The 54,740-nt window shown below is 55.5% G+C and carries 66 protein-coding genes (1 of these 66 cut by a window edge); 3 read left to right on the forward strand and 63 right to left on the reverse strand.

The features are described 5' to 3' along the window. The 15 genes from H9L16_RS11880 to H9L16_RS11945 all read right to left on the reverse strand — a co-directional run. Positions 1-299: the 5' portion of a DUF4265 domain-containing protein gene (locus H9L16_RS11880; protein ID WP_187551891.1), read on the reverse strand. It extends 142 nt beyond the left edge of the window; the window shows 299 of its 441 coding nt (coding positions 1-299); the start codon lies at positions 297-299; the stop codon falls past the left edge of the window. 63 nt (positions 300-362) lie between these two features. Next, on the reverse strand, positions 363-905 hold the full coding sequence (locus H9L16_RS11885) for a hypothetical protein (RefSeq protein ID WP_187551892.1): 543 nt from the start codon (positions 903-905) through the stop codon (positions 363-365). A 1,660-nt stretch (positions 906-2,565) separates the two neighbouring features. Beyond that, a complete protein-coding gene (locus tag H9L16_RS11890) occupies positions 2,566-2,799 on the reverse strand; it encodes a hypothetical protein (protein ID WP_187551893.1) in 234 nt (77 codons plus the stop codon). Positions 2,800-3,211: 412 nt separating this feature from the next. Continuing rightward, positions 3,212-3,565 carry a hypothetical protein gene (locus tag H9L16_RS11895; protein WP_187551894.1) on the reverse strand — a complete coding sequence of 118 codons (354 nt, stop codon included), beginning with the start codon at positions 3,563-3,565 and terminating at the stop codon, positions 3,212-3,214. A gap of 684 nt (positions 3,566-4,249) precedes the next feature. After that, positions 4,250-4,606 (reverse strand): PDZ domain-containing protein, encoded by a 357-nt coding sequence (locus H9L16_RS11900; RefSeq protein WP_187551895.1) that lies wholly within the window; start codon positions 4,604-4,606, stop codon positions 4,250-4,252. 105 nt (positions 4,607-4,711) lie between these two features. Continuing rightward, positions 4,712-5,038 (reverse strand): hypothetical protein, encoded by a 327-nt coding sequence (locus tag H9L16_RS11905; protein WP_187551896.1) that lies wholly within the window; start codon positions 5,036-5,038, stop codon positions 4,712-4,714. A 459-nt stretch (positions 5,039-5,497) separates the two neighbouring features. Beyond that, positions 5,498-5,797 (reverse strand): hypothetical protein, encoded by a 300-nt coding sequence (locus tag H9L16_RS11910; RefSeq protein ID WP_187551897.1) that lies wholly within the window; start codon positions 5,795-5,797, stop codon positions 5,498-5,500. Positions 5,798-6,671: 874 nt separating this feature from the next. After that, positions 6,672-7,070 (reverse strand): DUF7668 domain-containing protein, encoded by a 399-nt coding sequence (locus tag H9L16_RS16575; protein WP_425507200.1) that lies wholly within the window; start codon positions 7,068-7,070, stop codon positions 6,672-6,674. Positions 7,071-8,000: 930 nt separating this feature from the next. Then, on the reverse strand, positions 8,001-8,267 hold the full coding sequence (locus H9L16_RS11915; protein WP_187551898.1) for a hypothetical protein: 267 nt from the start codon (positions 8,265-8,267) through the stop codon (positions 8,001-8,003). A gap of 105 nt (positions 8,268-8,372) precedes the next feature. Further along, on the reverse strand, positions 8,373-8,753 hold the full coding sequence (locus H9L16_RS11920) for a VOC family protein (protein WP_187551899.1): 381 nt from the start codon (positions 8,751-8,753) through the stop codon (positions 8,373-8,375). A gap of 688 nt (positions 8,754-9,441) precedes the next feature. Then, complete coding sequence (locus tag H9L16_RS11925; protein ID WP_187551900.1) at positions 9,442-9,762, reverse strand: hypothetical protein; 321 nt, start codon at positions 9,760-9,762, stop codon at positions 9,442-9,444. Between the two features lie 435 nt (positions 9,763-10,197). Next, the gene (locus H9L16_RS11930) at positions 10,198-10,431 is read right to left on the reverse strand and encodes a hypothetical protein (protein WP_187551901.1); all 234 of its coding nucleotides are present in this window, start codon (positions 10,429-10,431) and stop codon (positions 10,198-10,200) included. A gap of 383 nt (positions 10,432-10,814) precedes the next feature. Further along, complete coding sequence (locus H9L16_RS11935) at positions 10,815-11,063, reverse strand: hypothetical protein (protein WP_187551902.1); 249 nt, start codon at positions 11,061-11,063, stop codon at positions 10,815-10,817. 1,827 nt (positions 11,064-12,890) lie between these two features. After that, complete coding sequence (locus H9L16_RS11940; protein ID WP_187551903.1) at positions 12,891-13,328, reverse strand: NMCC_0638 family (lipo)protein; 438 nt, start codon at positions 13,326-13,328, stop codon at positions 12,891-12,893. Between the two features lie 529 nt (positions 13,329-13,857). Further along, positions 13,858-14,304 carry a hypothetical protein gene (locus H9L16_RS11945; RefSeq protein WP_187551904.1) on the reverse strand — a complete coding sequence of 149 codons (447 nt, stop codon included), beginning with the start codon at positions 14,302-14,304 and terminating at the stop codon, positions 13,858-13,860. 415 nt (positions 14,305-14,719) lie between these two features. On the opposite strand from H9L16_RS11945, the gene H9L16_RS11950 reads away from it, so the two are divergent. Both H9L16_RS11950 and H9L16_RS11955 read left to right on the forward strand, forming a co-directional pair. Continuing rightward, positions 14,720-15,061 carry a type II toxin-antitoxin system RelE/ParE family toxin gene (locus H9L16_RS11950; RefSeq protein ID WP_187551863.1) on the forward strand — a complete coding sequence of 114 codons (342 nt, stop codon included), beginning with the start codon at positions 14,720-14,722 and terminating at the stop codon, positions 15,059-15,061. Further along, the gene (locus tag H9L16_RS11955; protein WP_187551864.1) at positions 15,058-15,348 is read left to right on the forward strand and encodes an XRE family transcriptional regulator; all 291 of its coding nucleotides are present in this window, start codon (positions 15,058-15,060) and stop codon (positions 15,346-15,348) included. The genes H9L16_RS11950 and H9L16_RS11955 overlap by 4 nt, the downstream gene beginning before the upstream one ends. A gap of 405 nt (positions 15,349-15,753) precedes the next feature. Here H9L16_RS11955 and H9L16_RS11960 read toward each other — a convergent pair whose 3' ends face one another. From H9L16_RS11960 to H9L16_RS12010, 11 genes are all read right to left on the reverse strand, one after another. Further along, a complete protein-coding gene (locus tag H9L16_RS11960; RefSeq protein WP_223158143.1) occupies positions 15,754-15,990 on the reverse strand; it encodes a hypothetical protein in 237 nt (78 codons plus the stop codon). A gap of 114 nt (positions 15,991-16,104) precedes the next feature. After that, positions 16,105-16,590: a hypothetical protein gene (locus H9L16_RS11965; protein ID WP_187551905.1), complete on the reverse strand. Its 486-nt coding sequence runs from the start codon at positions 16,588-16,590 to the stop codon at positions 16,105-16,107. A gap of 963 nt (positions 16,591-17,553) precedes the next feature. Continuing rightward, a complete protein-coding gene (locus H9L16_RS11970; protein WP_187551906.1) occupies positions 17,554-18,495 on the reverse strand; it encodes a 5'-nucleotidase in 942 nt (313 codons plus the stop codon). A 117-nt stretch (positions 18,496-18,612) separates the two neighbouring features. Then, positions 18,613-18,891, reverse strand: a complete 279-nt coding sequence (locus H9L16_RS11975) for a hypothetical protein (RefSeq protein WP_187551907.1) — start codon at positions 18,889-18,891, stop codon at positions 18,613-18,615. A gap of 442 nt (positions 18,892-19,333) precedes the next feature. Beyond that, positions 19,334-19,873, reverse strand: a complete 540-nt coding sequence (locus H9L16_RS16580) for an MltR family transcriptional regulator (RefSeq protein WP_187551908.1) — start codon at positions 19,871-19,873, stop codon at positions 19,334-19,336. A 127-nt stretch (positions 19,874-20,000) separates the two neighbouring features. Next, positions 20,001-20,399, reverse strand: a complete 399-nt coding sequence (locus H9L16_RS11985; protein WP_187551909.1) for a hypothetical protein — start codon at positions 20,397-20,399, stop codon at positions 20,001-20,003. Between the two features lie 124 nt (positions 20,400-20,523). Next, on the reverse strand, positions 20,524-20,925 hold the full coding sequence (locus tag H9L16_RS11990) for a hypothetical protein (RefSeq protein WP_187551910.1): 402 nt from the start codon (positions 20,923-20,925) through the stop codon (positions 20,524-20,526). Between the two features lie 121 nt (positions 20,926-21,046). Further along, on the reverse strand, positions 21,047-21,565 hold the full coding sequence (locus tag H9L16_RS11995) for a DUF2199 domain-containing protein (RefSeq protein ID WP_187551911.1): 519 nt from the start codon (positions 21,563-21,565) through the stop codon (positions 21,047-21,049). Positions 21,566-21,674: 109 nt separating this feature from the next. Next, positions 21,675-22,055, reverse strand: coding sequence for a hypothetical protein (locus H9L16_RS12000; RefSeq protein ID WP_187551912.1), 381 nt, complete (start codon positions 22,053-22,055; stop codon positions 21,675-21,677). A 103-nt stretch (positions 22,056-22,158) separates the two neighbouring features. After that, positions 22,159-22,374 (reverse strand): DUF4287 domain-containing protein, encoded by a 216-nt coding sequence (locus tag H9L16_RS12005; RefSeq protein ID WP_187551913.1) that lies wholly within the window; start codon positions 22,372-22,374, stop codon positions 22,159-22,161. Positions 22,375-22,573: 199 nt separating this feature from the next. Continuing rightward, the gene (locus tag H9L16_RS12010; RefSeq protein ID WP_187551914.1) at positions 22,574-23,071 is read right to left on the reverse strand and encodes a hypothetical protein; all 498 of its coding nucleotides are present in this window, start codon (positions 23,069-23,071) and stop codon (positions 22,574-22,576) included. A 118-nt stretch (positions 23,072-23,189) separates the two neighbouring features. On the opposite strand from H9L16_RS12010, the gene H9L16_RS12015 reads away from it, so the two are divergent. Next, the gene (locus tag H9L16_RS12015) at positions 23,190-23,543 is read left to right on the forward strand and encodes a hypothetical protein (protein ID WP_187551915.1); all 354 of its coding nucleotides are present in this window, start codon (positions 23,190-23,192) and stop codon (positions 23,541-23,543) included. 36 nt (positions 23,544-23,579) lie between these two features. Here the strand turns inward: H9L16_RS12015 and H9L16_RS12020 are convergent, their stop codons facing one another. The 37 genes from H9L16_RS12020 to H9L16_RS12200 all read right to left on the reverse strand — a co-directional run bounded on the left by H9L16_RS12020 (position 23,580) and on the right by H9L16_RS12200 (position 54,466). Continuing rightward, the gene (locus tag H9L16_RS12020) at positions 23,580-24,026 is read right to left on the reverse strand and encodes a hypothetical protein (RefSeq protein ID WP_187551916.1); all 447 of its coding nucleotides are present in this window, start codon (positions 24,024-24,026) and stop codon (positions 23,580-23,582) included. A gap of 1,465 nt (positions 24,027-25,491) precedes the next feature. Further along, complete coding sequence (locus H9L16_RS12025) at positions 25,492-26,019, reverse strand: Cif family virulence factor (protein ID WP_187551917.1); 528 nt, start codon at positions 26,017-26,019, stop codon at positions 25,492-25,494. A gap of 434 nt (positions 26,020-26,453) precedes the next feature. Further along, positions 26,454-27,293 carry a PGN_0703 family putative restriction endonuclease gene (locus H9L16_RS12030; RefSeq protein ID WP_187551918.1) on the reverse strand — a complete coding sequence of 280 codons (840 nt, stop codon included), beginning with the start codon at positions 27,291-27,293 and terminating at the stop codon, positions 26,454-26,456. Between the two features lie 119 nt (positions 27,294-27,412). Next, positions 27,413-27,979, reverse strand: a complete 567-nt coding sequence (locus H9L16_RS12035) for a hypothetical protein (protein ID WP_187551919.1) — start codon at positions 27,977-27,979, stop codon at positions 27,413-27,415. 119 nt (positions 27,980-28,098) lie between these two features. Further along, positions 28,099-28,545, reverse strand: a complete 447-nt coding sequence (locus H9L16_RS12040; protein ID WP_187551920.1) for a hypothetical protein — start codon at positions 28,543-28,545, stop codon at positions 28,099-28,101. 1,278 nt (positions 28,546-29,823) lie between these two features. After that, positions 29,824-30,204 (reverse strand): hypothetical protein, encoded by a 381-nt coding sequence (locus H9L16_RS12045; protein WP_187551921.1) that lies wholly within the window; start codon positions 30,202-30,204, stop codon positions 29,824-29,826. Positions 30,205-30,320: 116 nt separating this feature from the next. Then, entirely contained in the window at positions 30,321-30,716 is a 396-nt protein-coding gene (locus H9L16_RS12050) for a hypothetical protein (RefSeq protein WP_187551922.1), read from the reverse strand. Positions 30,717-30,829: 113 nt separating this feature from the next. After that, positions 30,830-31,105, reverse strand: a complete 276-nt coding sequence (locus H9L16_RS12055; protein WP_187551923.1) for a hypothetical protein — start codon at positions 31,103-31,105, stop codon at positions 30,830-30,832. Positions 31,106-31,180: 75 nt separating this feature from the next. Next, the gene (locus H9L16_RS12060; RefSeq protein ID WP_187551924.1) at positions 31,181-31,654 is read right to left on the reverse strand and encodes a GNAT family N-acetyltransferase; all 474 of its coding nucleotides are present in this window, start codon (positions 31,652-31,654) and stop codon (positions 31,181-31,183) included. A gap of 549 nt (positions 31,655-32,203) precedes the next feature. Further along, entirely contained in the window at positions 32,204-32,569 is a 366-nt protein-coding gene (locus H9L16_RS12070) for a YfeK family protein (protein WP_187551926.1), read from the reverse strand. A gap of 1,232 nt (positions 32,570-33,801) precedes the next feature. Beyond that, positions 33,802-34,137 carry a hypothetical protein gene (locus H9L16_RS12075; protein WP_187551927.1) on the reverse strand — a complete coding sequence of 112 codons (336 nt, stop codon included), beginning with the start codon at positions 34,135-34,137 and terminating at the stop codon, positions 33,802-33,804. Between the two features lie 105 nt (positions 34,138-34,242). Next, complete coding sequence (locus H9L16_RS12080; protein ID WP_187551928.1) at positions 34,243-34,626, reverse strand: VOC family protein; 384 nt, start codon at positions 34,624-34,626, stop codon at positions 34,243-34,245. A gap of 1,095 nt (positions 34,627-35,721) precedes the next feature. Next, positions 35,722-35,952 (reverse strand): hypothetical protein, encoded by a 231-nt coding sequence (locus H9L16_RS12085; RefSeq protein ID WP_187551929.1) that lies wholly within the window; start codon positions 35,950-35,952, stop codon positions 35,722-35,724. 1,118 nt (positions 35,953-37,070) lie between these two features. After that, positions 37,071-37,682, reverse strand: a complete 612-nt coding sequence (locus H9L16_RS16245) for a DUF1294 domain-containing protein (RefSeq protein ID WP_187551930.1) — start codon at positions 37,680-37,682, stop codon at positions 37,071-37,073. A gap of 870 nt (positions 37,683-38,552) precedes the next feature. Then, the gene (locus H9L16_RS12095; RefSeq protein WP_187551931.1) at positions 38,553-39,017 is read right to left on the reverse strand and encodes a hypothetical protein; all 465 of its coding nucleotides are present in this window, start codon (positions 39,015-39,017) and stop codon (positions 38,553-38,555) included. Between the two features lie 615 nt (positions 39,018-39,632). Next, positions 39,633-40,169 (reverse strand): GNAT family N-acetyltransferase, encoded by a 537-nt coding sequence (locus H9L16_RS12100; RefSeq protein ID WP_187551932.1) that lies wholly within the window; start codon positions 40,167-40,169, stop codon positions 39,633-39,635. A gap of 115 nt (positions 40,170-40,284) precedes the next feature. Beyond that, a complete protein-coding gene (locus H9L16_RS12105; RefSeq protein ID WP_187551912.1) occupies positions 40,285-40,665 on the reverse strand; it encodes a hypothetical protein in 381 nt (126 codons plus the stop codon). A gap of 115 nt (positions 40,666-40,780) precedes the next feature. Beyond that, on the reverse strand, positions 40,781-41,308 hold the full coding sequence (locus tag H9L16_RS12110) for a Cif family virulence factor (protein ID WP_187551933.1): 528 nt from the start codon (positions 41,306-41,308) through the stop codon (positions 40,781-40,783). A gap of 117 nt (positions 41,309-41,425) precedes the next feature. Beyond that, positions 41,426-41,764: a YnfA family protein gene (locus H9L16_RS12115; protein WP_187551934.1), complete on the reverse strand. Its 339-nt coding sequence runs from the start codon at positions 41,762-41,764 to the stop codon at positions 41,426-41,428. 123 nt (positions 41,765-41,887) lie between these two features. Further along, positions 41,888-42,349: a methyltransferase family protein gene (locus H9L16_RS12120; RefSeq protein WP_187551935.1), complete on the reverse strand. Its 462-nt coding sequence runs from the start codon at positions 42,347-42,349 to the stop codon at positions 41,888-41,890. 114 nt (positions 42,350-42,463) lie between these two features. Further along, positions 42,464-42,841, reverse strand: a complete 378-nt coding sequence (locus tag H9L16_RS12125; RefSeq protein WP_187551936.1) for a hypothetical protein — start codon at positions 42,839-42,841, stop codon at positions 42,464-42,466. 1,212 nt (positions 42,842-44,053) lie between these two features. Continuing rightward, a complete protein-coding gene (locus tag H9L16_RS12130; protein WP_187551937.1) occupies positions 44,054-44,323 on the reverse strand; it encodes a hypothetical protein in 270 nt (89 codons plus the stop codon). 646 nt (positions 44,324-44,969) lie between these two features. After that, positions 44,970-45,650, reverse strand: a complete 681-nt coding sequence (locus H9L16_RS12135) for a hypothetical protein (RefSeq protein WP_187551938.1) — start codon at positions 45,648-45,650, stop codon at positions 44,970-44,972. A 123-nt stretch (positions 45,651-45,773) separates the two neighbouring features. Continuing rightward, on the reverse strand, positions 45,774-46,115 hold the full coding sequence (locus tag H9L16_RS16250; RefSeq protein ID WP_233449390.1) for a low molecular weight protein tyrosine phosphatase family protein: 342 nt from the start codon (positions 46,113-46,115) through the stop codon (positions 45,774-45,776). Between the two features lie 115 nt (positions 46,116-46,230). Further along, entirely contained in the window at positions 46,231-46,902 is a 672-nt protein-coding gene (locus tag H9L16_RS12140) for a hypothetical protein (protein ID WP_187551939.1), read from the reverse strand. A gap of 112 nt (positions 46,903-47,014) precedes the next feature. After that, the gene (locus H9L16_RS12145) at positions 47,015-47,365 is read right to left on the reverse strand and encodes a hypothetical protein (protein ID WP_187551940.1); all 351 of its coding nucleotides are present in this window, start codon (positions 47,363-47,365) and stop codon (positions 47,015-47,017) included. Positions 47,366-48,059: 694 nt separating this feature from the next. Further along, positions 48,060-48,428 (reverse strand): hypothetical protein, encoded by a 369-nt coding sequence (locus H9L16_RS12150; RefSeq protein WP_187551941.1) that lies wholly within the window; start codon positions 48,426-48,428, stop codon positions 48,060-48,062. A 446-nt stretch (positions 48,429-48,874) separates the two neighbouring features. After that, on the reverse strand, positions 48,875-49,216 hold the full coding sequence (locus tag H9L16_RS12155) for a type II toxin-antitoxin system PemK/MazF family toxin (RefSeq protein ID WP_187551942.1): 342 nt from the start codon (positions 49,214-49,216) through the stop codon (positions 48,875-48,877). Next, complete coding sequence (locus tag H9L16_RS12160) at positions 49,203-49,439, reverse strand: ChpI protein (protein WP_187551943.1); 237 nt, start codon at positions 49,437-49,439, stop codon at positions 49,203-49,205. The genes H9L16_RS12155 and H9L16_RS12160 overlap by 14 nt, the downstream gene beginning before the upstream one ends. Before the next feature lie 146 nt (positions 49,440-49,585). After that, a complete protein-coding gene (locus tag H9L16_RS12165; RefSeq protein ID WP_187551944.1) occupies positions 49,586-49,927 on the reverse strand; it encodes a hypothetical protein in 342 nt (113 codons plus the stop codon). A gap of 164 nt (positions 49,928-50,091) precedes the next feature. Further along, complete coding sequence (locus H9L16_RS12170) at positions 50,092-50,448, reverse strand: hypothetical protein (protein WP_187551945.1); 357 nt, start codon at positions 50,446-50,448, stop codon at positions 50,092-50,094. Between the two features lie 117 nt (positions 50,449-50,565). Next, entirely contained in the window at positions 50,566-51,027 is a 462-nt protein-coding gene (locus H9L16_RS12175) for a hypothetical protein (protein WP_187551946.1), read from the reverse strand. Positions 51,028-51,130: 103 nt separating this feature from the next. Beyond that, a complete protein-coding gene (locus H9L16_RS12180) occupies positions 51,131-51,475 on the reverse strand; it encodes a hypothetical protein (protein ID WP_187551947.1) in 345 nt (114 codons plus the stop codon). 743 nt (positions 51,476-52,218) lie between these two features. Then, the gene (locus H9L16_RS12185) at positions 52,219-52,527 is read right to left on the reverse strand and encodes a hypothetical protein (RefSeq protein ID WP_187551948.1); all 309 of its coding nucleotides are present in this window, start codon (positions 52,525-52,527) and stop codon (positions 52,219-52,221) included. A 105-nt stretch (positions 52,528-52,632) separates the two neighbouring features. After that, positions 52,633-53,043 (reverse strand): hypothetical protein, encoded by a 411-nt coding sequence (locus tag H9L16_RS12190; RefSeq protein ID WP_187551949.1) that lies wholly within the window; start codon positions 53,041-53,043, stop codon positions 52,633-52,635. A 105-nt stretch (positions 53,044-53,148) separates the two neighbouring features. Further along, positions 53,149-53,715 (reverse strand): AbiU2 domain-containing protein, encoded by a 567-nt coding sequence (locus H9L16_RS12195; protein WP_187551950.1) that lies wholly within the window; start codon positions 53,713-53,715, stop codon positions 53,149-53,151. 439 nt (positions 53,716-54,154) lie between these two features. Then, positions 54,155-54,466, reverse strand: a complete 312-nt coding sequence (locus H9L16_RS12200) for a putative quinol monooxygenase (protein WP_187551951.1) — start codon at positions 54,464-54,466, stop codon at positions 54,155-54,157. Between the last annotated feature and the right edge of the window lie 274 nt (positions 54,467-54,740).

The raw sequence follows: 54,740 nt of genomic DNA on the forward strand, positions 1-54,740 counted from the left end.
CATCCGACTTCTCTGAACTTGGACAAGATTGGATCAATTTCGGCTTCAGTATTGTTGAGCATCCAAATTAGTGAGTGCGCAGATGGCTCGGTCACGACAAACTCAAATATATGCTCATTGACCGAGTCAGGTTGCGCTTCAAAGACGTCATTGACGGCTAGGCCCTTGATGAAGAATGGCGCATTTCTCAGCCGAAATGCATTACCAATCTGGTCGCACCACACTGCCTCACTCGATATCGGTGGCCAATCGCCGTCAGTGTCGATTGCGAACTGAAGCTTGCGAGAAACTGCGGTCATGCGCCTAACGCCTGAGTTAAGCCGGACCGCTGCGCGGCACGGCGTGATGGTACGCGTCACCATTTAAGCCGAGCCGCGAAGCGGTCTCGGCTTGAACGAATTGTTAGGCGCGCGCCACTGAAGCTTGATTGATTCCGTATGCGCTCCATCTGATTCCAGTCGATCGATTAAGCCAATGCATATATCTTGCAGAATCAAAAGCAATGGCACAGCAGTTTCTCTACGGTGCCTGAGGAAATTCAGTGCCTCATAGAACTTCGATTCCGTGTCAAGGCGCGAGAACGGCTGCTCTACGTAATGGTGCATCACCTCGTTACGATATTTGACGATTTGCGTCCAATCTCGGTCTAGCAGTTCTGGATGGCTTGAGTCGACGTGCTCTTTCAGCTTTTGAATCAAAGGGCCGAGTGTGTTCTTTGAGTCTAGGTAGAGCCTCCAGTTGGAAGGGTCTTCACCAGCAAGGCTGGCGTCTTTCCCGGGCGGAATTAGATGAGGCAGCATCATCTTAAGTCTTGCCTCAATTCCTTGGAAAACATAAACACACCTTCCAAGCTCCGCGAAAAGTAGCTCGTGTTGCTTTGAAGTTGGGATCCAAACTTTGCTCATCGATAAGCGCCTAACGCCTGAGTTAAGCCGCACCGATTTGCGGCGTTGTGCAAGTGAAGATTAGCAAGACTTGCACGACGCCGCGAAGCGGTGTCGGCTTGGACGAATTGTTAGGCCGCACCAGCCAAGTTTTGCAGGCTTTACCCGCAAACAGGCTCTACCCAAGAAGTCACCTGGGCGACTTGCGATGACCCCGTGTCAGGTGCGCGTTGGCCGAAGGCTTACGCGGCCCGCGTACAAAGCGGGGTCGGCTGCGGGGTAGGGCTCTAGTTTTGGCGGAATTGTTCGATTCTCGCAAAACCACGATCTTTCATGGCTGCGGCCTAACGCCTGAGTTAAGACGGACCGCTTTGCGGCCTTGTGTAGGTGAAAATTAGCAGAACCTGCACGAGGCCGCGAAGCGGTCTCGGCTTGAACGAATTGTTAGACCGGTGCCAGCCGTGGCTTTTGACCAAGAACCATGAACTGAGCCAAGTCTAGAACCGACGATCGCTCTTTGCGAGATGCCGAACCCGGAAACGGAGTGCCGGCGCTCTAGCCGGCACGGAGTTTGTGGCGAAGATCAAAAGCCTGGAGGAGACGAGGGAAGAACGAACGCCAACTTGGCCTGACGCTTGTTGACCGGCACTTGTTCCTGGACCGGTCTAACGCCTGAGTTAAGCCGGGCCGCTTTGCGGCCTTGGGCAGGTGAAAATGTATAGCACTTGCACGAGGCCGCGAAGCGGGCTCGGCTTGAACGAATTGTTAGGCCGCACCTTAGCGGGAACCACAGTACGTCTTAATTACTGTGCGGTCCGCCACAGCGCGTGAGGGAGCATCATTCAACGCGATGCCTACGGGTCCGCCAGGCTGATGCGGCCACTCGCTAAGCTTACCGCGCCCATAAAGGAGCATCAGCCCGTTAGGAGGATGGCCCGTGAGATATGAATCACGAGGCTCACCCATGATCTCGATCACTTGGGGAACGCGCATGCCGGGCTGGACCTTTGCACAGTTCTCGTGCGACCGATCGCACGCAGCGAGAGCCAAGGCGATGGATAGCGAGGTTAGTAGACGAGCCATGTGTCTTGAGTGCGGCCTAACGCCTGAGTTAAGCCGGGCCGCTTTGCGGCCTTGGGCAGGTGAAGATGTATAGCACTTGCACGAGGCCGCGAAGCGGGCTCGGCTTGAACGAATTGTTAGGCACCAGCTCCGCCGAAAACCACGCCGTCTCCTTGGCCAAAACCCAGCACCATTGCCCATGTAAGTAGCACGAGCAGGCTCACAGTGACCGTGGCGGGAAACGCTGCTGCAATGATGCATCCGATGTTGCGAACGTTGCGGGAATCTGGGTCTCGGACAAGGACTTGAATAGCCTGCGGCAAATGGCTAACCGAGAAGGCACCGCAAACGGCTATCCCCAGAATAGCTAATAGCGTAGTCGACGATCTTGGAGCCCAAAAGACCACTGCGAGCGCAAACAAGACACTTGCTATCCCCGCAGGGAAAACCAGGCTCCTAGTAAGCGCACGATCAAAGTTCATCTGGTGCCTAACGCCGGAGTTAAGCCGGACCGCTGCGCGGAACGGCGGAGTGGTACACGTCACCATGCAGCCGAGCCGCGAAGCGGTCTCGGCTTGAACGAATTGTTAGGGCAGCGTGCCGCGTGTCCCTAACAAATTCACCAGGGATCGCTAGCTTTGGCCGAGCAATGTAGCTGACACCCTTGGATCAACGATAAACCAAACGACCAGGCCGAGCGCAAGAACAACAAACAGCAAGCCAACGGGCCTAGCAGCGGGCCGTTTGATGAGCTGGAAAGCGTCAGCGCCAAGCCACGGCCGGCAACTGCGCGCAGGCCAGTAACGAGCAGCATGACGACGATGAAAAGATAGAGGATGAAATGGATCGTCATTTCCTGCTGCCCTAACGCCTGAGTTAAGCCGCACCGATTTGCGGCGTTGTGCAAGTGAAGATTAGCAAGACTTGCACGACGCCGCGAAGCGGTGTCGGCTTGGACGAATTGTTAGCCCGCTGAAGCCGGCTGTTTTTGCAGATTGGAAGCTTAAGTGGGTTCATTTGAAGCCAAGAAATCTTCCACCGCGCGGAGTTGTAGCGGGTTTGAGGTGCGACGGAGCGCGGGCGAGAGGCGATCAGGGAAGCTCTTCGGGCTTTGCCGAAAATGCTCTAACCGATGATCTATTTCTTCTGCGGGCTAACGCCTGAGTTAAGCCGGACCGCTGCGCGGAACGGCGGAGTGGTACACGTCACCATGCAGCCGAGCCGCGAAGCGGTCTCGGCTTGAACGAATTGTTAGGCACCACGCGCTATCCCTTGATCTCATACGAGTAGAGGCCAGTGACGATAAGTCTAAATGCTGGGTCGCCACCCGATTCCGCGACGAATGTCGGAGACCGCGCTATGAAGAGCCCCTTCTCATTTACGAAGAAAGTAGACGTGATGATGTAAAGGCCGTCATCCGTTGCATAGACCTTCTCTGGATCAAAAGTCCTGACTTCTGATGGCCACTTGTCAGGCGGCAATTCGCTTCCGGCCGGGGTGGCCTGCATGAGCTGCGGAGCGACTTTGAGCAGAGCAGCCAGTTCGTTTGCTCGATTACCGCGCAAGCAGCCTGTAAGCATCAGTAGGACTAGCATCACGGTAGCGAGAATCTTCAACATTGGTGCCTAACGCCTGAGTTAAGCCGGACCGCTGCGCGGAACGGCGGAGTGGTACACGTCACCATGCAGCCGAGCCGCGAAGCGGTCTCGGCTTGAACGAATTGTTAGATTGCGTCCGCGAGCTAGTTTCTTGGGATGCACACGAAGCTCGTTCTCTCGGAGACGTGGGAGAGGTGTTCACGCAGAATCTTATGCTGCGGCTCATCTGAGTTCTCAACAAGCAATCCAACGAAAGCTGTGCCAAGCAGGATTCCAGACACGCGGCCATCGAACTCTACAAGTACTTGGGCTTGCGTTTGAGGCGGAAGTCTATCTTTGAATGAGAGGCTTTCGAAGTTGATGGAATACCTTCCCATCTTTGCCGGAACTCCATGAGATCTAGAGTCGAGACCCGCCGCATGAATTCTCTCCACCCATGCTTCTAGTTCAGCAACGTAGGTGGGGTTCTCCGAAATTGATTTGTATGGCGCGCATTCGTCCTCTTTGCGAGCGCATGCGACCAGAAGCAGGAGGGCGAGTGCAGCTATTAACCGTTGCATCTAGCGACTGCCTTTTGGTGGTACATCGTATTGCTCCGAAGCAATCTAACGCCTGAGTTAAGCCGGGCCGCTTTGCGGCCTTGGGCAAGTGAAAATCAATGGTACTTGCACGAGGCCGCGAAGCGGGCTCGGCTTGAACGAATTGTTAGGTCTCCCCAGCGACCATGCTGATGGCAACCTTCTTGCCAGAGCGCAACACTGTCATCTTGACGGTGTCTCCGGCTTGGACGGCACCCATGTCTTTGTCCAGCTTGCGTGCGGAAGCACCGGCCACAATCGAGCCGTTCAAAAGTTCGATTACGTCGCCTGGTAGGAGCCCCGCGCGCTTTGCAGGGGAGTTTTCTCTGACCTCGGTCACGACGACACGATCAAGCTTTGCGTCGAAGGCGCTGCGCTTGAGCGTGTAATGAACCGTGAACCCGAGATGGCCTTTACCGGCTGCGGCAGACATCGAGGTAGCGAGAAATGCCAGAAAGAGCAGGCTCTTGAGAAGATCTTTCATGGGAGACCTAACGCCTGAGTTAAGCCGGACCGCTGCGCGGAACGGCGGAGTGGTACACGTCACCATGCAGCCGAGCCGCGAAGCGGTCTCGGCTTGAACGAATTGTTAGGTTGCAGCTTCCTTGAGCTTGGAAACCAGGTCCGTGGCAGATTGCCTTGTAAGAGGCCTGGTAATCAATGGGTTGGCTAGCTCGAAAACGACAGATGCCATCAGGCTTTCTTGGTCTAGCCCAATATCCTCACGGCATTCGATCGCATTGGCCCAGTCTTCTACGTCCGTGACCGATAGCTCACCTGCGAGGAAGCGGATGAGAACAGCGAAGGCGTGTACTGGTTCCAGCGTGATCAAGTCTTCATCTGAGTCCCAGCCAAAGGCTGCCAAATCCCTAGCTACTTCAGCAACTGGGCGCCTGAAGTGAAGGAGTTCTGCCAAGTGGGAAGCGCGAGTGTCTGTCACTGCAACCTAACGCCTGAGTTAAGCCGGACCGATTTGCGGCCTTGGGCAAGTGAAGATCATAGCGACTTGCACGAGGCCGCGAAGCGGTCTCGGCTTGGACGAAATGTTAGCGCGGTGCGTAGTCACAGAGGCTCAGGTCGCTGACCTGATTGCATCCCGGCCGTCGATGCTGGCGTTCGGTCAGGGCCAGCCGCCGCTTTTGCCGAGAACAGAAGCCTGGAGAAGTAGGGCGCTTATCACTTGCAAGCAAGTTCGACAGAGCTGCAACTACTACAGACCATTTTCCGAACAAGTCCCGTGAACTCGTTCTACCCGCGCTAACGCCTGAGTTAAGACGGACCGCTTTGCGGAACGGCGGCGTGCTACACGCTAGCACGCAAGCCGAGCCGCGAAGCGGTCTCGGCTTGAACGAATTGTTAGGCGCGAACGATTTCTCTAAACAATCTGCCAAACAACGTAGAGCAGGCCGAGCAGGAGGGACCACCCGATTATCTTTCTGACTACTTCGCTAAATTTGAGGAAAAGGGCGCCTCCAATAAGCGCGCTGAATACTATGGCTGCCCACCGTGCCAATCTCAGTAATTTTGGCAGCTCAAGTTCTGCTGTGAGATACCACGCGAGACACCCTACAAGTCCAGCGCCAAGGAAGAACAACCCAAGGGTTTCTTCAAATGATTTCTCGCTTTGATATTCTTCCTCGGTTAGATATCGGTCGCCTTTTTTGTGCAACGCCATGACGTTCTCCAATAGCGCCTAACGCCTGAGTTAAGACGGACCGCTGCGCGGAACGGCGGCGTGCTACACGCTAGCACGCAAGCCGAGCCGCGAAGCGGTCTCGGCTTGAACGAATTGTTAGACGCGCCCGCTAGGTGTATCTGACTGAAATTCTTTGACGCCGGCAGCTGCCAACTGCGACCTTGCTTCCGGATCCTTGGCAACAAGACGATATAACGTGTGGAAAACGTAGATTCGGCAGAGACCTGGCCAAGCGACGAGCAAATAGACAGCGCCCGCAATCAGCCAATTGACGTCGCTTATCAGCCGCCAACCACTGAAGTGCCCGATTGCGATGTAGGCAAGGACAGCCAAGAGTACCCAGCGGAACCAACGATGGAAGCGTGTACCCCAAAGTACGTTCTTGAAATGAGTAATTTCTGACTCAGTGAGCTTCATCTTTCACCTGCGGAGATGCTTCTAGCGCGTCTAACGCCTGAGTTAAGACGGACCGCTTTGCGGCCTTGTGTGGGTGAAAATCTAGCAGAACTCACACGAGGCCGCGAAGCGGTCTCGGCTTGAACGAATTGTTAGCGCGCTGAAGCCGGCTGTTGTCGCAGGTTGCTATGGAAGCCTGGCGTGGCGTGGAGCAAGGAAATGCTGCACCGGGCGGAGGCATATTGGGTTTGAAATATGCCGGAGACAGGGCGAGAGTCTGTCAGGGAAGCTCTTGATGGCTTTGCCGACAACCGCTCTTTGCAAAGATCTAGTTCTTCTGCGCGCTAACGCCTGAGTTAAGCCGGACCGCTGCGCGGAACGGCGGAGTGGTACACGTCACCATGCAGCCGAGCCGCGAAGCGGTCTCGGCTTGAACGAATTGTTAGGTGCCGCCCGATTACGGCACATAGACTAGATCAACTTCAACGCTGAACCCGGAATCCAGTTCCCTGACTCGCGTGTGCAGTACAAGATCACTCCGACCTTCTTGCTCTGTCCAAAGGTCTACCAGCGCTGCCCAGTGGTCGCCGTACCAGATGCAAACGGACGAATTCCAGGTTTCTTCGGGCAGTGCAACCAGGGTTGCCCCGTAGCCCTCAACGTAATCTCGTATTTGAGAGGCTCTGTCCGCCGACAGGGGCGGGACACCTTTGACCCCGGCACTCAGTCCATAGTCTCCAACTGCGAAAGCGTTCACGATCTCGCGGAGCTGCTGTCGCCATGCGTTTGGGATGGGACGTTCCGATTCCTCGTCCTTCACCGCGAGCACTTCGTTGCTTTGGCTCTGTTCTTTCACTTTGCGAAGCGCTCCATTGCGGCACCTAACGCCTGAGTTAAGCCGGGCAGCGCAGCGGCCGCGGCGGTGGCGTAATCATAGCTGCCGCCGTCCGAGGCCGCGAAGCGGACTCGGCTTGAACGAATTGTTAGGCCGCTGAAGCCGAGGCTCTTGGCTGAACAGCCAGGACGCAAGATGGGCTTGAAGCGTGAACCCGCAACCGGGCGGAGGCATAACGGGTTTGAGTTATGCCGGAGCGCCGGGCAATGCTCTTTCGTTGGCAGCCAGATCATTGCCGACGAAAGAACTCGGAAAGCTCTCTACTCTGAAGTCTGACTTCTGCGGCCTAACGCCTGAGTTAAGCCGGACCGCTGCGCGGAACGGCGGAGTGGTACACGTCACCATGCAGCCGAGCCGCGAAGCGGTCTCGGCTTGAACGAATTGTTAGGTTGCGGTCACGTGCGTGGCTCGCTGTGTGGCGAGTGCTTGACCCAACATAGCTCCTATCAGGGTGGTGACACCGGAGCCCAGGAACGCGACCCAGTTGTGGCGAGCGATCATAGGGAGCGGGTTTGGATCAACTGGTGCTGCAATAGCGTAGAGGAAGTAGACCGTTACAGCCCAGAGGGCAAGCCAAACCCCGATTGCTGGAAGGATGATTCCTTTACGAGCGACGAATCCGCCGACGAAGGCGGACAAGAGCGCTACCACTACAGAGCGGAGAGCTATTTGCTCCATAGACTCGGCCAAAAGCGAGCTCGCAAGATTGTTCAAGAGGATCTGCGTAATGATCAGGGCGGCTACCCCAAGCAAGAGCCTTTTTGATGACATTCGAAAGTTCTCCTTGAGCAACCTAACGCCTGAGTTAAGCCGGACCGCTGCGCGGAACGGCGGAGTGGTACACGTCACCATGCAGCCGAGCCGCGAAGCGGTCTCGGCTTGAACGAATTGTTAGGCACCACCGCTTTGCGGCGACAGAGCAAGAACGACCGACAAGAGAACTACTGCGACAAAACCTGCGCGATAGGGTGAGCGATCTGCAGCCGATAGATCCGAAGCAAACCCCTTGATGCCCCAGCTGACATAGGTCGCAGCGAGAAAGACACCAAACCCCCAGCGAGCTGACAGGTTAGTGAGGAGGCTCGCAATCAATAAAACTGAAGATGCCAGCATCATGCTGCGGAAGATCTTTTCTTCGGCTTGCCTGGAAATCTTCATGTGGTGCCTAACGCCTGAGTTAAGCCGGACCGCTGCGCGGAACGGCGGAGTGGTACACGTCACCATGCAGCCGAGCCGCGAAGCGGTCTCGGCTTGAACGAATTGTTAGGCCGCAACCCGCCATGGTGGATTCTTGCGGTTGTCGCCGGCCCAGAACAGACAGATTACGTTGCCAGATGGATCACCAAGGCGAGCCTCCCGCCAGAGCCAACGCTCATCCGTAGGGAGTTTGGTGAACTCAATCCCTGCGGCAAGAAGGTAGTCAACCCGAGCATCCAGGTCAGAACACTCAAAGTACACAACGACTCCCGTGCTGGGGGACGGAGTATCTACCGAATGCAGCGAGAACGTGGACTCACCCTCCGGGCATTCGAAGCGAGCGTAGCGCGGGGGAGAATGAACAATCAGCGTAAAGCCCATGGCCTGATAGAACGCGACTGTGCGATCGAAGTCGGTAACCGGCAGGGTGATTTGGTTGAGATTCACGAGTGTCTCTGTTTGCGGCCTAACGCGTGAGTTAAGCCGGACCGCTGCGCGGAACGGCGGAGTGGTACACGTCACCATGCAGCCGAGCCGCGAAGCGGTCTCGGCTTGAACGAATTGTTAGACATGCGCTCTAGATTGGGCATGTCAGCTCTTCAACATATGTGTCTATTACATCCCCGCCAGAATTGATCCAGACGTGGATTCCCTGACTGCAAGTGCCATGCATATTCAGCGTTGCCTCGTCTCCGTAGTAGAACGTGACTTGACGATATGGCACACCTAGTGACCTGACTAGCGTCTCTCCGTAGAGCATCAGTGAGGCACGAGGAGTAGCGAGTGTGGGGAACTTGGCTTTTAGCTGCCCCGTTAAGTCGCTGGTGGTCGCGCGGACAACCATTTGCACGTCTGGCGAGAGCGACGAGTAGTTGATCTCCTCAAACGCCGGTGCAACATTCACGGGTAGTGCGATGGGCTCCGGCACTGGTTTGGGACTATTTGAGGCACACGATGCGGAAGAGATTCCAATCGTAGCTACCAAAAGAGCCGAAATGGCTGTGCGCATGTCTAACGCCTGAGTTAAGCCGGACCGCTGCGCGGAACGGCGGAGTGGTACACGTCACCATGCAGCCGAGCCGCGAAGCGGTCTCGGCTTGAACGAATTGTTAGGCAGCGCCCGCTCCAGAAGTTGTCAATCCCGCTTGTCTTCATGCTGCTGCGCTCGCCGTTCCTGAATGAGCCTATCAAGAAATGGCTTCATAGCGATCCATGATTGAGTAGCTGCGCCGCGTTCACCGCCGCGTGGAACAAGTGGCGATTGAGGCGAGGACTCCTCATGTATGAACCAGTAGAGCAGTAGACCCACAAAAGGAATAACAAGTAGCGCAGCCCCGACGAACTTTTCAGCGACGCTATTTGATCCTCTTAGAAGTTTGACCAACAGAACGAGGCTCGCGATGCTCGTAAGCACGAAAACCGCGATCAGGACATTCTGTTCAAGTGGAGAGAGCATGAGAGTCTCGATCTGCGCTGCCTAACGCCTGAGTTAAGCCGCACCGATTTGCGGCGTTGTGCGAGTGAAGATTAGCAAGACTCGCACGACGCCGCGAAGCGGTGTCGGCTTGGACGAAATGTTAGCGCGGTGCGTAGTCACAGTGGTTCAGATCGCGTCCCTGATTGCATCCTGGCCGTCGAAGCTGGCGTTCGGTCAGGGCCAGCCGCCGCTTTTCCCGAGAACCAATGCCTGGAGAAGATCGACAGTTGCTGATCGCGAGCACTTTCGGGGAGGGCGGGAGCCAGCACAAATTTTCTAAGAGCAGGTTCCGTGAACTCGTTCTACCCCGCGCTAACGCCTGAGCTAAGCCGGGCCGCTTTGCGGCCTTGGCGATGGTCAAATCATAGCCGGCCAGCGCCGAGGCCGCGAAGCGGGCTCGGCTTGAGCGAATTGTTAGGCCGCTGTTGCCTGGTAGATGTAATAGCCGCCAATGCCAACTGCCAGCCAGAACAGTAGACCAACAATTGCGGATTCAGTTTCGCTGGGCGCAGGCTTTGGTTTGATCATGCGGATCAATGCATAGCCAGTGCTTTTGATCAGCAGCTCGAAGAAGACTTCAACCAGGATGCGACCCAGAACACGGAAGACTCCAACGATTGCGTCACCTGCGAGATCCCCGAGTGGCATGAGATTCCTGTAAGCGGCCTAACGCCTGAGTTAAGCCGGACCGCTGCGCGGAACGGCGGAGTGGTACACGTCACCATGCAGCCGAGCCGCGAAGCGGTCTCGGCTTGAACGAATTGTTAGGCCACAACTCGTTATTTTTGCTCGACCCGTTTCACTGTGAATGTGTAGTCAACATAACTTGGGTGCTGAGATCGAAGCTTGCCTTCAGCTATTTTGGCGGCCATAAAATCTGACTCCGATTCAACCGTTGTGTTTAATGTGGTTCCGCTATTAGTTTTCTTGCTTCGAATGTCGAAGGTAACTCGATATGTGCTCATGTATTTCATCCAGTCGGTAAAATATTGAAGCGGGGTCTGGTCTGCTACTTGATTCTCTATTACGAATCACTTCTTCCTTGACTGCCTTTCTGCAGTCTTTGCAATGGCTTCCGGTAGCTCTTCGAGTATCTTAAAGCCAAGCTTTCCGGAGAATATCACCGTGTTGAACAAGCCTTTCCCGATGAGTTTTGCGCTTTGTGCGGCCGTTTCTTTTACGCCAGTTGCTAGTGATACTTCATCGACTGCATCGCTTAGGTCGTAGTAGAGTTTGCTCTTGAATACGCTTTCATCTTCATTGGGATCGGAGTTGTTCATGTATTTCTCCATGTTTGAATTGGCTCGTACGAGGTGTAATGAATCGTCTTTTATCTAGCATCTCACGGGTAGAGATGTTTTGCTATTTCTTGAATTGACCTTTCGACCATCGGTAAGCAAGTGAAATAAGAACTAGAGCGCCGATTGCTCTTGGAGTTATCCTAAGAGACAAGTACATCCATATAGCGCTGAAGTAATAGAAAGACGATCCTGGATCTTCTCGTATTCTTGCGAATATCCCAATTGCTGTAATTACTAGAAAGCTGACTCCAAGAAGTAGTAGCCATACTACGGTTAGTATTCTTAGGGGGCGCGTTAAAATGGCTAGGCAGACTATGGTTGCCAGGATTCCTAATAAAATTGGCATGATGGTTTGATTGTGGCCTAACGCCTGAGTTAAGACGGACCGCTTCGCGGCTCGGCTTGCGTGCTACACGCTAGCACGCAAGCCGAGCCGCGAAGCGGTCTCGGCTTGAACGAATTGTTAGAGGGGTGACCAGTGCCGCTCAACTGGGAACTCCAACGGCTCATTCCATCTGGCGCGGTATGTAGGGTCTTTTGCGATCTTGCGAAGACGGTCCCTAAGCTTCGATACGTGCAGAGACTCAGCGGCTGAGAACCTAACTACGCCGGTCTCCGTTTTATCTTGATTCCAGAAGAGAATGCGTTGAGCGTGCTGACCGTCGACAGTCCCGTGCCATACGAGAAAGTGCCAAGCGGTGCCATCAGGTCCCTGGAGTGGGCCGTCCAGTCCCTGTCCGCGCCACCAAGTCATGACACCCCTCTAACGCCTGAGTTAAGCCGGGCCGCTTTGCGGCTTTTGGCGAGTGAAGATCATAGCGACTTACACGAGCCGCGAAGCGGTCTCGGCTTGAACGATTAGTTATGCGCCTGACTCAGTCGGTGAACCCGGCGGGCTGAAGCGATCTTAAGCCCGCGAAGATCGGAATGCGAAGGTCACTTCACGAAAGCTAGGTTGCTGGGTGGCAACGAAAGCCACCTCTGTCAGCCGCAACGATCGATCAAAGGGGAATTTCAGATCGCATTGCAGGTGAGTTCAACTCAAAGAATCCAGGTTACGCGTGACCACGCATAACGCCTGAGTTAAGCCGGGCCGCTTTGCGGCCTTGGGCAAGTGAAAATCAATGGTACTTGCACGAGGCCGCGAAGCGGGCTCGGCTTGAACGAATTGTTAGACCGGTGCCAGCCGTTGCTTTTGACCAACGAACCAGTCAGACCTGAGTCTAGTGCCGACAACCGCTCTTTGCGAGATGTCGAACACAGAAACGGAGTGCCGGCCGCTCTAGCCGGTACGGAGTTTGTGGCGAGGCTCAAAAGCCTCGGATAGGCGAGGGCCAACGGCTCCGAGACGGGCTTCACGCTTGCTGGCCGGCCTTTGTTTCTGGACCGGTCTAACGCCTGAGTTAAGCCGCACCGATTTGCGGCGTTGTGCAAGTGAAGATTAGCAAGACTTGCACGACGCCGCGAAGCGGTGTCGGCTTGGACGAATTGTTATGCGCCTGATGCAGTGGGTGAACCCGGCGGGCTGAAGTGATCTTAAGCCCGCGAAGATCGGGATGCGATTGCCACATCACGAAAGACAGGCCGGTAGGCGGTGCGTATCTGCCTTTTCCAACGAACAACTGCACACAGCCAACACCAAACCACTGAATTGCAACTTGGTCACTGTTGCCAAAAAAATCGGAAAGCTCTTTGCGTTTGACCGCGCATAACGCCTGAGTTAAGCCGGACCGCTGCGCGGAACGGCGGAGTGGTACACGCCACCATGCAGCCGAGCCGCGAAGCGGTCTCGGCTTGAACGAATTGTTAGCCTTCTTTCTTGACCATTGACATGGACGCCATAGCCTGTGCAGTAGCTTTGCTGCTGGTGGAAGTAGTCAATACGAACAACAGTTCAGAAGCGTCTGCTGGGCGAGACCAAGTGTATGCAATGGTCTTAGTTTCATCGGTGTTTGGACCGAGTCCAGTTGTACTAGCCAACTTGGCAATGAGCGGGCTCGGTGCGCTCTGAACAAGATCGTAGAAGCCAGACTGCGTGCGCTTCTGATCCGCTTGTTGTGCAAAGACCGAGCACACTGAGTCACTCCTGAGCGAGACAACATATCGAGTCCCGGAGGTCACGATGATCCAGGCGGTTCCCGAGCCACCGCCAAGGAAGAACTCAGCTTGATCGCCCGCCAGAGTCTCAAAGCCTTCCTTCTTCATGTTCTCTCGCAGCTTGTCCTGCGAGTAGAAATTCTGCATGCATGTTGAAGCGAAGATCGCGTTGAACGTGTCTGGCGTTGACGGCTCTGCTGAAAGCGCGGAGGAAGTTGCAAGCAAGCTTAGAAGTATCAAGTGGCGCATATGTGTCCAAAGAAGGCTAACGCCTGAGTTAAGCCGCACCGATTTGCGGCGTTGTGCAAGTGAAGATTAGCAAGACTTGCACGACGCCGCGAAGCGGTGTCGGCTTGGACGAATTGTTAGCGCGGTGCGTAGTCAGATTGGCTCAGGTCGCCAACTCCATTGCATCACGGCCGTCGAAACTGGCGTTCGGTCAGGGCCAGCCACCGCTTTTCCCGAGAACCAATGCCTGTAGAAGATCGTGACTTGGCGATTGCGAGCAATCTCGGAGAAGGCAGGAACCCGCACAAATTTTCTAAGAGCAAGTTCCGTGAACTCGTTCTACCCCGCGCTAACGCCTGAGTTAAGCCGGACCGCTGCGCGGCACGGCGTGATGGTACACGTCACCATTTAAGCCGAGCCGCGAAGCGGTCTCGGCTTGAACGAATTGTTAGGCCCCGGCGCGGTGAACTGACACTGCCAGAGCCAGCGATTCTGCAGAATAGTCCAAGTCGTGCGGCATTAGCTCAAAGTGGAAGTGATGCCCGTCTCTGGCGTCCTCTGGAAAGAAGAAGCAACTTGCAAGCTCCTCAAGTCGTTCAGGAGTGGCTGATATGCGAAGAGCGTTGCCTTGAACCGACACCGAAGTTTCAGAGCCTTGAGTCACTGTGATCTCCGCCAAAGCGCGATCATATGGCGCTGGATCATGTCTCAAAGCTGGAACGGTAAATGAAGTCGAAGCCAAAAGCTTCAGAGCTCTGATTGTGAGCCCAATTTCTCTAAGATCAGCGACGCTGCCGCTGATGTCGATTTCATTCTGCGAGGCGGAAATGGCGATTATGGTTGGAAAGGGGCCTAACGCCTGAGTTAAGCCGCACCGATTTGCGGCGTTGTGCAAGTGAAGATTAGCAAGACTCGCACGACGCCGCGAAGCGGTGTCGGCTTGGACGAAATGTTAGCGCGGTGCGTAGTCACAGAGGCTCAGATCGCGTCCCTGATTGCATCCTGGCCGTCGAAACTGGCGTTCGGTCAGGGCCAGCCGCCGCTTTTCCCGAGAACCAATGCCTGGAGAAGATCGACAGTTGCTGATCGCGAGCACTTTCGGGGAGGGCGGGAGCCAGCACAAATTTTCTAAGAGCAGGTTCCGTGAACTCGTTCTACCCCGCGCTAACGCCTGAGTTAAGCCGGACCGCTGCGCGGAACGGCGGAGTGGTACACGTCACCATGCAGCCGAGCCGCGAAGCGGTCTCGGCTTGAACGAATTGTTAGGCGGCGGCAATTGACGTTCGTACCTATTTAGGTACAATGCGCCCATGCCACCCATCTTGTCAGTTCGTTTCTACTGTACGACAACAGGCAATGAGCCTGTCCGCGATTGGCTGTTAGCGCAAGTCTCACCAGGCGCCAGAAAGGCGATTGGTGCAGACATCAAGACAGTTCAGTTTGGGTGGCCGATAGGAATGCCGGTTGTACGCAAGATGGAATCAGGCCTTTGGGAAGTTCGGAGCAATATTCCGGAGGGAATTGCCCGAGTGCTTTTCACGATAGTTGGCGCAGACATGGTGTTGCTGCATGGTTTTGTAAAGAAGACACAAGCCACACCAAAGGCGGATCTCGCTTTGGCACAAACCCGAATGAAAGAGGTGAGAGCGTGAGCAAGAGCAAGCACATTGGTAGTGACTTTGATGCTTTCCTGGCTGAGCAAGGCGAGCTTGAAGAGGCAACTGCGATTGCCGTTAAGCGTGTGATTGCCTGGCAGATTGAGCAGGCGATGCAAACGACTGGCGTGAATAAGAGCGCTTTGGCTAAACGCATGCACACAAGCAGAACGGTCGTAGATCGGATGCTAGATGCGACTGACACGGGGCTGACGCTCGAGACCATGACAAGGGCAGCAACTGCTCTTGGGTTCAGGGTGCGAGTGGATTTGGTAGCCGCCTAACGCCTGAGTTAAGCCGCACCGATTTGCGGCGTTGTGCGAGTGAAGATTAGCAAGACTTGCACGACGCCGCGAAGCGGTGTCGGCTTGGACGAATTGTTAGCCCGCTGAAGCCGGCTGTTCTTGCAGATTGGAAGCTTAAGTGGGTTCATTTGAAGCCAAGAAATCTTCCACCGCGCGGAGTTGTAGCGGGTTTGAGGTGCGACGGAGCGCGGGCGAGAGGCGATCAGGGAAGCTTTTCGGGCTTTGCCGAGAATGCTCTAAGCGATGATCCATTTCTTCTGCGGGCTAACGCCTGAGTTAAGCCGGACCGCTGAGCGGAACGGCGGAGTGGTACACGTCACCATGCAGCCGAGCCGCGAAGCGGTCTCGGCTTGAACGAATTGTTAGGCCGCTGGCGGTTGTTCACTAGCCTAACCTCAGTTGTGCATCCACTTTGCCAGACACAGCTGCCGCTACGGCTTCTTTCCAGTCTGCGACAAATGCTTGATCTGCCGGAGATCCGTCCGCAAGTAACGACATTGAGCTAAGAATCCCCCCAAGCTCCTCGCATCCAAGCGAAAAATGCTTGTCCAAGAAGTGATACATGGCCAAGTAGGCTTGATCTTGGGTGATCAACGCTGGCTCTTGTATGGGCATCTGCATGGATTGTTCCTGCGGCCTAACGCCTGAGTTAAGCCGGACCGCTGCGCGGAACGGCGGAGTGGTACACGTCACCATGCAGCCGAGCCGCGAAGCGGTCTCGGCTTGAACGAATTGTTAGGCCCGCCCCTTGAACTTTACCCTGATAGCCACAACGACCGCCCCGAGTAGCCCAGCTACCATGCACGCCACGTGTAGATGACCGAGGCTTATCTGGCCAAGTAGCTGGTTTCCGCCGGCGACTGGCCACCAGGGCGACATATCTGAGTGCATGATTGCGCCGAGCACGATGTGGGAAAAGGTGCCGACGTAAGCGCCTAGGAAAGAAGCAGCCCAGGTGAACGGGTAGTGGGGAACTGATAGCCAGCGGAGTACCGCAGCGCTAATGGGCTTTCCGATGATTCCCGCAAGCGTCCCGATGGCCAGTGCACCGAGCAGCGTGTGGGTTGGTCCGTGCAGGATCGGCTTGTTCGTAAGAATGCCAATGAGTGGCTCAATGTCCATGAGGACCTGAGAGCCGCCGAACACCATGAAGCTGAAATGGCGGCCACCGATCGCCTTGAAGGCGGCACCGGGGCCGAGGTGGAATGGCGTGAACGGCATTGTTGTCTCTACGGGCCTAACGCCTGAGTTAAGCCGGACCGCTTTGCGGAACGGCGGCGTGCTACACGCTAGCACGCAAGCCGAGCCGCGAAGCGGTCTCGGCTTGAACGAATTGTTAGCGCCCACCCGTGAATTTGCTTGGGAATAAGCGCATTGAGGCCAAATAGCGCTGGCTGTACCCGGGTACTTGGACAAATACTTGCGTCGATTGGGAGTCAACTAAGCCTAATCCGATGATCTTGACGACCTTGACTCGTGTTCCGACATCTAGGCTTACCGCACCCTCTGGCAAGACCTTGAAGGCCAGTGTCAGGCAAGGAACAGGCTCCTGCCGAGTGCTGATAGGAGATGTTGCTTTCCATGCGGAGCAGGTTGTGAGTGTTCCGGGAGCCTCAGTCGTGATCTCGTCTCCAACAGCAATGCTGTACTCGGTAGAGCGATGCAATGGCATTGCACATCCCGCTAAGAGCGGTGCAAGTAGAAAGCCAACGAGAATTTTCATGGGCGCTAACGCCTGAGTTAAGACGGACCGCTTTGCGGAACGGCGGCGTGCTACACGCTAGCACGCAAGCCGAGCCGCGAAGCGGTCTCGGCTTGAACGAATTGTTAGGCGGCACTTCTCAAGCCATGCCTGCCCGACGCATGACCCAAGCAGCCGAACGTAGAAGAAGAAAGACGGACCAGCCAAGCACGAATGCAATCCACCAGTACGTGATACAGAAGGTGACTATTTCACCTGGCTTTCCGTCTTGACTGGGCAACAGCGTGATCCCCAACATCACGAAGGCAGGAATGATTGCTAGCCATGAAATGTGGCGGAGAAGTCTGGTCAGTGTCATCGCAATTCGCTTGTGCCGCCTAACGCCTGAGTTAAGCCGGACCGCTGCGCGGAACGGCGGAGTGGTACACGTCACCATGCAGCCGAGCCGCGAAGCGGTCTCGGCTTGAACGAATTGTTAGCGGTCACCCGCGTTGCCCGCGGTTGGTGATGCCGAACGGGATGTGCACAGAAGGTACGACTTCACTTGCTGTTGCAAGGTGGCCAGATTGATCGTCAAAGAAGATGTGAGGCTGCAACACATCAAGCACCAGCTTCTTCTCCACGCCCCCAAGAAAGAATGCGTCGTTTGCCATCACTCCCCAGCTTTTCAGGGTGTTGATGGCTCTCTCATGTGAAGGTGCGTTGCGAGCGGTGACAATAGAGACACGGAGCCGATTCTTGTATGACGGATCGGTCTTCCTGCGATCCTCCTCGGCGCGTTGAATTTTTGATACACGTACTAAGAAGTTCTTTAGGGGGCCGTCGCCGTGAGGTTCCATGGCATTTGCCGTCTCGTGAGTGTGAAATTTCTCAAGGTTGCCCTCTTGCATCACCGTCTCTGAGGCGTCGTCTGCAAGGACTCCGTCGAAGTCGAAGGCGATCCGAAGCGTGTCGTCGTTTGGGTCGTCAATCTTCTTTGATTCCATCACATAGCCAGCGGGAAATCCTTTGGCAATGGCTTCTAGTACGTCACTATTGTTTGAAGAGAGAAACAGAGAAATGCTGAGCGCATTTATGTACGCATATGGCGATAGGCCTTGCTGAAATATGGCGCGGGTTATGCCAAGGCAATGGTGTTGAATAGAATTCATGACCCGCAGGCCAGTATCAGGGTCGTTGCGCGATAGGAGAACAACCTCAATAAGTGGGCCTTCGTCCGCCGCGCTAAGATCGTTGAGAGATAGAAGACGTTTGATAAATGAGAACGCTATGCCGGGCGCTAGCGGAACCGTTTTATTGTCTTCTTGGTACTTGCGGTATTTTTCTTCGCCATCGGTGCGAAAGATCTTGTCCGATTCGGTAAGGTCAAACATAGCGCTTGACGCTACGCCAACGACGAGGCGGTCCTTAAGTTCGTATGGCATAAAACTCCCCTGTGACCGCTAACGCCTGAGTTAAGCCGGACCGCTGCGCGGCACGGCGGAGTGGTAAAACCTACCACTTAAGCCGAGCCGCGAAGCGGTCTCGGCTTGAACGAATTGTTAGAACTCACCTGTCTCATCGCAATCTGGGCCGGAAAGGCACTCTGCCCAGCGGACCTTGCCAGTCTTTGGGCCGTTGCCGCTATCTTGTGCGCGATCTAGCGCGACGCACTCTTCTGTCCGCACCGTGCGTTTCTCTTCAGTGCCAGAAGCTTTCAGCCATTCGCCGGTGAAGTCTTTCTCGTCCTCGACCTGCACACAGTTTGAGTAGCCCGACTTGGTGCAAGCAACTACGACAAATATGAGAACGCTAACTGACGCCAGCCGAAGGTACTTCATGTGAGTTCTAACGCCTGAGTTAAGCCGCGCCGATTTGCGGCGTTGTGCAAGTGAAGATTAGCAAGACTTGCACGACGCCGCGAAGCGGTGTCGGCTTGGACGAATTGTTAGCGCGGTGCGTAGTCACAGAGGCTCAGATTGCCAACCTGATTGCATCCCGTCCGTCGAAGCTGGCGTTCGGTCAGGGCCAGCCACCGCTTTTCCCGAGAACCAATGCCTGGAGAAGATCGACAGGTGTTGATCGCGAGCAATCTCGGAGAGGCTGGGACCAACACAAAATTTTTAAAAAGCAAGTTCCGTGAACTCGTTCTACCCCGCGCTAACGCCTGAGTTAAGCCGGGCCGCTTTGCGGCCTTGGGCAAGTGAAACTCAATGGTACTTGCACGAGGCCGCGAAGCGGGCTCGGCTTGAACGAATTGTTAGGTGGCGCGTCTCATGAACGCTAATCGACGGGTCCATCACGTTTAGTAAGGATCGACGTTGCTGGATGAGGTGCGCGTTTTGTGAGTAGTACAGATGCATTGCGGTTCGCTAGGAGCAATGTAAGCGACGCAGCGGTGATTTGGTAACGTGATCGCGGCCGCTTCGCTGAGTCTATGTGCTCGGGGTATTGCTTTGTCATCTCTGATGGCATCTTAAGTGACGCACATCTATCACGTATCGCCTTTGTCTCAAAGCTCAAGCCATGTTCTCCATGCGCAAACTCGTTCCTTATCCCCCTGATTACATTAAGGTCATGCTCTTCTTCTTCGGAAAGCAATCCGCTAACCCAAGCCAACTTGATCCGAGAAGAAAAAGTTGCCAGTGGCGCTTGACCATTGAAAAGCTTCTCTGAATCTTGCTTTGACAATGGGACAAAATAGGTAAGCAACAGCTCCTTTAATCTGTTCTCTAGGTTCGCCGCGAGCACCAGCGCACAAGCTCTGTCCCCTTCGGACTTAGCCTCTGCAAGCATATCCAGGAATGACTGATAGCTATACATGAAAATCGCTCATTACTTTCCTTAGCCACCTAACGCCTGAGTTAAGCCGGACCGCTGCGCGGAACGGCGGAGTGGTACACGTCACCATGCAGCCGAGCCGCGAAGCGGTCTCGGCTTGAACGAATTGTTAGGTGCCAGCCTGTAACACTCTTACCACTTCCGCGGAAACAGTGCCCACCTTATTGGGGAGGCACCGTGAGGTCTCTAGTCCAGAGCCATCTTGGTAAGCGAAGATCAAGTAAGTAGAACCGGGAAAGAAGAAAGGTTTGACGTAGCCACAAGATGAGGAGTTGCTCTCAATGAGAACAACGGTCTCTTGATCAGTACGTCCCTTGAAGGCGCTCGAGACACTGAAGTTCACCGCAGTCTTGCCCGGAGTGCTTGAGCATTGAAGCATGGCAACTTGACCGACGAAAACAACGTCACTCACCTGTCTGGCTTGAGGGAGCGTGAAGCTCTTGCATGAACAGGCGATCGTGTTGCCGCTTGCGAGTAGCGCTGTCAGTGCGGCGACGTATTTCTTCATGGCACCTAACGCCTGAGTTAAGCCGGACCGCTGCGCGGAACGGCGGAGTGGTACACGTCACCATGCAGCCGAGCCGCGAAGCGGTCTCGGCTTGAACGAATTGTTAGGCGCGATTCCGCCACCTCTAGGCTGGCAATACGTCCTCAATGGTCGACTCGATGCGCTCAATTTTGCAGTCTCGAATATAGATAGCGTTGCTCTTATGTATCTGCTTGCCTGGCTCTGCCGTGATCGAAGGAATGTTCAGCAGATGAAACAATCCCCTGGCATCACGATCAAAAAGATACTCAACCTTCCACAGGTAGAGCCCTTCGCCGACAGGGACCTTGGGAAAGTAAGCAGCACACTCACGTGTCTTCATGTTGATAGCAACTGACGAGCTATCAACAATACGAACACTGATCATTTCACCGTCGATTGTCTCAAATTGCAGGTATTTCCATTCCGCTGCGCCCATTCCGCTGGCGCAAGCTAGATTGAATGCCCCTACGAAATAAGCGGTGATGAAACAGAGTATGAGTCTCACGTCGCCATCCTTCTTGCTAGCGCCTAACGCCTGAGTTAAGCCGGACCGCTGCGCGGAACGGCGGAGTGGTACACGTCACCATGCAGCCGAGCCGCGAAGCGGTCTCGGCTTGAACGAATTGTTAGGCGTCACTTCCACGAGGCCCATGCATTGCGATCTCATAGATCTCTGCAAGGCGATCATGGCTGATCCCCCCGCATTGTTCGATGTGCAGAGGATTCTCCGACGGAGACACCTCAATGAAAGGGCGTGTTCCCTTGTTGCGAAGGTGCATGACAACGTGATGATTGAACGTGTCTGGATAGCCAGGCAGCCTTGAGCCAAGGTAGCCAGCGAACGGACCGAAATGCTCACGCTCTTCCAGATTGAATGCTTTGACCCACTCATCAAAGTCCTTCTGGCTAAGGTCCACCCAGGCGCCCCAGATAAACGGCTGTTCTTCACCCTGGACTGGAATTTCAATGCAGCCGCGTACCAAAAAGCGCTCTTGGTCAATGACGCAGTCATCTGAGCCAAGGTCTACTCTTTTGTGCCGCTCATTCTCCGGAATCCACTCCGCAATTGCGGGCGCGTCGAAGCCGAAGGTCGGGATACCTTCATGTATTTCATTGCAGCAACTACACCGGAAGCTGAAAGCCATGTTTGTGACGCCTAACGCCTGAGTTAAGCCGGACCGCTGCGCGGAACGGCGGAGTGGTACACGTCACCATGCAGCCGAGCCGCGAAGCGGTCTCGGCTTGAACGAATTGTTAGGCACGTGGCAGTAGGCGCTCACGTTCTAATATTTCCATTACCGCCGGCAGTGTGTATTGCTGCCATGGAATCACTGCCGCGGGCATATTTTCACGCCGATACGCGCCTGAGTCGAAGGCCTGGTAAATCTCAAACGGAAGCCCAGAAAACTCAATTCCTACATAGACAGCGAGGCAGTCCATGGTGCAAGCGGCGGCGCCGTAGCCAATCTCACCGTAGGAGAACTCGACAGCAACGTGTTTAGCTAGGAGCTCAGGGAAGTCCTCGGGTACAGCCCCGTGCTTCAAGCAAAATGCATCAACAGCCCCGTCGGTGAGGCCGTTGCGAGGAAATGCGTCAACGCACGCTTTGACAAGTTGCTGAAGTTCTTCGTCCACTGCCTAACGCCTGAGTTAAGACGGACCGCTTTGCGGCCTTGTGTAAGTGAAGATCATAGCGGCTTACACGAGGCCGCGAAGCGGTCTCGGCTTGAACGAATTGTTAGGCCCCGCCCTGTGCTTTGCGATAAGCCACCAGCGCGTTTGCGTGGCCGTGACCAATCTTGTGCTCCGACTTGAGGAAAGCCACTTGCTCCATGTGCTTTCTGTCCTGCATAGAGTCCAGAAGCTTCAGCCAGTGCGCGACAGGCTTACCGTACGTTTTCTCAATGGAAGGGAAGTAGGAAGCGGGACCTTTGGCCTTTGCGTCAGTCGTCATCGGCATTCTCGTGGTTTGCGTGGTCTTTCCAACATGACGAATGAGGTCGTAGGAAATCGACACGACGCTACGAATCGAAGCGGGGCCTAACGCCTGAGTTAAGCCGGACCGCTGCGCGGAACGGCGGAGTGGTACACGTCACCATGCAGCCGAGCCGCGAAGCGGTCTCGGCTTGAACGAATTGTTAGGCCTTGGGCTATCAACCGCTGCACTTCTCAGTGATGGTTGGTGCCAACTTTGTCTGCAAGGTTCCAGCCGCTAGCTCGGCTAGCCAGGCATCAAAGTGGGGGATGCTTGCACCAGGGTCGGTCTTCACATACGTACGGTAAGCGGCGAGAAGACTGACAACGCCGGCCATCTGAGTCTTTTGTGGATCGCCCTTGCTTTCAGGGTGCTGGAGTTGAAAAGCAGCATTGCCAAACATTGACTGCACGAGAAGTTCTGGGCCATTCGGCACATTTGTTCCGGGAAGCGGGCCCAAGATGTCGCAGACGAGAATGGTCACGTCTGGGGTTGCCTCAGCCCACTGCAGTAGCCATGCGCGCGCGTCACGCGCCGTGGGATCCAGTGGGCGTTCTTCAAGCGCCCGCGTTAGTTGAATGACCTTGGCGTGTTCCGCATTGATGGGCTGCAGGTCCTGCCCGGCGTGGGCGGAAAGGCATGAGGCAAGAAGAGATGCGGCAACTAGAAGCTTCATTGAATTCTCGGGAACCTTTGGGAAAGGCCTAACGCCTGAGCTAAGCCGGGCCGCTGCGCGGCATTGGCGATGGCGTAATCATAGCGAGCCAGCGCCGAGGCCGCGAAGCGGGCTCGGCTTGAGCGAATTGTTAGGTCTTGCGTACCGGAAACACTACGGCCACTACAAGACCAAGCACGAATCCGCCAGCAAGCGGTGGAACGCCAAGTTCAGGATTGGCCTGCGCAATACGCCAGCCGAAATAAGCGCCAGCAAGGGTGAAAAAACCAATTCGAAGGCGATCTACGAATCGCCTTGTGCGCTTGCCAGCCTGGACCAAGGGAAGCGATTTTTGGCGCTCCTGCTCAAGCGCCGCATTTGCGATGTCATGAGCTTTTTCTCGATCCACCTTGTTCTCCCCGAGCAAGACCTAACGCCTGAGTTAAGCCGGGCCGCTGCGCGGCTTGGCGTGATGGTAAACGCTACCATTTAAGCCGAGCCGCGAAGCGGTCTCGGCTTGAACGAATTGTTAGGCCACACCTCTAGAAAGCCCGGCCCACACCTGCCGCAAGCCAAGAGCATGCAGAAGGCCGATGGCAAGACAGACCGCAGAACTGACGTACCAGAAAGTGGTCGAATTGCCTGGGAAGTGCGCCTGCATGGGCGAGAACAGAAGTCCGCGCAACAGGTAAATTGCCGTGATGATGAGGAGGACTGTTCGCAAGAATGGAAGGCGGCGGATTACGCCTGCGCCCGACCAAGCGTAGAGACCCCAAACGCTCAGCACGCCAGCAATGAAGATCGCCATGGTTGTGGGATACCAATGCCCGTGGGCGGCCATCTGGGAAATCTGCGGTCCAGCGCCCAAAGTGCGGTACCAATCGGCTCCGCCGGCGATGCAGGCCAAGTGAAGCAAAGCGGCGACGAAAGAGGATGAGCCGGCAACGAGCAGAAATGGGATTCGCTTGGCGATCATCTGTTGTGTGGCCTAACGCCTGAGTTAAGACGGACCGCTTTGCGGAACGGCGGCGTGCTACACGCTAGCACGCAAGCCGAGCCGCGAAGCGGTCTCGGCTTGAACGAATTGTTAGGCCTCAGCTGCCTGCCGAAGCCACTCTTGAAACCACTGAGTGGGAACGTAAACCTGATCCTGATTGATCAAGTGCAGTTCATCCATGGGAAAACTGTTGTAAAAATTGAGATCCCACTGAGCGTCAACGTCTGCGAGAACGGGTAGCAGCTTCTGAATGTCTGATGGAACGTCATCACCGTCCATGAATTCTGACCAGAAGCGACCGCACCAGTCTGCTATTTGTCGATGCGTGTAGGGCGAGGTGGATGGCGTAGCTCCCCACCCAAGCATTTGGCGCGCGTTGTCTGACGTATATGGTAGGTCGACGGGACTCATAGAAAGCGAATGCGCGATGGGTGAGGCCTAACGCCTGAGTTAAGCCGGGCCGCTTTGCGGCCTTGGGCAAGTGAAACTCAATGGTACTTGCACGAGGCCGCGAAGCGGGCTCGGCTTGAACGAATTGTTAGGTGCCAGCTTCTTGTGCCAAGCTCTATTTCTGAGGACGGTACGGATCTGCCCGGAACAAAAGCACGCCGGCTATGGCGGCTAGAAACGGAAGCACTACAGCGCAGACGCGGTAGACAAGGTCGTCTGTACTCGTACCGTTAACCTCAATAGTGGCGCCAGGGAGAAGCAGAGGCACGTTCGCGAAGGCGATGACCAGGCCGATTACCACCCAAGTGATCGCAATGACGCGGCGAACGAAGAAGTTGAAAAATCGCCAGTAGATGTCGCTGAATCCCATGGCACCTAACGCCTGAGTTAAGCCGGACTGCTGCGCGGCACGGCGTGATGGTACACGTCACCATTTAAGCCGAGCCGCGAAGCGGTCTCGGCTTGAACGAATTGTTAGCGCTCAGACGTAATGCCTTGGTAGCCAACAAAGCGGAACTCCACGGTTGTAGATGTTTCCCCGGTGTTGATGTTGGTTCCGTCCACAGCGGTTCGGACTACTGTAAGGATTCCACCTACGTTGATTCTTGTCGACCGCGGGACCGCGATCTGAAGTTGCTGGTCTGTCCCAATATGCTCGTGACACGATGTGTAGCTAGCCTCTCCGAGTCTGTCTTTAGTTCGTTGTGCTGCCCGAACCGAAAGGCTGACGTCCCGTGGCTGCCGGCCGAAGAGCTTCTTTCGGCTCGTCACGTTCACGACAGTGCCGGTGAGCTCGCAACTCTCGAACCATGAGGCGATCGCGCGGCCTGGCGTCACTGTCAGGAGAATGGCGACGAAAGCGAGTGCCTGCTTCATGAGCGCTAACGCCTGAGTTAAGACGGACCGCTTTGCGGAACGGCGGCGTGCTACACGCTAGCACGCAAGCCGAGCCGCGAAGCGGTCTCGGCTTGAACGAATTGTTAGACCCCACTCATTACTGCGGTACAGGATCCCTTTGGGACCAAATGACGGAGATGATCTTCCACCCGTCGTCACTGCGAACGAGGTGCCACATCTCACGCCCCCAATGTTCTTCTTTCCCATTGACTAATAGAGAGTAGTTGAAATTCACGGAGGCGATTTCGCCGTCTGTGTCTATGACTGGGTCCCGAAACACTTCTTCAATGGATTCCGACCCAACCGCGGTAATTCTATCGATCATGGTCAAGAAGTTGTTTTCTGGCCACCTCACTACTCGGCGTACTTCAGGCACAAAAGTCTTGAGTCGTGCAACCCGTGCATCGTCGTCTACGAGTTGCCAGGTAACGTGGGCAGGGTTGTCTGACACAAAGAGGGTGACAAAAGTCGCCTTGTCTTTCTTGATGATCGATGTGCGAAATGCTTCAACTACCTCACGAATCGCCGCAACGTCCTTAGGATCGTTTTGGGCGGCTAATGCGGGCTGCAGGCCAGACGACAGTGCCAGCAGGGCAACGAAGGCAAAGGCTCTTAATGAGGACATTTGAACTCTCCGTGGGGTCTAACGCCTGAGTTAAGCCGGGCCGCTGCGCGGCTTGGCGATGGGGTAAACGCTACCACTTAAGCCGAGCCGCGAAGCGGTCTCGGCTTGAACGAATTGTTAGGTTGGGGCCAGCTGCTCTCAGGCGCAACCGTTTGTGACGACGCTATTGCGGACTTCACGTCTCGCACAACGTTCATCCGGTGCGCGTTTGCACTGCAAACGTGTCCCGCGCGAGAAGTCCGGAGAAGCCGAGCGGTTCAAGAGCTCGCAAGCTAGAAAGGCCACACGCATTGCTAATGTAAAAACTGCTTTAGCGAAAATCTGTCCTGGCCCAACCTAACGCCTGAGTTAAGCCGGACCGCTGCGCGGAACGGCGGAGTGGTACACGTCACCATGCAGCCGAGCCGCGAAGCGGTCTCGGCTTGAACGAATTGTTAGACCGCACTCTGGCAGTAGCGCTCAGTCACATAGTTCAGGTACGGCCGATGCTCCTCTCCAATTGCGGTACGAAGGCGCCCGAAGAATTTCTGATAACTGGCAGAGTAAAATTTCATGTCCGTACCGATAAGTTCAGAGAACGCTTCAATCTCAGCATGATGAATTGATGACTCCGGACCGAGGCAGTCGTAGTAGATGTAATACAGAGAGATTCGGCCAGGCGCGGCGGTCGCCAAGCCGAGCATATGCTTCAAGAGCTGGGCTGCGTCCAAATGGCGAAATTCTCTATCATTCTTCTGAATGCTTTCAGCTAGACGCTGAGCATTGGGAAGTCCAACTTGTGACCAAAGGAACTCATTCTTTGGGAAGTACTTGGCCTTGAAGTTCTCCTTGTGAGAGGGCTTAGGAGTCAGCCACTCCGAGAACTTACTTTCTACACCTAGTATTTGGCCATCCGGATATGAAAATGCCAGGTCAAGATTTGGCGGTGTGCCGCCAAGGCCAGTAGGGAATTGCGCCTCAAATCTGAATCGTTCCGGCGCTGGTTCTATGCCTAGAGCAGATGCAATAGCCGCGAGCGGCTTGCCGGACCAGTAGTCGAATGCGTTGACTGCCAACGCAGAAGACGAGTGGAGGGCCGCCATCTTTGCGGGGCGCATCTCCGATGGAAGAAGCTCAGATCCGCTGCCTTGAGTGAACGCCGATAGTGCATCTGGCGATAGCGGCTGAAAGAGGTTGAGATCGTAGCTAGCCAAGTAGCCTCGTGGCTCAGGCAAACGCGATGCAGTGCTCGCCCAATCAAGCTGATGTTGGCGGAGCGTTGTCTTGGCTGACATGCGACGGATCCTAGTGCGGTCTAACGCCTGAGTTAAGCCGGACCGCTGCGCGGCACGGCGTGATGGTACACGTCACCATTTAAGCCGAGCCGCGAAGCGGTCTCGGCTTGAACGAATTGTTAGGTGGCTGGCTCTATGAGAGTGAATCGCACGCCTGCTGCGGAGAGGTCAGCTGGTGTTAGCCAAAGGATTGATTTGTGGGGAATCTGGCGGGCCTTGGCAATCAAAGACTCCGAAAAGCCAGCGTGGCGCAACATGTCGTCAGAAATCTTCTGCCTGGCCGGTGCGGCCACAAGCTCCAACGGTCCTGGAGCCTCCTTCCTTGGTCGTCCTGCGTGGAGCCCGAGACGTGCACTGGAGGTCAGTTCACGATGATCCGCTGCGGCCCAGAGATGAACGCATGCACTTGCACATTTACCCGCGACGCGCACAGCAATACTGTGTTCGTTGAGCAGTCGCGCAGCTCCCTTTGCTTCGAGTGTGAGTCCACCTGGACTCTCGATGTAGACACGTTTAATTTTTGGATTCTCCGCAATCTTGCGGCGAAGTTCTTCCTCAAATCCATCGGTAATTCGACCGAGCACCATGAAATGCCCGAGTCGTTCGATCGGGGCAATTCGGAATTGCGGCGCAGGTGCGGAGCCGCTGGATGCTAGCAGTGCCAACAAAATTGCGAGGGTCTTCAAGCCTGCCACCTAACGCCTGAGTTAAGCCGGACCGCTGCGCGGAACGGCGGAGTGGTATACGTCACCATGCAGCCGAGCCGCGAAGCGGTCTCGGCTTGAACGAATTGTTAGGCATTGGCCTACGCTGTCGGCGAAGCTTCGCGCGGTGTCAGTCGGCGTTGATATTTGTGGTGGCATGACGTGCAGATATGAATTCCGTGCTCAACAGGAGCCTCTGCCAGAAGCCGCAATTTGTGCTTGTCGTTCCAGCAGCCCAAGCAATGAGGCGATCCTATCGCCTTGCCTTGGTCATCCTGAAAGTACATGGCATCTAGATGTCTAACAACTTTATCTTTCGTCTCTATGGCATCAGTCAAGCGAGATATTTCAAGATCCTTTTCAGCGAGCAGGGTCTGGATCTCGCTGAGTTGAATTTTTGCTTCAGCGAGCGTCCCGACAAGGTCCGCAAGCTTTAGCTTCAATTCGGCCCTTTCGAGTGAGACGTCACTTTCACGGATGAATTTGACGATGTCAGTTGCTACTTTGAGACTGGACAACGCGCTAGCAATTGATGCGAGATCCGGCATAACTTTCTCCAATGCCTAACGCCTGAGTTAAGCCGGACCGATTTGCGGAACGGCGGCGTGCTACACGCTAGCACGCAAGCCGAGCCGCGAAGCGGTCTCGGCTTGAACGAATTGTTAGGTCCCGGCTCGTAGTGGGCGATACGCTCTGACCACAAATATAAAAGCGATCCCGAAGCAGATGGCGAGGGGCACCCAGAAGATAGATTTTTCAGGTTCCGCTACAACGAAAAGAACTCCGGGAAGAATTGAGGTGATGAATGCAAAGACGGGGTTCGCGAAGCGATACCGAAGGCCTAGCCAAAGAAGAGGAGTTGCGTAGAGCAGCATTGCAGCAAGTACAAACGGGTAGGCGATGAGCGTGGCAGATAGTGCGTCACCTAGAACAATGTCTAGGAGTGGGCGAGGATCACTTGAGCGGAAAAAGCCCGCAAGTACGCAGATAGAGAGCGCTCCAAGCGGTGGCCCTATCCCTGCGGAAATCCACAACGAGGTCCATGGTTTTTGTGGGACTCGCGTCAGCATTTGAGCGGGACCTAACGCCTGAGTTAAGCCGGACCGCTGCGCGGAACGGCGGAGTGGTACACGTCACCATGCAGCCGAGCCGCGAAGCGGTCTCGGCTTGAACGAATTGTTAGTCCTCAACCGCCACCGCATAGGCGCTCATATCTCGCTTCTGCTGAGCGAATTCTATTCATAGTCCTGTTCGGATCTTTCAGTACAGAATCACGCTCCATTCGGGCTTGCCCACAAGCGTCTGTGCGCGAAATTGGTTGCGCAGCATCCTGTACTCGACGAGTTGGAGGTGGGCTAATCAGCTCGTGTCGCTGCCCGGTCTTTGGATCAATCATTCCGTTTCCTCCACCAGGGACCATGAAATGCTGTTGTCCGGTTGTAACATCCATAACCATTCCTGGTTGATGCTGGACTTGCTCTCGCCGCACTGGACAAGAAGTGCCGGCGTAGATGTAGCTATCTCCGTTCGGCTTGATGCAGCGAACGTATCCACCGGAAGAATTCGAGCTATAGCCAGCGCAAGGTGTCTGCTGGTAGACCTTTCCACCGCGTCCGTCCGGGCAGGTGTGAATTTGCGCTTGTGCAGGCAGAGAAAAGACGGCTAAGAGGAATGCTAGTGCGAATTTCATGGCTCTTTCTCCAAGCATTCGAGAACTGTGATTGAGGACTAACGCCTGAGTTAAGCCGGACCGCTGCGCGGAACGGCGGAGTGGTACACGTCACCATGCAGCCGAGCCGCGAAGCGGTCTCGGCTTGAACGAATTGTTAGCCGTCTCCGAAGTCCGGCAGAGCTTCTGCAGCTCGCTGGAGTGCAGTGCGTGCCGGGGGATGGCGGCTGGAAATGTACAGGACCACGTCCTTTGGATTGGCGAGGCCGAACGGTCCCATGATCGCAGCGTGCTCGGGATTTACACAGTCGCTGCGGCCGCACAAACGCATGAAAGTATTGGGAAGGTCTGGGTCGTAGTCAGGGTCACGGTACAGAATCCATGCCGCAACGAGTGCCGAGCGAATGCCACCCAAGCCGCCTAACCCAAACGTGCCTGATTTGGCGCCAAGCCATTCCCAGCACGCACCACCATCGGCCTTCCGTACCTTCCTCTCAAAAAGCTCAAGTCGATAGCTGTGCTCATCTTCAAAGTGCATCGAGAACTCCCGAGACGGCTAACGCCTGAGTTAAGCCGGACCGCTGCGCGGAACGGCGGAGTGGTACACGTCACCATGCAGCCGAGCCGCGAAGCGGTCTCGGCTTGAACGAATTGTTAGAGCCCGGGCCGTTGCGCACGATTGAGCTGCCAGAACGCCAGGCCCGTCAGTCCGCCAAACAGCGCGGCTGGCACAAACCCCTCTTGCCACGAGAATGGAAGTGCGAACGTCAGCAGCGATGGTGCCGCACCCGCGATCAAGTAGTGAAAAGGGCTGCTCCAACCTTTGGCGTTGGCAAGCCGTAGGAAAAGCTGCCCGTACGTGAAGATCAAGATGTAGGCGAGCGGCAGAAAAAGCATGGCCCAAGTGCTGGCGATCCGGGCGACCATTGCAAAGCTGGCGGGTGATGCGGGGAAGGTGGATGTGGTTTGGTAGTAGAGCCACGCCGCGTAGAACGGTGCGGCGGCACAGATGACGAGTGGACTGATTGCTGCTGCTTTGACTGCCGACATTATTGATTCCGGGCTCTAACGCCTGAGTTAAGCCGGACCGCTGCGCGGAACGGCGGAGTGGTACACGTCACCATGCAGCCGAGCCGCGAAGCGGTCTCGGCTTGAACGAATTGTTAGGGCGAACCGAGGGTGCCTTGACTGGCTTGACGAGCATTGTCACGTAGTGCCAAGTCCTTCCCCGTGCCGTAACCGAACACGAGCATGAAGTAGACAAGCCCTAAAGCGCCAACGCCAAGACCAAGCCCCTTGTTCGTCTTTGCGATCTGCGCGCCAAACGCAAGAAAAGCGCAAGCAAAGAAAAGAGGCGACAGCACAATGCCTGCCAGCACGAATGCCATGGGAAGAAGCGCGGCAGCAGCGTTTGATGCTTTGAAAGCTTTGAGTTGCATATCTTTCTCCTGAGCCCTAACGCCTGAGTTAAGCCGGACCGCTGCGCGGCACGGCGTGATGGTACACGTCACCATTTAAGCCGAGCCGCGAAGCGGTCTCGGCTTGAACAAATTGTTAGGCGGCAACTCGTAGACCATTTGAACGGCACCAGCGACCTCCAAATCTGGCTGGAAGCCCATGCGCGCGTACAGACGCTTGGCGGGGTTGTCGTCGTAGACCCGCAGCTGCAGGCGTTGGAACCCACGCGAGGTCGCGATGGTCTTCGCCTGGCCAACGGCCCATGAGCCAATACCTCGATTTTGATGTGTGGGAAGAATCTGCAGGTCTCTGAGACCTAATCCATGTTGTTCAGGAGTGAGCCGCAGTAGCCCAATGTCTTGACCGTCCAACTGAATGATGAAGTTCTCGAAGTCTGTCCAGCTGCGTAGGAATCTTTCCGGGTCCCAATCAATTGCGCGATCGGCGAGGTAGCGACTCATGTTGCCGCGGTTGAGCGACTCGCAGAAGGCGAGGTCAATCTCTTCTGCGGGTCGCAATTCAAGCTCCATTGCCGCCTAACGCCTGAGTTAAGCCGGACCGCTGCGCGGAACGGCGGAGTGGTACACGTCACCATGCAGCCGAGCCGCGAAGCGGTCTCGGCTTGAACGAATTGTTAGGGCCCGCCAAGTATAAGCAGCCCGATTACGACAACTACAATTGCAGCTAGTAGGAACGAGAGTCCCGGCTTGCTAGGAGCAGACATAGGGCTCTGGTGATCGGTTGGGCGAATGAGTCCTCTGGCGATCAGGACTTCATGTGCGACAGGCAGATCATTCTCATGAATGACCCAGACGCCAACGAAGCCAGGCGTGAAGCTAGCGCCGAAGCCCGGCATTCTTGAGGAGTGGGAGTTCGATACGTGAGTTTCGACGCCCTGCGCGTGGAGATCACGGGCTAGCCGATTGGCGAAATTTAGGTCGCTCGTGGAATAAATCAGTTGCATGCGGTTGTCGCGGGCCCTAACGCCTGAGTTAAGCCGGGCCGCTGCGCGGCTTGGCGTGATGGTAAACGCTACCATTTAAGCCGAGCCGCGAAGCGGTCTCGGCTTGAACGAATTGTTAGCGCCGACCGCCGCGCAGTGCCTTGAGCTTAGTGATGAACCACGACTGGCTGGATTGCGCAGGCGCTTTGCCGCAACGAACCTGGTAAGGCTTGCCCGACATGCTGCTTTTGGTGGCGGCAAGCTCAATAAACGCCTCAGTGGATGTGACCAAGCCTTTCTTGAGCAAGTAGTCGTACTTGCGTTGCAAGTGCTCGCTGGCCTTCTGTGCGTCGTACCAGGAACCGTTGCGAGAGAACTCACAGTTGGACTGTTTGAGGGCTGCAAACAGCTGGTCGACCTCCTGAGTGGTTGCAGGCGAGGGCGACTGAGCGGACGCAGCGCTGGAAATCAGTAGCAGTAATGTGAGGAATGCGATTTTCATGCAATCAAGGCGCTAACGCCTGAGTTAAGCCGGACCGCTGCGCGGAACGGCGGAGTGGTACACATCACCATGCAGCCGAGCCGCGAAGCGGTCTCGGCTTGAACGAATTGTTAGGCGGCTCAGACTCCTCCGCACCCAGGGAGAGTAAGACCAACGCTTGCGAATGCGAGTACAAGAACGAGCAAGGTTACGCCAACCGATGCGGCTCCGAGAAGCAGTGATTTCCGTGCGAACGCCTCACGCAGCAGCACCATGCAGCTGATCGCACCGATGGCGACACCGAGTAGCAGTACGTTCGGGCCGACTGACTGACAAAGAAATCTGCCAGTGAGATAGATGCCGATGCCGTATGTGCTGGCACTGAGAAGCAATAGCCACCAGCCGGCGTGCTTCTTGAGATTGCTTGAAATCATCATGTGCCGCCTAACGCCTGAGTTAAGCCGGACCGCTGCGCGGAACGGCGGAGTGGTACACGTCACCATGCAGCCGAGCCGCGAAGCGGTCTCGGCTTGAACGAATTGTTAGGTGCCAACCTGTTCGTCAAGATTCACTCCACAAAACGGACAAAAATTGACCGCGTCAAAGAACAGCGTCCTGCGCAAGCCGAAATAGCTCGTGTGCCTGCCAATATTGCCGCGGCAGCGAGGGCAACGTATCCGGTACTGGTAGAAGAATAGGCTTATGAAATAACTGACGAGAAAAGCGGCAGCCAGAACGTGTAGCGGAGGACTCTCTAGCACTGCACCAGCGACTATCGCTCCTACCATGCATACGAAGGAACCGATCAACCAGTAGCCGATGCGACTCTTCCGCTTTGTCAGATGGTCACGAATTTTCATTGGCACCTAACGCCTGAGTTAAGACGGGCCGCTTTGCGGCCTTGTGTGGGTGAAAATCTAGCAGAACTCACACGAGGCCGCGAAGCGGTCTCGGCTTGAACGAATTGTTAGACCGCTGACGCCGCGCTTTTGGTCCAATCACAAGAGAACTGGAGATCCCGTTGATAACACGAGCGGATCACCGGGCGGAGGCATAACGGGTTTGAGTTATGCCGGAGTCTGGGCGAGGGTGGATCAGAGAAGCTCTTTGGGCTTATGCCAACAGCTTTTTGCAAAGGTCTTGCCGTCTGCGGTCTAACGCCTGAGTTAAGCCGGGCCGCTGCGCGGCTTGGCGTGATGGTAAACGCTACCATTTAAGCCGAGCCGCGAAGCGGTCTCGGCTTGAACGAATTGTTAGGCAGCAAGCCGGTAAACGTACATCAGGCCGCCGGCAAGCCAGAGAAATCCGAAGAGTGATATGAGTGCGCTGGCAGTCACAAGCTCATCCTCTTGACTTGGCTCTTCAAGTAGGAAGTCTCTGAAGCGCTCAGAGAAGATCAGCGCAAGCCCCAAGGCGAAGATCAGGGCACCACTGAGTGAGAACAGAGCAGCACTTGCGAGGTTTCGGATTTCCCCTCTGCCTCCGTTCGCTTGATATCCGGCGATTCCAACCCCGATCCATAGCGCACCGAGCACTAGTCCGGAGCGCAGATTTATACGGCCAATTGATGGGCGTGCGAAGAACTGCATTTGCTGCCTAACGCCTGAGTTAAGCCGGACCGCTGCGCGGAACGGCGGAGTGGTACACGTCACCATGCAGCCGAGCCGCGAAGCGGTCTCGGCTTGAACGAATTGTTAGATGGCAGCCTGGCTTTGAGCCAACATCAGCACGTAGCCATCTGGATCCTCAAGTCTGCACTCACCACCGGGCATGTAGAACGGAAATTTGATCTCCCCAGGCGAGTGGCCAAGATCAGTCAAAGCAGCGTGGGTCTGGGCGATGTTGTAAAAGTAGAGGTAGAAGAGAATGGCCTGTTGAGCCGAGTCAATTGGCCCGTCGGCCAACCCGAGCATCAAGTTCGCCTTCTCACTCTCGAGCCATGCCCAAACTGGAGCAGAGTGCCCATGCGGAACAACAGTGTTTGCGACCTTGAACCCTAAGTCAGCGTAGAACTTGATGCTTCGCTCAACGCTAGCCACATGAGCGAAGGCAACCAGGGATTTTGTTTGGGCTGCCATTCTGCTTCCTGCCATCTAACGCCTGAGTTAAGACGGACCGCTGCGCGGCACGGCGTGATGGTACACGACACCATTTAAGCCGAGCCGCGAAGCGGTCTCGGCTTGAACGAATTGTTGGGCAGCAGACGCGTGCCTGTGACGTACAACAAGAACTACGGCTAGAACTAACGCGGCAAAGAGTAGGCCATAGGCTTGATTGAGCAGTCGTGTTGCCACCCGGCAGTAAGCTTCCACGTGATCAATCGTACTTGGCCCGCAATGGCCGAACCTCATGTCTGCCGTGACCAGCGCGGACAGCAGGAACCAGAATCCGGCTGCAACCAGCAGAGCTAGCAGTAGGAAAAGCATTGCTGACGCCACGCGTTGCTTCATGCTGCCTAACGCCTGAGTTAAGCCGGACCGCTTTGCGGCCTTGGGCAAGTGAAACTTGCAAGGAACTTGCACGAGGCCGCGAAGCGGGCTCGGCTTGAACGAATTGTTAGACCGGTGCCAGCCGTTGCTTTTGACCAACGAACCAGTCAGACCTGAGTCTAGTGCCGACAACCGCCCTTTGCGAGATGCAGAACCCAGAAACGGAGTGCCGGCGCTCTAGCCGGCACGGAGTTTGTGGCGAGGATCAAATGCCAGGGCGAGGCGAGGGAAGAACGAACACCACCTTGGCCTGACGCTTGTTGACCGGCATTTGTTTCTGGACCGGTCTAACGCCTGAGTTAAGCCGCACCGATTTGCGGCGTTGTGCAAGTGAAGATTAGCAAGACTTGCACGACGCCGCGAAGCGGTGTCGGCTTGGACGAATTGTTAGCCCGATGAAGCCGGCTGTTCTTGCAGATTGGAAGCTTAAGTAGGTTCATTTGAAGCCAAGAAATCTTCCGCCGCGCGGAGTTGTAGCGGGTTTGAGGTGCGACGGAGCGCGGGCGAGAGGCGATCAGGGAAGCTCTTCGGGCTTTGCCGAGAATGCTCTAAGCGATGATCTATTTCTTCTGCGGGCTAACGCCTGAGTTAAGCCGGACCGCTGCGCGGAACGGCGGAGTGGTACATGTCACCATGCAGCCGAGCCGCGAAGCGGTCTCGGCTTGAACGAATTGTTAGCCGCGATCAGTTGTCCATGACCTTTCTGCCGCCGCTGCCGACAATCTTGTCACCTCTGATCACTACGTCGTTGTTGCCGTTCAGCAGGCCATCTACTACGTCAATCGTCTCGCTCAACAGAGCAACGAGACTAATCATCTGCTGTGGCGTCAGGTTTCCGCTCGTAGTTGCGTTCTTCAGCATTCTTACGCGGTTCTTAAGGTCATTCGCTTTGCGTGACAGCACTGCTGCGGACATCAGATCGATCCTCATTTGATCGAAGGCGTATCCGACCTAGCGGCTAACGCCTGAGTTAAGCCGAAACGCGTAGTGGAAGCAAAGGCATGGCAGGCTTTTTATGCCATGCCTTTGCTGGAACGAAGTGGTTTCGGCTTGAACGAATTGTTAGGTCTCACTCGGTCGATGGTGAATGACTGTATGGATGTCTTGGCAATTTTTGAGTACGGCGTACTTCCCGTTTGATCGCGTGACCAGCGAGATTGGTACCGACGTCGCTCCGTCGTCCACGGAGATCCGGACCTCCAGGTCTTGACTCTCAAACGTCTGTAGGTCGCGGATCAGCTGAGCCACGGTTTTTCCTCTGCTTGTCCATTCCGGATTGATCATGTCTCTGAGACCTAACGCCTGAGTTAAGCCGGGCCGCTTTGCGGCCTTGGGCGAGTGAAAATGAGCAGAGCTCGCACGAGGCCGCGAAGCGGGCTCGGCTTGAACGAGTTGTTAGACCGGTGCCAGCCGTTGCTTTTGACCAACGAACCGATCTGACGGGAGTCTAGTGCCGACAACCGCTCTTTGCGAGATGCCAAACCCAGAAACGGAGTGCCGGCCGCTCTAGCCGGCACGGAGTTTGTGGCGAGCATCAAAAGCTTGGGCAAGGCGAGGCAAGAACAACGCCGACTTGGCTTGACGCTTGTTGACCGGCATTTGTTTCTGGACCGGTCTAACGCCTGAGTTAAGCCGGGCCGCTTTGCGGCCTTGGGCGAGTGAAAATGAGCAGAGCTCGCACGAGGCCGCGAAGCGGGCTCGGCTTGAACGAATTGTTAGACCGGTGCCAGCCGTTGCTTTTGACCACGAACCCGTTACTTGAGCCAAGTCTAGACCTGACGATCGCTCTTTGCGAAATGCTGAACCCAGAAACGGAGTGCCGGCCGCTCTAGCCGGCACGGAGTTTGTGGCGAGGCTCAAAAGCCTGAGATAAGACAAGAACAGCCGCCAACTTGGCTTGACGCTTGTTGACCGGCACTTGTTTCTGGACCGGTCTAACGCCTGAGTTAAGCCGGACCGCTGCGCGGCACGGCGTGATGGTACACGTCACCATTTAAGCCGAGCCGCGAAGCGGTCTCGGCTTGAACGAATTGTTAGCCACCAAATGCAGATGCAATAACGGACTGTGCGGTTCCACTGATCACTAGCCAGACTACAACCGCAATGTTCAGCATAACCGTGAACCAGAAGACCGACTGGAAGGATGTCTTGACCGTCTTGTGGCGTGATTGCTGCTGAGCGATGAGTGCGCCAGGCCAGCCGCCAAGTAGATCGATGAAATGAAGGGTGCTCTCTGGAGTACGTTGCATGTTCTTGCCGGCTGCAACCTTATCCAAGGTGTACATGATGTACGACAGGCAGCTTAGTAAGGCATAGCCAAATAAGAATGCAGTGGGCAGAAATCCAAGAAACGCACTGGTCAGAATAATGACGAGTGAGGCGATTGCAATCGCCAGTCTTGGCATGGGCTTTTGTGGCTTGCGCTCTGCGATTTTCTGGCCCGCGTAACGAACATCAACCGCATTCGTGCGGCCGCGACTGTCTTTGGCCGCAGAGTAGGAGATGAGATCGCCGTCAACGGGTCTACGAGACCCGAACTGGAACGCTTTGATATGAACAAAAGCCCGGTCGCCACCCCCGTGCGGGAGAACAAATCCAAAGCCCTTGTCGTCGTTCCAGTTTGAGATTCGTCCTACAAGTCTCATAGATGCTCGGTTGGTGGCTAACGCCTGAGTTAAGCCGCACCGATTTGCGGCGTTGTGCGAGTGAAGATTAGCAAGACTTGCACGACGCCGCGAAGCGGTGTCGGCTTGGACGAATTGTTAGGCCGCACCAGCCTGGTTTTGCAGGCTTTTCCCGCAAACAGGCTCTTGCGAAGACCTCACGAGCGAGACCTGCGACGAGTCTGCGCCAGGTGCGCGTTGGCCGAAGGCTTACGCGGCCCGCGACCAAAGGCCAACACACCTGAACTTTTGCGTCTTGGCCCAGCGGAAGAGCTGGACCCCCGCCAAACCGCAATCTTTCATGGCTGCGGCCTAACGCCTGAGTTAAGCCGGGCCGCTTTGCGGCCTTGGGCAAGTGAAACTCAATGGTACTTGCACGAGGCCGCGAAGCGGTCTCGGCTTGAACGAATTGTTAGGCATCTTTGCGTGACCTCAACCTAACGTACGCGTAGGAACCGGCCAAGCCTATGAAAAACCAAAACGCAATGAGGAACAAGATCATGATTGGTGCGTAGTTCGGGGTCATTCTGCCGAAGACCGCGACGGTGAGCTCACGCATTAGCTCTCTATTCTCGAGGAACGGCATCAGCTTTGCCGGCGCTCTGGCGACATGAATCAGCGGATGTGAATAGGGCTCCGGCAACAGGAAAGCATTTGCTAGAAAACATGCTGGCACAAGCAAGCCAATGGCGAAGTGCCGAAGAATGCTCTTAGTTCCGGTCAGACGAATCATTCAAGATGCCTAACGCCTGAGTTAAGCCGGACCGCTGCGCGGAACGGCGGAGTGGTACACGTCACCATGCAGCCGAGCCGCGAAGCGGTCTCGGCTTGAACGAATTGTTAGCTGCGTCTCTAGTACTGCCATGAACTAACACGGTTCACATGCTCAATAGTCCCGCCGCCCCAGCACCTACCCATACAAATACGGGATGAGCTGTCACTGGAGGGCTTGGGAATCTGTGGCCTTGCACGAAATATGCCTTCAACAACGGCATAGGTGCCGTTGATGCTACTTAAGGAGCTTTGATCAACGTTGAATTTTGGATCAAAGCCAGTCATTTCGATGTTGCCCTGGGTGTTGTGGCGGTAGTCGTCTGGCGTTGCATAGACTCCAGATTTCCCCTCAAAAGCGAAAGAGAACTTCACGACTCCGATAACTCGAACAGAGTGGCCATCAAATTTCTCTGGCGCGGCCAACAGCTCATAGACGGACGCATCAATAGCGTCATGGCGTGAGAAGGCAACAGCATTTAGCTCGCTAACGGTAGCGCAGCCAAATAGGAGCAAGGAAAGAACCGCGGCCGCGAGAATCTTCATGAGCAGCTAACGCCTGAGTTAAGCCGCACCGATTTGCGGCGTTGTGCGAGTGAAGATTAGCAAGACTTGCACGACGCCGCGAAGCGGTGTCGGCTTGAACGAATTGTTAGGTTGCGGTCACGTGCGTTGCTCGCTGTGTGGCGAGTGCTTGACCCAACATAGCTCCTATCAGGGTGGTGACACCGGAGCCCAGGAACGCGACCCAGTTGTGGCGAGCGATCATAGGGAGCGGGTTTGGATCAACTGGTGCTGCAATAGCGTAGAGGAAGTAGACCGTTACAGCCCAGAGGGCAAGCCAAACCCCGATTGCTGGAAGGATGATTCCTTTACGAGCGACGAATCCGCCGACGAAGGCGGACAAGAGCGCTACCACTACAGAGCGGAGAGCTATTTGCTCCATAGACTCGGCCAAAAGCGAGCTCGCAAGATTGTTCAAGAGGATCTGCGTAATGATCAGGGCGGCTACCCCAAGCAAGAGCCTTTTTGATGACATTCGAAAGTTCTCCTTGAGCAACCTAACGCCTGAGTTAAGCCGGGCCGCTTTGCGGCCTTGGGCAGGTGAAAATGTATAGCACTTGCACGAGGCCGCGAAGCGGGCTCGGCTTGAACGAATTGTTAGCCGACATTGTGCTTGTAGGCGTTGTAGACCAGCTCAGTACATGGCTTGCCGCGGGACTTGGCATGGCGCGTCTCCACTTTGAGCATTCCCACCCGTTCCAGCAAGCGGATGGATGAAAGGTTGCGCGTATCCGCGATTCCAACAACCTTCTTGGCGCTCGTGCTCTCGAAAACGAGCGCGATGGCTTCCTTGACCGCTGCGGTGGCTAGGCCGTTTCCTTGTGATTGACGCCTGAGCGTGAACCCGATCTCTGCTTGGCTCGCGTCACTAGCGAGAATCAAACCGATGTCGCCAATGAGTGTGAGGCTGTTGGCGTCGGCAATTCCAATCTGGCACCAACTGCCGGGCTGCAAAAGGGGCGCTTGATTCATATACTTGAGAAGGACGCGAGCGTCATGATCCGGGGTGGCCACCCAGCCTTGGTAGCGGCCGAGCTCAGGATCTCGGCGATAGGACTGGAAGTCGGCCAGATCTGTTGCATTGAGTCTGCGCAACACAATGCTGCCGGCAGCACGTGGAAGGAGATCGATCATGTGCTCTGCAATGACGGCTAACGCCTGAGTTAAGCCGGACCGCTGCGCGGAACGGCGGAGTGGTACACGTCACCATGCAGCCGAGCCGCGAAGCGGTCTCGGCTTGAACGAATTGTTAGGCACGTGGCAGTAGGCGCTCACGTTCTAATATTTCCATTACCGCCGGCAGTGTGTATTGCTGCCATGGAATCACTGCCGCGGGCATATTTTCACGCCGATACGCGCCTGAGTCGAAGGCCTGGTAAATCTCAAACGGAAGCCCAGAAAACTCAATTCCTACATAGACAGCGAGGCAGTCCATGGTGCAAGCGGCGGCGCCGTAGCCAATCTCACCGTAGGAGAACTCGACAGCAACGTGTTTAGCTAGGAGCTCAGGGAAGTCCTCGGGTACAGCCCCGTGCTTCAAGCAAAATGCATCAACAGCCCCGTCGGTGAGGCCGTTGCGAGGAAATGCGTCAACGCACGCTTTGACAAGTTGCTGAAGTTCTTCGTCCACTGCCTAACGCCTGAGTTAAGCCGGACCGCTGCGCGGAACGGCGGAGTGGTACACGTCACCATGCAGCCGAGCCGCGAAGCGGTCTCGGCTTGAACGAATTGTTAGACCCCACTCATTACTGCGGTACAGGATCCCTTTGGGACCAAATGACGGAGATGATCTTCCACCCGTTGTCACTGCGAACGAGGTGCCACATCTCACGCCCCCAATGTTCTTCTTTCCCATTGACTAATAGAGAGTAGTTGAAATTCACGGAGGCGATTTCGCCGTCTGTGTCTATGACTGGGTCCCGAAACACTTCTTCAATGGATTCCGAGCCAACCGCGGTAATTCTATCGATCATGGTCAAGAAGTTATTTTCTGGCCACCTCACTACTCGGCGTACTTCAGGCACAAAAGTCTTGAGTCGTGCAACCCGTGCATCGTCGTCTACGAGTTGCCAGGTAACGTGGGCAGGGTTGTCTGACACAAAGAGGGTGACAAAAGTCGCCTTGTCTTTCTTGATGATCGATGTGCGAAATGCTTCAACTACCTCACGAATGGCCGCAACGTCCTTAGGATCGTTTTGGGCGGCTAATGCAGGCTGCAGGCCAAACGAAAGTGCCAGCAGGGCAACGAAGGCAAAGGCTCTTAATGAGGACATTTGAACTCTCCGTGGGGTCTAACGCCTGAGTTAAGCCGGACCGCTGCGCGGCACGGTGTGATGGTACACGTCACCATTTAAGCCGAGCCGCGAAGCGGTCTCGGCTTGAACGAATTGTTAGGTCTGCCTTTGTCCGAACATGATGACGCACATGCCCAAGAAACAGAGGCTCACGCCAATCCAGTCCGTGACTGTGGGTTTGACAGAATCAACGGCCCAGAGCCAGAGCAATGCGACTCCAATGTACACACCGCCATACGCTGCGTAGACACGCCCGGCGGCCTGTGGGTGCAAGGTGAGGAGCCATGCAAACGCTGCGAGGCTTAGCGCAGCTGGCACGAGAAGCCAGGCGGATTTGCCTTGCTTGAGCCACAAGTAGGGAAGGTAACAGCCAATGATCTCCGCTAGCGCAGTGGCGAAGAACAGCCCGAGTGTTTTTGCGATCTCAACTAGCATGATTGTGCGGTGCAGACCTAACGCCTGAGTTAAGCCGGACCGCTTTGCGGAACGGCGGCGTGCTACACGCTAGCACGCAAGCCGAGCCGCGAAGCGGTCTCGGCTTGAACGAATTGTTAGGCCTCATAGCCAGCGCGAGACCTGCTCACAGAATGCAGCGTACGCGCCGGGGAAGCGAGTAGAAAGATACCGCTCCTCCGGCTGAATCTGGAACCGCGTGATGTAGAGAATGAAGGCAGGGATGGCCACGAAAGCGGCCGCGTTGCGCAAGTAGAGCGCCCAGCCCAGAAGAATCGCCGCGTGACCCAAGTACATGGGGTTGCGGGTGTAGCGATAAATACCTGAAGTGACCAAGTGCGTGGACAAGGCTGGCCGAAGAGGGTTGATCGTCGTCCCGGCGCGCTTAAACGTAAGTTTAGGGAGAAGGTTGAGCGCCAAGCCAACAAAGGCCAGGGACATAGCCAAGAGCCTGCGTAGCGGGAGCTCGAACGAGAGTGCCGGCAGAAAGTGGGCGGCACCGAACGCGGCAATACCGAGCAGGGCTAAGACAACGGGCGGCGGTATTTTTGTCTCAAGCCAGCGCATTGTTTGGAATGAGGCCTAACGCCTGAGTTAAGCCGGACCGCTGCGCGGAACGGCGTGATGGTACACGTCACCATTTAAGCCGAGCCGCGAAGCGGTCTCGGCTTGAACGAATTGTTAGGCACGGGCACGTGATCTAAGCAGGGCGGCGAACAGAAGTCCAACAACACCGCCGCAGAACGTTGCGATAAACGGAAGATGGGTTGGCTGATAGGCGAGTCCCTGGTAACGATCTGTTTCCGGATACCAAGAAGAATCGAGTAAGAACCATGCCGCCAAAGCACCAACTACGAGAGCTAGGCAAGACGCCTGGAACTTGCGGCTAGGCGCGGCAACGTAGGTTGTCACCACAACGGCTAAGGCTGCCGCGAATCCCGCTCCAGGTAGATGCCACAAGCCGGCGAGATCAGTGACGATTGAGCCGGTGATGCCGGCAATAAAGAATGCGCCCGCGACTGCGAGAAAGGCTAGGAACCATCGCTCGAACGGCAACATTCTTTCTCCTGTGCCTAACGCCTGAGTTAAGCCGCACCGATTTGCGGCGTTGTGCAAGTGAAGATTAGCAAGACTTGCACGACGCCGCGAAGCGGTGTCGGCTTGGACGAAATGTTAGCGCGGTGCGTAGTCACAGAGGCTCAGGTCGCTCCCCTGATTGCATCCTGACCGTCGAAGCTGGCGTTCGGTCAGGGCCAGCCACCGCTTTTCCCGAGAACCAATGCCTGGAGAAGATCGTCACTTGGCGATCGCGAGCAATCTCGGAGAAGGCAGGAACCAGCACAAATTTTCTAAGAGCAAGTTCCGTGAACTCGTTCTACCCCGCGCTAACGCCTGAGTTAAGCCGGACCGCTGCGCGGCCTTGGGCAAGTGAAGATCATAGCGACTTGCACGAGGCCGCGAAGCGGGCTCGGCTTGAACGAAATGTTAGCGCGGTGCGTAGGCACAGAGGCTCAGGTCGCCAACCTGTTTGCATCCTGGAGGTCGATGTTGGCGTTCGGTCAGGGCCAGCCGCCGCTTTCCCGAAAACCCAATGCTGGAAAGCGCGATTGACCTGCCAATGGCGAGCATCTTAGAGAATGCGGAGAACAGGCCAATTTTTTTAAGAGCAAGTTCTGTGAACTCGTTCTACCCCGCGCTAACGCCTGAGTTAAGCCGGACCGCTGCGCGGCACGGCGGAGTGGTAAAACCTACCACTTAAGCCGAGCCGCGAAGCGGTCTCGGCTTGAACGAATTGTTAGGTGGCATCTCGTTTGGCCAGGGGCACTACACGATTCCACGCCAGGATGAGGGGAGAGGTAGCGATCAAGGCTCCTGCTGCAAAGACTGTTGCCCACCACCCTGGACGTTCTGGAACCAGATAGAACACAGCCAGTATGCCCCCGAGGGATGTTGTGACACTCATCAGCAATGACAGGATGAGAGCCGGTAGCCAAGCGACGCCAACTTTCTTCTTGCATGTGGCGCAACGAATCGATTTGGCAGGGCCGAGCCATGCTCTGGACCACCGTGACAGGCAATACCCGCCGCAATGTGGACACGCGTCTCGCGCCGATCTGTCCATGCCACCTAACGCCTGAGTTAAGACGGACCGCTGCGCGGAACGGCGGCGTGCTACACGCTAGCACGCAAGCCGAGCCGCGAAGCGGTCTCGGCTTGAACGAATTGTTAGCCACGGCCCCGGACATAGAGCTGGCAGAGTCAACCGAAATGTCAGTTCTGACCGACCTTTGTCCCGTTGACGCCCACGTTACGGCCGAACTTCCCAATGCCGTCGTTCTGGGCAATCTTGCTTCCGCTGATTGCCACGTCACTGTTCTTGCTGAGCAACGCGTCCAAGACCTCAACAGTGTCCGAAAGAAGTGAGCCGAGCTTCTGAACTTGGGCGGCTGTCAGGACGCCGCTCGCGGTTGCAGTTTTGAATTGCCTGACATCGTTCTTCAGTCGATTCAACGTAGCTTGTGCGTGGACGATATTCGACATTTGAGTCAGACCTTTTGGTTGAGCAGACGTTGCACTGCATGCCGTGGCTAACGCCTGAGTTAAGCCGGAGCGCTTTGCGGCCGCGGCGATGGTTGAATCTTACGACCATTTCCGCGGCCGCGAAGCGGTCTCGGCTTGAACGAATTGTTAGATGCCATGCCCTGTTCGCGAGAAGAGAAAGCCTTCTTGGTTGTCGATGTTGCAAACAAGGTCTTGGCTATCAGTTCTAGTGCAATGAATTTCAGCAGGCCCGACTTGGCGGCCGTTCTCGCACTCTCCGACTTTGAGGTTGAAGTCAATCTTCTCTCGGCTGGTGTCTACTGTTCCGGCCTGACTACAGGTTGTAGGAGCTGAATTTGGGTTCGGGTAGTAGATCGTTCGCGTGGCATAAATCCCATTGCTGCACATGGTCAGCGTGTTCCTGGCCAAGTCCACTCGATCTATTGTGTGCTTCCAGCACTCTTCCTTGGCCACCTTCTGAGCGACAGAGGAACATCCTGAAGCGGATAGGACGAATACTGCAAATGCGAAGTACTTGAGCATGGCATCTAACGCCTGAGTTAAGCCGGACCGCTGCGCGGAGCGGCGGAGTGGTACACGTCACCATGCAGCCGAGCCGCGAAGCGGTCTCGGCTTGAACGAATTGTTAGGTCGCTCTTGGGGAAACAAAGAGGAATTTGTAGAAAAATTCCCTGCAATCGCTGATCTCAAAGCTAAGCGCGCCGTTTTGAAGTAGGTCAAGACACTCGAGTGCTATTTTCTCCACATCATTCTTTAAAGAAAGAACGTTGATCTTTGAGATGTAGTCATCAAGCGAGTCGTGGTAAATACCATCCCAGGGCTTGCGAGGCATAGTTATTGTTTTTGGCGCATTCGGGTCAAGGCGGAACACAACATTAGTTTTACCGTTGTCGTTCTTAGATAGCAGGCTGCCGTCGTGATAGAGCCCATTTCTCAATGTTGTCAGGTACTCGATTTCGTCTTTCGTATATGCGCTGAAAGAGTGAAGTGCCGCCTTTATCCCGTTCTTGTAATTGGTCGCTTTGGACTTGTTGCGGTAAGCGCCACCAATTTGATCAAGCACAGCGAATGACGCCAACATAGGCGTGTAGATTCTAGTCCTGGCATTAATCGCTGATGCTTGCGCAGTTTCAATCAAGTCATAAAGACTTGAAGAGACATTGGCGTTCTTGATGAGCGTGCGTCTGTGCATCCTGGTGAGATGAATGTAGGCAAGTTCTTCTATCGTGAGATCATCAAGGTTCTTGGACATAAAATGATCGTGCAGCTCAAAGCCGTTTGCATTCTTGAAATTGGAAAAATCCATGCGGTGAGATTCCTTGTTAGCGACCTAACGCCTGAGTTAAGCCGGGCCGCTGCGCGGCTTGGCGATGTGGTAAACGCTACCACTTAAGCCGAGCCGCGAAGCGGTCTCGGCTTGAACGAATTGTTAGCCCGCAGAGCCTGAAGCCAAATGACGAGGAACTTTGGTCTTGAGTAGCTGGATCAGCTCCCGAGCCATGTAGTCGTAGTCATCCGGAATGTCCAAACAGACAACGCGTGCGGCCCCAAGGTGACGTCTAAACTTGGCCGTGAGCTTGGCACGGTGTGAGCGCTCCATGACAAACACGATATGAGCCCACTCCAGGAGTTCAGGCGTGACAGGGTTGTCTGCTTCATTCTTCAGGCCGGCCGATGCCGTCTCAATGCCAGGCCAATCGGCGAACACTTGCTCGGCAGTTGGACTGCGAAGACGGTTCTGACCACATATGAAAAGGACGTTGCGAAGCAAAAGTGATCCTGCGGGCTAACGCCTGAGTTAAGCCGGGCCGCTTTGCGGCCTTGGGCAAGTGAAACTTGCAAGAACTTGCACGAGGCCGCGAAGCGGGCTCGGCTTGAACGAATTGTTAGGTGTCACCAATTGTAATGGACGAAGAGGTCCCTTTTAGTAGAACTTCCCCATTGTGAGCGCTCACAAAAATAACCTTTGACTGGGTGACAAGCCCATCATCCGGAATTTTCTCTTGAAATTTCCAGGCTAGGGAATCCGTTTCCTCTAGATAAACAATTTGTGGATAAAGAGCTTTGTGTTCGTAACCTTTTGAACTGGCAATAGATGCTGCATGTTCGAGAGATATGAATCCGAGTTTTTCAGGGGACTCGGCAAATGCTGGGAGGTCTATTTCTTGAAGAATACTGCCGTCGCTGCGCAGCTTAATTTGTGCGGTATACGAATCAATCCCGACGCTTCTCATTTGAAACTCGAACTGAAGATCGTAAGCGTATACCTCATAGTGGTAATCTTTGGAGCTCGGCTCGTCATGCGCTAGCCGATCAAAATCAACGATTCGTACGCCGGTAAATTTGAGGCGGTCTGCAAATGGACCTAGACGTTTGCGAAGGTGGTCTAGAACCTTCAAACGCACTTGCTCTGGAACATCCGATAGGCTTTTAGATTCAATGGGATCGTAGCGCCCAAGCCACATTAGCGCTGGTCCCTTAGTCACCGGTCTGAGATGCGCGCTGGTGCAAGCATTGAGAGTTGCTAGGGTGAGTATTAAAACTGCGAAATTCTTCAAGTGACACCTAACGCCTGAGTTAAGCCGGGCCGCTTTGCGGCCTTGGGCAAGTGAAAATCATGGTACTTGCACGAGGCCGCGAAGCGGGCTCGGCTTGAACGAATTGTTAGGCCTACAAGGTCATAACTGTACGAATGAATTCACCGGAAGGGCTGTAGACGGCCAAATCTTGATCCCCAGGCCGCTGCGCGCACGAGCCAGTTTCCTGAATCGGAAACACGGTAGCCACACTTACAAGAATTTCATTGTCCCTGTTGCGAGTTAGCTGAATCTCGCACTGCGATTCGGCGCTCCGGCAGCGCTGACCAAAGCGAGACCGCGCGTCATCAAGCGCGGCGCGTTCGGCGCCGCTCAAGTTGTTTCGGTCCGGTTGTTTAAAGCATTCGGGCGTTGGTTTGGAGGATGAGCAACCTGATAGTCCAACAAATCCAAGAATGAGGGCGATGGCGATCGAATTTGTCATGTAGGCCTAACGCCTGAGTTAAGCCGGACCGCTGCGCGGCACGGCGTGATGGTACACGTCACCATTTAAGCCGAGCCGCGAAGCGGTCTCGGCTTGAACGAATTGTTAGGCCTATGCCTCTGGTTTGCACGGGAGTGGTGAAGGCGTAGCGCCAGGAGTTGCGTAGGAGTAGACATCCATCTTGGATAGATACCACTTACCTCCAAGCTTCTGGAAGATGTATCGAGCGTCAGCGACGCCTTCCGGTACCCCGAGAACAACTGATCTCGTGTCGTCGTTGGTTGCCGTCTCTACTATGTATCTGGCGTCGGATTGTGCGAGATCTGCAGAATCCGGTAGTACGTCCCATCCGCCGCGATGCATTCCCGAAATGCTGCATGGAATGCGCCGGGAAGCGGCCGCTGTCAAACCGTCTTCCGCAAATTCTTCGGTAGCCATCAACTTAGGAAGAGCGCGCTCTTCCAAGAAACTCTGATCCTTTTGCATCCTTTCAAATGCGACCAGGAAGTCCTCCGCGCTGGGCGCGGCTGAGGGAGGTGAGCAACCCATTAGAAGCGCAGTTGCTGCAACGATAGCCAGTAGTTGTCGCATAGGCCTAACGCCTGAGTTAAGACGGACCGCTGCGCGGAAAGGCGGCGTGCTACACGCTAGCACGCAAGCCGAGCCGCGAAGCGGTCTCGGCTTGAACGAATTGTTAGGGCGCCAGCATTGAACGGTAACGTTCCCTGACGTTCTCAAGACCAATTCCGAACTGCTCGATCTTCTGATGATCCCAACTGCGGGGGTTTACCCAGTACTCGGCTTTGTGCTCGCAGACACCTGCGAGCTCAGCATCAATGTGCCGCAGAGGAATTGCCGCGGCTGACCACAGTCGAACCAATTGAGCCTCGCGCTGGGGATCAATTGCTTGACTGGCCTCAAAGTCTCGATAGTAGAGAAACGTCTCATTGAGCGCTTGCGACACAGCCCTCAAAGCGTTGTCGGCGAGTTCACGCTTATCTTTTTGAAGCTGAGCAATAGGGCCCAGCAGCCCGATAAGTCTTTCGACTACCCACTCCAACATACGAAGATCTCCCCTTGCGCCCTAACGCCTGAGTTAAGCCGCACCGATTTGCGGCGTTGTGCGAGTGAAGATTAGCAAGACTCGCACGACGCCGCGAAGCGGTGTCGGCTTGGACGAATTGTTATGCGCCTGATGCAGTGGGTGAACCCGGCGAGCTGAAGTGATCTTAGGCCCGCGAGGATCGGGATGCGATAGCCGCGTCATGAAAGCCAGGGCGGTGGGCGGTGCGGACCCGCTTTTCCAATGAACACCTGCACTCAGCCAATACCAAACCGCCGACGTGTAACCCGATCACTGTTGCCAAAAAAATCGAAAAGCTCTTTGCGTTTGACCGCGCATAACGCCTGAGTTAAGCCGGACCGCTGCGCGGAACGGCGGAGTGGTACACGTCACCATGCAGCCGAGCCGCGAAGCGGTCTCGGCTTGAACGAATTGTTAGGTGTTGCTTACTGAAGCCCGAGAACCAGCTTTAAGCCGCTGTCCACCTTGTCCATAGCCAAACCAGTCAGGGTCTTGACCTTGGAAGTAAGAACAGCGCGATCTAGCGTGATCAACTGCGAGACATTCACAACGGAAGGCTGAGGCAACCCGGAGTCTGACTTGGTGATGCGGACGTTGCCAGGTGCCTCTGCCAAGGCAATATTGGAAGTGATCGTAGCGACAATCACCGTAGCAATACGGCTGGCATTAAACGGGTTGGCTTGAACGACGAGAACAGGGCGTCTGTAGCCAGGGCCAGAGCCCACCGGGCTGGAGAGGTCAGCCCACCAGATCTCACCACGCTTCATGAGCGATGGCTCCAAGCTGGGCAGCTGCCAAGGCAGGATCAACAGGCTCCTGTCCAGCAGCGTAGACGGCGTTTAGTTGTTCCGTCACGAGCGAGTCTTGGCGTTTGCCAAGGTATTCCTGAATGGCCTGGGCGTACAGCTGGCTGCGAGACACGCGAAGGCGAAGGGCAAGCTTCTCCGCCGCGGAGAAGACCGGATCTGGGAGTGAGATGGCTACTTTCATGATCTGAAAGGTAACACCCCGGTATTACCGGTGCAACACCTAACGCCTGAGTTAAGCCGGACCGCTGCGCGGAACGGCGGAGTGGTACACGTCACCATGCAGCCGAGCCGCGAAGCGGTCTCGGCTTGAACGAATTGTTAGGTGGCCTAGTCATACCAGCATTCTCTGGCCAAAAAGCACGTTGATTCATCGAGCGCGTAATTTACTCCGAGACCAGACTCGTTCACAAAACCCCTCTCGCGCACTATCCGAGTCGTCAGCCCTTGAGCTTGGTAAAGCTTGTAGTAATAAGATTGGACGTTGATAGGGGTTGGTGGCCGTAAGGCTGCTGCCACTTTATTGCAAGTATCAGGGTCTAACTTTGTGAGCGAGAAATCTCCCCCATGATTGGCAAAACCCCAGTCGTCAACCTTCACGACCGCAAGCCCATCTGCTGAGGAAAGACGCAGTTCATCCTGAATCAGATATCGGATGCGACGTTTCTCCATCGCCTCGCATCCTGGCAGCACGAGCGCTACTAGGAGTACCAATATTACGCGATGTGTCATGGCCACCTAACGCCTGAGTTAAGCCGGACCGCTGCGCGGAACGGCGGAGTGGTACACGTCACCATGCAGCCGAGCCGCGAAGCGGTCTCGGCTTGAACGAATTGTTAGGCACCAAACTCCTGGACTACCTCAATGACTCCAACAATGTTGTCGTTGAGAGCCTCCAAGTCCTCCGCCGGAACCCACCACTCGGTGTGATACGAGGCCCCGACTTGTTGAACCGGATAGTTGGCCATGAAGGTGGCATTGACGAAGAAGCGGGTTACGGCGCCGTACCCGAAGTCCATGGTGTTCCACTTCTCCGAGATCTCTGCCGCGTACTTCTGATTCGTTACGGGGTAGAAGATCGGCTGCTCAGGTAGGCGAGGCGGCCAACGGCGAAAGCCACTTTCCCGAAGTAGGTCAAGCTCCTTCGGTCCAACTGGCCGGAACATTTCTATGACGTTCGTCGAATCTGTCATTTGGTGCCTAACGCCTGAGTTAAGCCGGACCGCTGCGCGGAACGGCGGAGTGGTACACGTCACCATGCAGCCGAGCCGCGAAGCGGTCTCGGCTTGAACGAATTGTTAGGCCCCAGGCTATTTAACTTGAAACTTCTTGGGCAGGTGCTGGTTGAGTGAATCAACGAGTGACTTTGTGAGCGGACCGGTGGGCCACCTGATTGCACCATCACATTCAAAATCAATGCGCTCCTGGCTGAGCTGGAGCGACAGGCGAGCGTCTGTGCCGTGCCCTACCAGTCCACAACCCTGACTGAAGTCGGTAGCGGATTGAGCTAGCTGAAACAGCCGGACTGTCTCAGTCGGATCCAAGTGCTCTTTGAACTCGATAGTCGTCAGGCCGCTTTTGGTGTCTGCGAATGGCATGGATTCTCTTGTTACGGACAGCTCACCAGAAGACAGAAGCGACAAGCGAATGAAGGGCCCGGTAACACCACCGCCCGTCTTAATCTGCAAAGAATTCTGCGCGACCGTTTGAGATGCGCAAGCGGAGGCTGAGGCCGCGAGGAACAGGGCAAGGACAACGTGAGTTTTCTTCATGGGGCCTAACGCCTGAGTTAAGCCGGACCGCTGCGCGGAACGGCGGAGTGGTACACGTCACCATGCAGCCGAGCCGCGAAGCGGTCTCGGCTTGAACGAATTGTTAGCTGTCATCTGTGCAGACGCGATACGAGATCTTCTGTGACTCTAGAATACTGAGGCACCCAGCAACTTCTTTTGCGCGCCAGCCGTCAAAGAATAGACAAGCACCACAGGTTGCTCCGCCGATTGGCAGGTCTAGGGTGCCTGTCTGCCAAAGCTGCAGTAGTGCACCTTGCTCATGTTCGCGGATTGCTGCTTCCGGCGTGGGGACCACCAAGCGACCACCATCCACGCTAAAGAGGGAGATTTCGCCCGTGATGGGGTTCTTCCAGGAATAGCCATGGCTGACAAATGCCGACGCGAGCTCATCAGCTTTGGCGTTAACGTAAGCGATGAGGATAGTCATGACAGCTAACGCCTGAGTTAAGCCGGGCCGCTTTGCGGCTTTTGGCGAGTGAAGATCATAGCGACTAACACGAGCCGCGAAGCGGTCTCGGCTTGAACGAATTGTTATGCGCCTGACTCAGGAGGTGAACCCGGCGGGCTGAAGCGATCTTAAGCCCGGGAAGATCGGGATGCGAAGATCACGTCACGAAGGTCAGGTTGGTGGGTGGCCAGGAAAGCGAACACTGTCAGCTGCATGGCACGATCAACTGGGGACTTCAGATCGCATGGCCGATGGATTCAAGCCGAAGAAGCGCGGTTACGCGTGACCACGCATAACGCCTGAGTTAAGACGGACCGCTTTGCGGCCTTGTGTAAGTGAAAATTAGCAGACTTACACGAGGCCGCGAAGCGGTCTCGGCTTGAACGAATTGTTAGACCGGTGCCAGCCGTGGCTTTTGAGGAGGAACCCACCATCTGAGCCACGTTTAGAACTGACGATCGCTCTTTGCGAGATGCTGACCCAGAAACGGAGTGCCGGCGCTCTAGCCGGCACGGAGTTTGTGGCGAGGATCAAATGCCTGGGCGAGGCAAAGGAAGAACAAGCACCAACTTCGCTTCACGCTTGTTGACCGGCAATTGCTTCTGGACCGGTCTAACGCCTGAGTTAAGCCGGACCGCTGCGCGGAACGGCGGAGTGGTACACGTCACCATGCAGCCGAGCCGCGAAGCGGTCTCGGCTTGAACGAATTGTTAGGTGCGCCCCTAGTCACCGAGGAACCAAACATATGAATGTGTTGTGCCATGAGCCTCGGAAACAAGTGCGATCAGGTCATCCAGCTGTTTAGCGGGCCTGCCGCCAGCGACCTTGGTGCGGACTTGGTGCAACTCTGAGAGAAGATCAGGCAACTGCAGCTGGTTGAAGCAAGCGTCACCAGCAGGATCGATGTAACGAGCGCACGAGCCGGGCTGTTGATAGAGGAGCTTACTTAGGTTGCTCAGAAGGAAATCAGCGTCCGAAAGCTCGCCGAGAACTTCACCGCGTTCGTTCTTCCAGTAAACGTTGATTCCCATTGCGCACCTAACGCCTGAGTTAAGCCGGACCGCTGCGCGGAACGGCGGAGTGGTACACGTCACCATGCAGCCGAGCCGCGAAGCGGTCTCGGCTTGAACGAATTGTTAGCTTTGTGCGACGCACTTGTTCCCTGGGGTGCGTTCAATAGTTGCCGTCGTCCCTGAGTCTGGAAAGGTCAGAGTGAGGCTCCTTTTGTCCGGGCTTGCGTGGAAGACGAGGGTCCTAGGTTTTTCACCAACGGCACGGCTTTGAACCTGAATCTCATCACCGAAATCGCGATAAGTGACTTCACCTGGTTCGGTCTCTGGGAAGCATTCCTTGTCGTACAGAATGTAAGAGCCATCAGCGCGGAATTCCATGACAGACCCCTCAATATCCTTTTCTTTTGGTGCGGTTGCGTACCAAAAGCCAGTTAGCCATGGCGCAGTTAATTGGCTGTCATCTGCATGGCCGGGCGCCGCGGAGAAAAGCGCAGCCGCGAATAGAATTTTCTTCAAAGTCACCACTGTGTTCATAACAAAGCTAACGCCTGAGTTAAGCCGGACCGCTGCGCGGAACGGCGGAGTGGTACACGTCACCATGCAGCCGAGCCGCGAAGCGGTCTCGGCTTGAACGAATTGTTAGCTGCGCTCTTTCAGGGTTTGCAGCATTTTCAAAGTTTGGGAAGCCGTGGTCTTTGTGAAGAAGATCTCACGCTGTCCACGCCCGACGAGAAGTGCGTTTGCGATTGTGAGACCTGCGCTCGTTAGGTCTCGGAACTGGTTCGGCGTTATGGCCGCCTTATCGAAAGCCGCCTCGTATGAGAGCGATTTGCTACGGTGGGAGAAAAGATTACTGCGGAGTATGGCTAGCTTCGGCCGCAAGTGGCTTACGGACGAAAGGGCGGATTTGGCATCGGCAATCCGGTCGTCGGATATGAGTCCGTCCTTTTCCGCTTCTGCGATAAGCGACTCGAAGTTGATTGTGTCATTGCGATTCTCGAACAATGAGGCGAGATGCGTCACCAGAGATACAAAGTTCGCGTGCTCATCAAAGCGAAAGAACTCCGGAAACCGGTTCATTGCGTCAATGATGTTAGGCCTTGTGTCAGCCCCGACATAGACCCACCAAACGTCGTAGAAACGCCTGGCGAGGACAGTCAGGTGGCCTAGACGGTCAACTCGCGTATCGAATGGAAGTGACGGCATGTGAGCTCTTTGCAGCTAACGCCTGAGTTAAGCCGGGCCGATTTGCGGCCTTGGGCGAGTGAAAATGAGCAGCGCTCGCACGAGGCCGCGAAGCGGTCTCGGCTTGAACGAATTGTTAGACCGGTGCCAGCCGTTGCTTTTGACCAATGAACCGATCTGACCTGAGTCTAGTGCCGACAACCGCTCTTTGCGAGCAAGTCGAACCCAGAAACGGAGTGCCGGCGCTCTAGCCGGCACGGAGTTTGTGGCGAGGATCAAAAGCCTGGGCAAGGCGAGGCAAGAACAACGCCAACTTGGCTTGCCGCTTGTTGACCGGCCTTTGTTTCTGGACCGGTCTAACGCCTGAGTTAAGCCGACTTGCGTAGTGGAGGCAAAAGCGTGGCAAGCTTTTTCTGCCACGCTTTTGCTGTAACGAAGCAAGTTCGGCTTGAACGAATTGTTAGGCTTGCTCGCCGGGTAGCTTTGCCGCAAGTACATCAACGTTTTCGATGGAGGGAGGCTCGGAGAACAACTCACCTGCCTTTGCCATCAACGCTGCTGCGACCTTGCCGGAGAGATGTTCCTGCCGACCCGCTTCATCCGGGAAAGCATCAAAAATTCCGAAAGTGCTTGGTCCAAGGCGAATGCCAAACCATGCAATGGTGGCAGGCTCCTCATTGACGATGGGAAGGCCACTCACAAGGAAGCTCTCAACCTCTTTCTCTTTTCCGGGTTTCGCTTCAAGGCGAACGAACAAGGCTACTTTGACCATGGCATGTCTCCTGTTGTTAAAACGACATCACGATACGCGATGTTCTCTTGCAAGCCTAACGCCTGAGTTAAGACGGACCGCTTTGCGGCCTTGTGTGGGTGAAAATCTAGCAGAACCTGCACGAGGCCGCGAAGCGGTCTCGGCTTGAACGAATTGTTAGACCGGTGCCAGCCGTGGCTTTTGACCAAGAACCCATGACCTGAGCTAGGTCTAGAACTGACGATCGCTCTTTGCGAAATGCTGAACCCAGAAACGGAGTGCCGGCGTTCTTGCC

This window comes from Thermomonas carbonis (genome assembly GCF_014396975.1).
GTDB lineage: Bacteria > Pseudomonadota > Gammaproteobacteria > Xanthomonadales > Xanthomonadaceae > Thermomonas > Thermomonas carbonis.

Excerpts from the sequence above, each read along its gene's own strand:
- H9L16_RS12180 (WP_187551947.1), bottom strand. The coding sequence starts at position 51,475 with ATGACTATCCTCATCGCTTACGTTAACGCCAAAGCTGATGAGCTCGCG.
- H9L16_RS12190 (WP_187551949.1), bottom strand. The coding sequence starts at position 53,043 with ATGAACACAGTGGTGACTTTGAAGAAAATTCTATTCGCGGCTGCGCTT.
- H9L16_RS16580 (WP_187551908.1), bottom strand. The coding sequence starts at position 19,873 with ATGTATAGCTATCAGTCATTCCTGGATATGCTTGCAGAGGCTAAGTCC.
- H9L16_RS12170 (WP_187551945.1), bottom strand. The coding sequence starts at position 50,448 with ATGACAGATTCGACGAACGTCATAGAAATGTTCCGGCCAGTTGGACCG.
- H9L16_RS12185 (WP_187551948.1), bottom strand. The coding sequence starts at position 52,527 with ATGGGAATCAACGTTTACTGGAAGAACGAACGCGGTGAAGTTCTCGGC.
- H9L16_RS11890 (WP_187551893.1), bottom strand. The coding sequence starts at position 2,799 with ATGACGATCCATTTCATCCTCTATCTTTTCATCGTCGTCATGCTGCTC.
- H9L16_RS12120 (WP_187551935.1), bottom strand. The coding sequence starts at position 42,349 with ATGCGCTGGCTTGAGACAAAAATACCGCCGCCCGTTGTCTTAGCCCTG.
- H9L16_RS12165 (WP_187551944.1), bottom strand. The coding sequence starts at position 49,927 with ATGGAGAAACGTCGCATCCGATATCTGATTCAGGATGAACTGCGTCTT.
- H9L16_RS11900 (WP_187551895.1), bottom strand. The coding sequence starts at position 4,606 with ATGAAAGATCTTCTCAAGAGCCTGCTCTTTCTGGCATTTCTCGCTACC.
- H9L16_RS16245 (WP_187551930.1), bottom strand. The coding sequence starts at position 37,682 with ATGAGACTTGTAGGACGAATCTCAAACTGGAACGACGACAAGGGCTTT.
- H9L16_RS11910 (WP_187551897.1), bottom strand. The coding sequence starts at position 5,797 with ATGGCGTTGCACAAAAAAGGCGACCGATATCTAACCGAGGAAGAATAT.
- H9L16_RS12030 (WP_187551918.1), bottom strand. The coding sequence starts at position 27,293 with ATGTCAGCCAAGACAACGCTCCGCCAACATCAGCTTGATTGGGCGAGC.
- H9L16_RS12040 (WP_187551920.1), bottom strand. The coding sequence starts at position 28,545 with ATGCCGGATCTCGCATCAATTGCTAGCGCGTTGTCCAGTCTCAAAGTA.
- H9L16_RS12125 (WP_187551936.1), bottom strand. The coding sequence starts at position 42,841 with ATGTTGCCGTTCGAGCGATGGTTCCTAGCCTTTCTCGCAGTCGCGGGC.
- H9L16_RS12070 (WP_187551926.1), bottom strand. The coding sequence starts at position 32,569 with ATGAAAATCGCATTCCTCACATTACTGCTACTGATTTCCAGCGCTGCG.
- H9L16_RS12100 (WP_187551932.1), bottom strand. The coding sequence starts at position 40,169 with ATGATCGATCTCCTTCCACGTGCTGCCGGCAGCATTGTGTTGCGCAGA.
- H9L16_RS11965 (WP_187551905.1), bottom strand. The coding sequence starts at position 16,590 with ATGCCGTTCACGCCATTCCACCTCGGCCCCGGTGCCGCCTTCAAGGCG.
- H9L16_RS12005 (WP_187551913.1), bottom strand. The coding sequence starts at position 22,374 with ATGACGACTGACGCAAAGGCCAAAGGTCCCGCTTCCTACTTCCCTTCC.
- H9L16_RS11950 (WP_187551863.1), top strand. The coding sequence starts at position 14,720 with ATGCCACCCATCTTGTCAGTTCGTTTCTACTGTACGACAACAGGCAAT.
- H9L16_RS12115 (WP_187551934.1), bottom strand. The coding sequence starts at position 41,764 with ATGCTAGTTGAGATCGCAAAAACACTCGGGCTGTTCTTCGCCACTGCG.
- H9L16_RS12150 (WP_187551941.1), bottom strand. The coding sequence starts at position 48,428 with ATGTTGGAGTGGGTAGTCGAAAGACTTATCGGGCTGCTGGGCCCTATT.
- H9L16_RS11970 (WP_187551906.1), bottom strand. The coding sequence starts at position 18,495 with ATGCCATACGAACTTAAGGACCGCCTCGTCGTTGGCGTAGCGTCAAGC.
- H9L16_RS12130 (WP_187551937.1), bottom strand. The coding sequence starts at position 44,323 with ATGTCGAATATCGTCCACGCACAAGCTACGTTGAATCGACTGAAGAAC.
- H9L16_RS11960 (WP_223158143.1), bottom strand. The coding sequence starts at position 15,990 with ATGCAGATGCCCATACAAGAGCCAGCGTTGATCACCCAAGATCAAGCC.
- H9L16_RS12010 (WP_187551914.1), bottom strand. The coding sequence starts at position 23,071 with ATGAAGCTTCTAGTTGCCGCATCTCTTCTTGCCTCATGCCTTTCCGCC.
- H9L16_RS11975 (WP_187551907.1), bottom strand. The coding sequence starts at position 18,891 with ATGAAGTACCTTCGGCTGGCGTCAGTTAGCGTTCTCATATTTGTCGTA.
- H9L16_RS12200 (WP_187551951.1), bottom strand. The coding sequence starts at position 54,466 with ATGGTCAAAGTAGCCTTGTTCGTTCGCCTTGAAGCGAAACCCGGAAAA.
- H9L16_RS12075 (WP_187551927.1), bottom strand. The coding sequence starts at position 34,137 with ATGCAGTTCTTCGCACGCCCATCAATTGGCCGTATAAATCTGCGCTCC.
- H9L16_RS11895 (WP_187551894.1), bottom strand. The coding sequence starts at position 3,565 with ATGTTGAAGATTCTCGCTACCGTGATGCTAGTCCTACTGATGCTTACA.
- H9L16_RS11885 (WP_187551892.1), bottom strand. The coding sequence starts at position 905 with ATGAGCAAAGTTTGGATCCCAACTTCAAAGCAACACGAGCTACTTTTC.
- H9L16_RS12095 (WP_187551931.1), bottom strand. The coding sequence starts at position 39,017 with ATGAAGATTCTCGCGGCCGCGGTTCTTTCCTTGCTCCTATTTGGCTGC.
- H9L16_RS12080 (WP_187551928.1), bottom strand. The coding sequence starts at position 34,626 with ATGGCAGCCCAAACAAAATCCCTGGTTGCCTTCGCTCATGTGGCTAGC.
- H9L16_RS12160 (WP_187551943.1), bottom strand. The coding sequence starts at position 49,439 with ATGAAAGTAGCCATCTCACTCCCAGATCCGGTCTTCTCCGCGGCGGAG.
- H9L16_RS12135 (WP_187551938.1), bottom strand. The coding sequence starts at position 45,650 with ATGGATTTTTCCAATTTCAAGAATGCAAACGGCTTTGAGCTGCACGAT.
- H9L16_RS12085 (WP_187551929.1), bottom strand. The coding sequence starts at position 35,952 with ATGTCCGCAGCAGTGCTGTCACGCAAAGCGAATGACCTTAAGAACCGC.
- H9L16_RS12195 (WP_187551950.1), bottom strand. The coding sequence starts at position 53,715 with ATGCCGTCACTTCCATTCGATACGCGAGTTGACCGTCTAGGCCACCTG.
- H9L16_RS12050 (WP_187551922.1), bottom strand. The coding sequence starts at position 30,716 with ATGTCGGCAGTCAAAGCAGCAGCAATCAGTCCACTCGTCATCTGTGCC.
- H9L16_RS12025 (WP_187551917.1), bottom strand. The coding sequence starts at position 26,019 with ATGTCCTCATTAAGAGCCTTTGCCTTCGTTGCCCTGCTGGCACTGTCG.
- H9L16_RS12110 (WP_187551933.1), bottom strand. The coding sequence starts at position 41,308 with ATGTCCTCATTAAGAGCCTTTGCCTTCGTTGCCCTGCTGGCACTTTCG.
- H9L16_RS12060 (WP_187551924.1), bottom strand. The coding sequence starts at position 31,654 with ATGGAGCTTGAATTGCGACCCGCAGAAGAGATTGACCTCGCCTTCTGC.
- H9L16_RS12175 (WP_187551946.1), bottom strand. The coding sequence starts at position 51,027 with ATGAAGAAAACTCACGTTGTCCTTGCCCTGTTCCTCGCGGCCTCAGCC.
- H9L16_RS12020 (WP_187551916.1), bottom strand. The coding sequence starts at position 24,026 with ATGATCGCCAAGCGAATCCCATTTCTGCTCGTTGCCGGCTCATCCTCT.
- H9L16_RS11915 (WP_187551898.1), bottom strand. The coding sequence starts at position 8,267 with ATGAAGATTTCCAGGCAAGCCGAAGAAAAGATCTTCCGCAGCATGATG.
- H9L16_RS11925 (WP_187551900.1), bottom strand. The coding sequence starts at position 9,762 with ATGCTCTCTCCACTTGAACAGAATGTCCTGATCGCGGTTTTCGTGCTT.
- H9L16_RS11985 (WP_187551909.1), bottom strand. The coding sequence starts at position 20,399 with ATGAAGAAATACGTCGCCGCACTGACAGCGCTACTCGCAAGCGGCAAC.
- H9L16_RS12145 (WP_187551940.1), bottom strand. The coding sequence starts at position 47,365 with ATGACAAATTCGATCGCCATCGCCCTCATTCTTGGATTTGTTGGACTA.
- H9L16_RS11995 (WP_187551911.1), bottom strand. The coding sequence starts at position 21,565 with ATGGCTTTCAGCTTCCGGTGTAGTTGCTGCAATGAAATACATGAAGGT.
- H9L16_RS11940 (WP_187551903.1), bottom strand. The coding sequence starts at position 13,328 with ATGCAGAATTTCTACTCGCAGGACAAGCTGCGAGAGAACATGAAGAAG.
- H9L16_RS12155 (WP_187551942.1), bottom strand. The coding sequence starts at position 49,216 with ATGAAGCGTGGTGAGATCTGGTGGGCTGACCTCTCCAGCCCGGTGGGC.
- H9L16_RS12055 (WP_187551923.1), bottom strand. The coding sequence starts at position 31,105 with ATGCAACTCAAAGCTTTCAAAGCATCAAACGCTGCTGCCGCGCTTCTT.
- H9L16_RS12045 (WP_187551921.1), bottom strand. The coding sequence starts at position 30,204 with ATGCACTTTGAAGATGAGCACAGCTATCGACTTGAGCTTTTTGAGAGG.
- H9L16_RS11930 (WP_187551901.1), bottom strand. The coding sequence starts at position 10,431 with ATGCCACTCGGGGATCTCGCAGGTGACGCAATCGTTGGAGTCTTCCGT.
- H9L16_RS11935 (WP_187551902.1), bottom strand. The coding sequence starts at position 11,063 with ATGAACAACTCCGATCCCAATGAAGATGAAAGCGTATTCAAGAGCAAA.